Below are 56797 nucleotides of genomic sequence, written 5' to 3'. Positions count from 1 at the left end.
CAGGGTTGCTCGGTCGCAGTTGCGCCGGCCCGCCCGCTCCGCGGTCCGGAAAGTGTCTCGCAAAGGAATGGAGACGGAAAGGAGCGGCAGTCACGCCGGTCCGCAACTGGACAGGAGCTATCTCATGCACATCATCAAGATCGATCCGCGCGCACTGAACGAAAATGCCGACGATGCGCGCCAGTCGAAATCGTCGGCTCAGGCTGACGCGCTGCTTCTCGCCACGGTAAAGGCTGTCGGCATCATCCAGCCACCGGTGGTATCGCCACAGGTCGATGGCGGAAACGGTTATGTGATCCAGGCCGGTCACCGGCGTGTGCAGGCGGCCATCGCTGCGGGTCTCGAAGAAATCGAAGTTCTCGTGCACGAAGCGGCTAACGACAATGGCGCCATGCGCTCGATGGTCGAGAACATCGCCCGCGAACCGCTGAATCCGGTGGATCAGTGGCGCGGCATCGAACGGCTCGTTGCACTGGGTTGGACCGAGGAAGCGATCGCCGTCGCACTCGCTCTTCCCGTCCGCCAAATCCGCAAGCTCCGGCTTCTCGCCAACGTGTTGCCAGCCATGCTCGACCAGATGGCCAGGGGCGACATGCCGAATGAGCAGCAGCTCCGCACGATCGCGGCCGCCTTACTCGACGACCAGAAGGAGGTTTGGAAAGCAAACAAGCCCAAAAAGGGCGACACCGCATCCTGGTGGCAGATCGCCAACGGTCTGTCCAAAACCCGTATGTTCGCCCGCGATGCGAGCTTCGGTGACGATCTTCGCGAGGCCTATGGCATCGAGTGGGCCGACGATCTGTTCGGGCCGGCCGATCAGGACAATCGCTTCACCACCAATGTCGAGGCGTTTCTCGGCGCGCAGCAGGAATGGATGACCTCCAACCTGCCGAAGAAGGGTAGCATTCTTGAGGTGAGCAATTACGGCCAGCCGGAACTGCCGAAGAAGGCTGAGCGCGTTTACGGCAAGCCAGGCAAGGGTGACCACACTGGTCTTTATCTCGACCGCGATGGCAAGGTCCAGACCGTGCATTATCGGATGCCGGAGGCGAAGCCAGCCAAGGGACCGACTTCCACTACGGCCAATGATGAAGCTGCAGAGGATGTCTCTGTCGCGAAGGTTCGCCCCGATGTGACGCAGAAGGGCCAGGACATGATTGGCGATTTCCGCACGGATGCCCTGCATGAGGCCCTGGCCCGAGCCCCGATTGAGGACGACATGCTGATGGCGTTGCTCGTGCTCGCCTTTGCCGGTCAGAACGTCCGCGTCGACTCCGGTGCGGGCGGCGCTCTCTATGGCGGGGCACGCCTGGGCCGTCATGCCGCCCGCCTCTTCACTGAGGATGGCCGGTTCTCCTTCGACGGAGACACCGTCCGCGTCGTTGCGCGCGCGGCCCTGGTCGATGTCCTCTCCTGCCGACGTGGGATGTCGAACAGTGGCGTCGTATCTCGTATTGCAGGCGAAGCGATTGGCGCTGACAGTTTCCTGCCTGATATGGGCACGGAGGACTTCCTGGTATGCCTGTCGCGGCAATCGCTTGAGGCGGTTGCGAAGGACGCTGGCATCCAGCCGCGCGCCCGTGTTCGCGAAACCCGTTCGGCCCTGGTCGAGCATTTCGCAGGTGAAGCCGCCCTTGTTCATCCCGCTGCACTGTTCGCCCCGGATACCGAGGATCTTGCCGCACTCCTTCGCCATGGCGAACTGGATGCATTGGGAGATGACGAGGTGACCGATGACGTTCCAGATGACGACGCTGAAATCAATGCCCCGTCGGACGATGAGGAGCAGGTCGACCTAGATGACGAGGCCGGCACACTCGATGACCATGAAACCGCCTACGGCATAGCTGCCGAATAGCGCCACCCAAAAGCACCGTACCATTCTTTGCCGCCGGTCCCCCCGGCGGCGATTTGCATTTGGGGCATTCTCACGGATTTGAGGTATCAAACATGATCGCTTCCCACCATTTGAGCACATCGCAGCATTTGCCCATCACGCCCGAGTTCGGCGTCAGCGCAGACGGGTTTCCCGTCGCCCGTATCGGCGATACGGTTCTCGCTCTTTTGCCCGCCCGCGATGGCGGCTTCTTCCTCGCCGGCGCCTGGCGAAATCATCGACCGCTCGATGAGCTGCGGCGGGACCATTTCTATGGTCACGATGGTCGCGTCGAAAATGAGATCGTCTTTCGTAGTCGTGTCATCGAAACAGCCGAGCACATGACCGAGTTATCCGGGCTCTCGCGTGTCCAGACACAGATGGCCGTGACCACCCCCTGGGGCAGCTCGCAGCTTGCGACCATCTATGCCGACGGGGTGGTCAGGCATTCGACCGCGGGTCACGGTGGCTTTCATCTGTCCTGTGATCGCAACGCCCTGGTCGATTCCACCGTCAGGGCCGACGGCGGTTGGTATGAGGAAGATGCCGAGTGGGCGATCGTCGCTGTCACGTTCCCTGACCTGTTCACAGCCTATGAACGCCGGTGCGCGGATGAGACAATCCGCAACAGCTGGCCGCATTTCTGGGAGAAGATCCACGGCCGGGCGCTTCTTCCCGGCGAGTCCTGGTCGAAGGATCGAGCCGAATTCGATCGCATCCATGCGGAGCATTGGGTTGTCATCTCCGCTGTACAATCCTCGGATCATGCTGGCATGACGGAAGTGATCGCGACTTTGGACGGTCGTCGTGAAGCCATGGGCACTGAGCGGCATTATCTGATCCCGCGTGGGGAATACGAGGCACGCGGTCCCTTCGGTTTCGTTATCGATCCGGAACGACACTTTGCTTTCGACGGTCCGTCGAGCTTTGTTGGCAGACGGGCGCAGGTGGCGTGATGAAACCTGTCCCGGTCCCCAAAGTCTGGCTGTCCCGCATGCAAGATGCGCGGCGACAGACGCAGCGACAGCTTGAGATCATCAATCGCCGGATCACTCGCAAAATGACCGCTATTTTGCCTCAGTCGGCCCGGCGTCAGACGGGTTATCGACGCGGGGGGGCGCCTGACGGTCGACCCTTGCTCAGACGATACAGGGCACACCTCACCGGTTTGACAACAGAACCTCAGCCTGAGGTCGATGCACTGGCGTGCCGGCTGGCTCGGCAGGACGCTGCGATTGCCGCGTTTCGCGGGCGACATTCATCTGACGGCCACGACCATACCGTCTCATCTCAGGAGTGACACGATGGTCATCATAGGCGAACTTGAGCAGAAGTCGGGGATCGGATCCTCCACGGAGGCGCGCATAGCATTCTGGCTTCAATTCCACCATCTCGACGGAAAGGTCTGTCTCGATGCGGGTGTCGCCGAGCTCAATCGGCTGATCGCGGAGCGCAACGCCATGGCTCTCTCATCTGGCAAGAGAAGGCGCGAAGCTCTTCCCGAACTCGACGGCGAGCAGGTTGCAGCGCTCCAGGCATATGCTGCCCGGCACGGCCGACGCTGGAAAAGCATCCTCAACAACGTCTGGATGGGCGGCGCACCCTATGACGATGGTGGAATCCTCCGCCGCCTGCGGAACACCCATGGTCCAAGCTGGCTTCAGTGTTACAGGCTGCCCAAGGCATTTCCGCCGGTCGATGACAATGATGGCCGGGAGATCGGCTGAGTGCGGTGAGCTGCGGCACGGCAGTAGTGACGGGCGTGGCCATGCTCCCCTCGCCTGCTTGCGTTGAGCCCCGTGACGGTTTGCCGTTCGGTTTTGCTGCGGTCTGAACCGGCGTCCGTTCGTTTCAAGGCCGCTAGCGCGCCGCGTGGCGGCCGGGCCCCGCCGTCCATCGCAGAGCAGATCCGCGTAATCTTCGCAGGGCTGCACCCCGCTCGTCCGCAGAACGGCTCCGCTTGTCCTGGTGGGTCCGGACCTTGAAGCGCCCGTCTTCCGCCGGTTCGGGTCGACCGCACCGAAAGGCAAGCCGGCACGGGGCCGGAACCGCTTCGGTTCGAAAGGAACAGACATGACCAAGCCCGCAAGCAACCCTCGCCAACCCGCCCGTCCATCAGCACGCATCGTTCAACTCCGCAAAGGCGCCACCCTTGAGATGGTCCGGCTGACATGCCCTGATAGCGCCCAGGCGCTGAAGATCGCCGAGAGCTTCGGTACAGCCGTCATCGACAGCGATGGGATCCGCGATCTCCACGAGCGCCTGATTTCCGAGACGGCGGATGCTCTCAGCGAAGGCCTTGGCGAGCGCGCCATGCAAATCCACCTGCAGCGCATTGTCGGTGCCTTTGTCGGATCTGCCCATGGCGCCGGCCAGTTCTACAGTAAAGCCGTCACCGAGGCGCGCGACGCGACGGCCAAGGCTGCGAACGACGCACGCGACGAGGACCTCGATGGTCCCGTGGGCTACGATAGTGCCGCCCATCGCAAGCGCGAATTCGCCGCCGACATGGGGATCCAATCCCATGCGCTGCGAATGGCTGCCGAAGGCGCTGTCGCTGCCTACAGCCAAATCGTCGGCGAAGCCTGGAAGCCGTTCGATCGACCGGTCGAGAACCCCGGACAATCCGTGGATCGCAAGGCCGCCGCAGCCCAGATGTCAGCCTTCGACTGACACCATCACGGCGGGGTTCGCCCCGCCGTAGCCGTTCAGGCCGCTCCTTCGGGGGGCGGCCTGTCCGCGTGCCGGCTTTCGCGGAAGTGAAATGAAGGGAAATTGCTGACCGCGCCATCGCCGCCCGTCTCTTGCGTCGGGCCTGCAGGAGCCGCCAACAGCCCGCAACGGCTTCGCCGCCCTCCACTCCGTTCCGGCCGTTCCGGTGCAGCCTGTCAGCTTATGGCTCCTGCCATTGGCCTCCGCGACGGGGCCGCTGATGGAGCGGCACGCAGATGTGGAGATGAGAAATGAGCAAGACGAATGAAGGCCAGCGGACTGACATCTATGCCCGGATCACCGATCGGATCATCGAAGATCTAGCCAGCGGAGTTCGCCCCTGGATGAAGCCTTGGAGCGCCGGCAATACGCACGGGCGGATCACCCGCCCTCTCCGTCACAATGGACAGCCCTATTCGGGTATGAACGTACTTTTGCTCTGGTCAGAGCAGACCTCGCGCGGTTTCGCCTCATCGATGTGGATGACGTTTAGGCAGGCGCTTGAGCTCGGAGCGGCTGTTCGAAAGGGCGAGACCGGGTCGACAGTCGTGTTCGCGTCCCGGTTCACCAAATCTGAGGACAACGGAAAAGGCGGTGAGGTCGATCGGGAAATCCCCTTCCTCAAGGCCTACTCCGTGTTCAATGTGGAGCAGATCGATGGGCTGCCCGAGCACTACCATATCCAGCCGGAGCCGATAGAGGACCGGATCCCACGCATCGAGAACGCAGATCGGTTCTTCCGAAACACGGGCGCGATCATCCGTCACGGCGGCAACCAAGCCTACTATTCGCCGGTCATGGACTATATCCAGATGCCGCCCTTCGAAGCGTTCGAGGACGCTGCGAGCTACTATGCCACGCTGAGCCACGAGGCAACGCATTGGACCGCCGCTGAGAACCGCGTCGGCCGGGATCTGTCGCGCTATGCGAAAGACAGAACCGAACGTGCGCGCGAGGAGCTGATTGCCGAACTCGGCAATTGTTTCTTATGCGCCGATCTCGGCATTGTGCCGGAGATAGAGCCACGGCCCGACCACGCGTCATACATTCAGTCGTGGTTGAAAGTATTGGCTGGCGACAAGCGAGCCATTTTCCAGGCGGCTGCCCATGCGCAGCGAGCAACGGCATTTCTTCACGGACTACAGCCGACGACGGAGAATGTTCGAGAGGCGGCTTGAGGCTTGAGTGCTCCTGGTAGAATTAAAGTCGGTCTCCGCTCTCGGCGTCGGCCGGCTCTATCCCCGTTGGCGCGGGAGCACGTTGATCTGCGGCAACGCTCAAATCCAACGTCCCCCAGATCGACGGTTGCTGGGTGGCTGGTTTCAGCTTCCGGGATTGCGTGATTTCGACGATAAACGGCTTTGTCTGCTGACGCATTGTTCCTCCAAGCAACGAATCGCAGCGCAACTCTATCGCGGCAGATTGGTCTCTCAAGCGGACTTGGTCGGAGATCACGCGTCGACGGTGCATATCTTCCCCGAGGCTCGTGTGGGTGTAGGGGACCGGTGAGGCCATTCGACTTGGGTTTCCCCGTGCAGATCGCGCCATGTCGTTTCCCTTGCCCAATCACTGTGGCTCCATGTGCGTGCTCGATGGGGCAGGTCTGACCGGAAACCGGCTGCGCCTCGACCTTTATCCCGCAACGGCGCTTCGAAACTTTCATCCCCTGCCGGAACCTACCCCACTCGACCAGTCGAGTGGGGACCCCAGGTCGCCGTCATTCCTCGCGAAACAAGAAAGTCTCTTCACGCCGCCCTCCTCGTTGTTCCGGCCTTGCCAGGTGCGGTCCGGTCGTCACCGGCCTTTGCGACTGCCATCGAGGCCGCAATGGAGCGGCCCGAACAGCAAAAAGGAATGCGACAATGGCGACCATCGGCACCTTCACTTCTACCGAAAACGGCTTCACCGGCTCCATCCGCACCCTCGCACTCAACGTCAAGGCGCGCATCGCCCGCATCGAGAACCCCTCCGACAAGGGCCCGCAGTTCCGGATCTTCGCGGGGGCCGTCGAACTGGGTGCTGCCTGGCAGAAGCGCTCCGAACAGACGGATCGCGACTACCTCTCCGTCAAGCTCGACGATCCGAGCTTCCCCGCCCCGATCTACGCTACGCTCACGGAGGTCGAAGGCGAGGATGGCTACCAGCTGATCTGGTCCCGCCCGAACCGCGACTGAGACGGCCGAGGCCCCGCCCGAGAGGGCGGGGTTCTCCTCTTCTCCCGGAATAAGCCGGAGACAGGCGTTGAGCCCGTCTCCGGCTTTTTTGGTGCCACATGAGAGGGGAGGTCTGCTCAGAATGAGGCAGGGTGGCATGGTAAGCGCGCAGCCTCAAGGACCTGGCGGTTCCCCCAAAATGCTCGCGCATTTCGGCTCCCCCACCTGGCCGCTCACGCGGTCGCTGGCGCGCTCCTTGACCCTACCCACTCGCCACGCCGGCGGTTGTCATCTTTCTCAAACATCAGGAGATGACGACGATGACCATCGAACAGCACCATTGAAGAACTGCGCGCTGAACTGCGGAATGCGTTTGACGTCAGCGAGCGCCGCGAGATGCAGGCCGAGCTGGATTGCGCTCTGGCCGAGCTTGCAGTCATCGTCGCCGAACAGGATGGTCGCCTGGATGCGGAGCCGCCGTTCTGACGGCGATAATCTCTGCCAGCCCATGCACTTTGCGACTAAAGTTTACATCATTTGCAGCAATGCTGTATATGCTGTATAAATAGCATTGCGACCTTTCACCATAACTCCGATTGAGGCTGGCCACATGGCACACAGAAACGGTTCCTACACGACAAGCGACCTTTCACGGAAATCCGGAGATATTATCGCCGAGGCACTCCGGCATCCCGTGACGATCACACAACGCAATAAGCCGCGACTGGTGCTGCTGAACATAGACGACTACGAACGTCTGATGCGCCAGTCGGATCGTCGCTCCGTAGGCACACTGCAGACCATGCCCGACGAGCTCTTTGCTGAATTCGAAGAGGCCGTCGATGCGTACGCCCAGTCTGATGAGACGAGCCGATGAGCGGATATGACAAGGTCCAGACGGCTGCGGTCGTTCGATACCCGTATTTATGGAGCCATGAGGCAGACGGAGGCGAAACTGAAGGGCGCAAGAACCGTCCTGTGGCTGTCGGCGTTCGGATGGCGAGGGCAGGTGGCGATCTTGTCTTGTTCTTTCCAATCACAACGAAGATGCCAGACCGGAATCGCTTCGCCATTGAAATTCCGACGATAGAAAAGCGGCGCGCCGGTCTCGATGCAGATCTTCCGTTGTGGCTCATCCTGGATGAGTTCAACAGCGATGTCATAGGTCGGTCATTCTATCTGGAGCCTGAGCCTCCGCTTGGTCACTTTAGCAAGGCATTCTTTTTGCCGCTTCTGCGCGAATTCATTGCACGGCGAAAATCATTTGCGGAAGTCAGCCGATCGAGATAGCGGAGAGTGGACAGCAGGGTCTCCGTTATCGCGAACGAAGGTCCGACCTCACACTCTCCTTTGCCAGCGGCAGCATCGTCGGGTGGTTACTGCGAGGTGACACAGCCGATTGCACGATATCCCCGGTGGCGTTTATGCCTTAGAAGATCGAGGAAGAGGTCAACTGCGTCCTGTTCCTTTTCGAATTGATGAGTTTTCACCTGACCTCTCGTCCCAATCCGTCCCCATCGCCGCGTCAGGCATGCCTCTCCGAACAGGTTCGGCTCGATCGACATCGCGTAAAAGCGTGCCATGTTCTTACTGGCATCCTTGCGTTCGACATAGAGGTGATAGGGTTGGGCGATCATGCGCCAAGAATCGCGTGACGTGCGCCCTGCGTCCAACGAGACTTATGAATCGATTGCGCGGGATAGATTCAGTTCTGTGAAGAATGGATCGCGATCAGGCTGGGCGGTCCGCCTCCGGCGCACGGCTCTATTCGCTAGCGCAAACGAAGCCCACAGGCGCTCTTCGCCGATTCCGGTGACGATCCTCCCGCAAGTGTCATATCGGTTCGCAGATTGGCTACTCCCACTGATTTTTCCCGAAGAGATGAACCGATTGAGCAGCCGGTTGATGAAACCGGTTTTGCCCGACGCAGTTTTTCATGTCGTTGCGCCGGAACCAGATGGCGCGACCGCATCTAAGCGGCGGATTGCCGGCGGTAAAGACGATCTGTTCGTCGGCTCGCATTCGCAGCACCTCATGCGGCTGGATCAGCGGTCTAGCAGCCAGTTGCTTGGATCGTGTTCGCGACGAGCCGCGTGCCTGATAGTTGCGGCTAACCTGGTCGATCTCGACCGTCGTCATGCCGCAGCGGCGCGATATGTAATCCGCCGTCTCCGGATCATTGATGGCAGCAAACGAAATCCAACTCGCGCTCTCGAACCATTTGCTCGATGCGTCCCGACCACCGTATGTCTCGCGAAGTTGGCCGATGGACTGATAGATCATCGTGAGCGTGATGCCATATTTGCGCCCTGCGTCTCGAGCGGTCTCCAGGATGCGCATGTAGCCGAGCCTCGCAACCTCGTCCAAGAGAAACAGTGCGCGTCCTTCGATCGCGCCATCCCGATTGTAAATCGCGTTGAGGAAGGAGCCGATGATTACACGGGCCAGACCGGCATGTGTCTCAAGCGTCTTCAGGTCGATATTGATGAACACGTCCGTCTTGCCTGACGCGATATCGTCGGTTGAAAATGCAGAGCCGGACACCAGAGCTGCGTAGTTCTGGTAGGACAGCCAATGTGTCTCCTTGATCGCATTGGCATAGACACCGCTGAACGTTTCCGGCGTCATGTTCACGAACGCGGCCACGTTTTCCTTCACGAACTCGGACTCTGAATTGTCGTAGATGTCCTGCAGCCGCTTGCGCAACTGCGGTTCCGGCTCCGACAGGTTGGCCCGCACCTGACGAAGCGTCTGCTGCTCATTTGGTGTGTGGCCGGAAAGGCAGACGTCGGCGATCATCGCCGTCAGGAGCTGAAGACCAGACGCTCGAAAGAAGTCGTCGCGAACGCCGCTCGCGCGTCCACTCTCGCTCATGATCCAGGACGCCACGGCGGCTATGTCCTCTTCTTTTGTGCCACCGAACTTTCCGATCCAGGCCAATGCGTTAAAGCCGATTGTCGGATTGCGGGGATCAAGGATCCGGATCCTTCTCCCCGAACTCTCGCGATGCTGCGACACCATCGGCGCTACCTCGTTCGAAGGATCGAGCACGATCAACGAACCACCCCATTTGAGCGCGGTCGGGATTGTCACCGACGTCGTTTTGAAACCGCCGGAGCCGGCAAAGACAATCCCATGGGATGAACCGAATGAGCCATCGAAACAAAGCAAGGGCGCTTTCCCTCCGTCACCCCAGGTGCCCGTGTCATCGGCGCGGAATCCACGAACGGCTACGCCATCACGATCGACGCGATAGCGTTCGCCAACGACGATGCCGCCAGTACCGGCGAACAAGCGTCCGGCCTCACTTAACCTCATCCAGTCGGCTTCTCCATGAAGAGCTCGTTTGCCGACAATCCGCTTCGGCTCGGGGCGAACGAAAGCCGCGTTTCCGATAACCGCAATACGAAGCGCAAAGCATCCGACCATCAACACACCAGCTGCACCAAGCATGGTGGCTGGATCGAGATAGGCGAAGATCGACTTGCTTGCGGGAACCCTGTCGGCGAATGCCGCCAGGCGCGATGTCTCGCGCACCGTTGCCACAATAATGGTGACGACGCTTCCACCTACCGCGCTCCAACCAACGAACCGGATGCTCGCCGATCCTGCCGACGCGAAGAGCCAGATAAGGCCAATTGCGGCGGCGGCAATGTAAGGTATCGCGATGCCGATCCTGCCGAACATCAAGCGCTGGGCTTCGGTCTTGCCCAATGGCGCTAGCGATTGTTCGAGACCGGTCAAACCGATGGCGACGGCGATGATCAGCACGGCCGGTACGGTGGCGAGAAAAAATCTATTCGCTGTCATTGCCAAAGGCCTCTGCGCCGATAGAGGTCAGTCGCGCGCGTTCGCCCGGATCCACTTTGAGTCGGCCGGCAAGTTCGAGTAACGCACCCAGCAGCATCGCTCGCTTCTCAAACCGAAGGCCTGCTTTCACGATCAGGCCCCCAAGCTCAATCTTCTCGCGCGTGTCCTTCTTGCGGGCATCCGATGTCGTGTTCCTCGCCATGCGCTCAAGCCTCGTCAGCGCCGCCCGGAGCCTCGACAATCGGGTTCGCCGAAATCTGCCCGCTACGCGCGTCTCCCCTCTCCCTTCCGTTCGATCCGGCGCTTTGTGCTCTCGGGCCGCCGCGAAACCGTTTCGCCACTTCCTCGAAGGCCGTCTGGAGCTCGCTCTCATCGATCTCGAATTCGCCAAGACCAGCGCGCAATGCGATGCGACCGATCCGTTCGGCCTCTCTGGTTTCTGCTGCCTTGAGCTGTTCTTGGAGCTTGGCGATTTCTTCGCGGATTTTCGAAGAAGGCTTTTTCATTCCGCTCGTATCCTTTCGCTGAACGTCGATGCCGTCAGGCAGAAGATTTCAGCGCGGAGTGCGCAACGCACTACTGTGAATCCTACAATCGCCAAGGGCGATGCTTTTGTGAATGATCCCATCCGTTCGCAAGGACGGATCCGAAGGGCGCAATTATACGTCGCTGATGCGACGCACTTCTTTGGCCCCCTGGCGGGGCCTTCCGCTCCTCACGAACACGTTGATTTTGTTCGATCAAAGAAGTTTTCTCCGTCGTGGCTGTCCCGCATTTTTCAGTCAGCATCGTTGCCCGCGGCTCCGGCCGCAGCGCCGTGCTGTCGGCTGCCTACCGGCACTGCGCCAAGATGGACTATGAGCGTGAAGCCCGCACCATCGACTACACCCGCAAACAGGGATTGCTGCACGAGGAGTTCAATACTCCAGCCGATGCCCCGGACTGGCTCCGGTCGATGATCGCGGATGGCTCTGTGTCGGGGGCATCAGAAGCCTTCTGGAACAGAGTCGAAGACTTCGAGAAGCGATCGGATGCGCAGCTCGCGAAGGACGTGACCGTTGCACTGCCGATCGAACTGACTGTCGAGCAGAACATCGAGCTGGTCAGGGACTTCGTGGCGCAACACATCACGGCCCAGGGCATGGTGGCGGACTGGGTGTTCCACAACGCACCGGGCAATCCGCATATCCATCTCATGACCACATTGCGGCCGCTGACCGAGGACGGGTTTGGTTCGAAGAAGGTGGCGGTCACGGGACCCGACGGAAATGTGCTGCGCAACGAGAGCGGCAAGATCGTCTATCAGCTTTGGGCCGGCGGGTTGGATGACTTCAATGCCTTTCGCGATGGCTGGTTCGCCTGCCAGAACCGACACTTGGCGCGCGCTGGCCTAGACATCAGGGTCGACGGACGCTCCTTCGAAAAGCAGGGCGTCGAGCTGACCCCGACGATCCATCTGGGTGTCGGCACGAAAGCGATTGAGCGCAAGGCGGAAGGCGCCGCGGAAATGGCTGCGCTCGAACGCCTGGAGCTGCAGGAAGAGCGGCGGGCGGAGAACGCGCGCCGGATCCAGCGTCGTCCGGAAATCGTGCTCGACCTGATCACGCGGGAGAAGAGCGTCTTCGACAGCCAAGATATCGCGAAGATCCTGCATCGCTATATCGATGATGCTGGTCTCTTCCAAAGCTTGATGGCGCGCATCCTGCAGAGCCCCGAAACCCTGCGTCTTGATCGCGAGCGGCTGGATTTCGTGACCGGGGTCCGTGCGCCGGCGAAATACACAACGCGGGAGCTGATCAAGCTCGAAGCCGAGATGGCCAACCGGGCGATCTGGCTGTCGCAGCGGTCCTTGCATGGCGTTCGGCAGTCGGTGCTCGAGACGACGTTTGCGCGTCACGAGCGGCTGTCCGACGAGCAGAAGGCCGCTATCGAACATCTCGCCGATGGTGAGGGGATTGCCGCTGTGATCGGCCGTGCCGGCGCAGGCAAAACCACGATGATGAAGGCGGCGCGCGAGGCCTGGGAGGCAGCAGGTTACCGTGTCGTCGGCGGTGCGCTCGCCGGCAAGGCGGCCGAAGGTCTGGAGAAGGAAGCGGGCATCGTCTCGCGCACATTGTCGTCCTGGGAACTCCGCTGGAGCCAAGGGCGCGGGCAGCTCGACGACAAGACAGTCTTCGTGCTGGACGAGGCCGGCATGGTATCGTCACGGCAGATGGCCTTGTTCGTCGAAGCCGTCACGAAGGCAGGCGCCAAACTCGTGCTTGTCGGGGATCCCGAGCAGCTTCAGCCGATCGAGGCAGGTGCAGCGTTCCGCGCCATTGCCGATCGCCTCGGCTATGCTGAACTCAAGACGATCTATCGCCAGCGCGAGCAATGGATGCGCGACGCGTCACTCGATCTTGCGCGCGGCAAAGTCGGGAAAGCGGTCGCGGCCTACCAGTCCAATGGCAAGATGATCGGTTCCGAGCTGAAGGCCGAGGCTGTCACCAACCTCATCGCCGACTGGAACCGCGACTACGATCCTTCTAAGTCCACTTTGATCCTCGCTCATCTGCGTCGCGACGTCCGAATGCTCAACGAGCTAGCACGCGCCAAGCTCATCGAGCGCGGCATCATCGAGCAGGGTTCGCTGTTCAAGACCGCCGATGGTGCGAGGAGCTTTGCAGCCGGCGACCAGATCGTCTTCCTTAAGAACGAGGGTTCCATTGGCGTCAAGAATGGTATGCTGGGCAAGGTGGTGGAAGCCGCACCTGGTCGCATCGTCGCTGCCATCGGCGAGGGTGCACACCTGCGCCAGGTTATCGTCGAGCAGCGCTTCTATAACAATGTCGATCACGGCTACGCCACCACGGTGCACAAGAGCCAGGGCGCGACCGTTGACCGGGTCAAGGTGCTCGCCTCCCTCTCTCTCGATCGTCACCTGACCTACGTCGCGATGACCCGTCACCGCGAGGATCTTGGCGTTTATTACGGCAGCCGATCCTTTGCCAAGGCAGGCGGCTTGGTTGAGATCCTGTCGCGCAGGAATGCCAAGGAAACGACGCTCGACTATGCCAGCGGTAGCATCTACCGCCAAGCGCTCCGCTTTGCCGAAGCGCGTGGGCTTCACATCGTCAACGTTGCGAGAACCGTGGCGCGTGATCGTCTCGAATGGACGGTGCGGCAGAAACAGAAGCTTGTCGATCTCGCCGACCGGCTCACTGCCCTCGGCGCCAAACTCGGCTTCGCAACGTCGACGGCCAACACAATTGCCACGCAAGCAAGGGAGGCCAAGCCCATGGTGGCCGGCATCACCACATTCCCGAAATCGATCGATCAGGCTGTCGAGGACAAGCTCGCCGCCGACCCCGCACTCAAGAAGCAGTGGGAGGAAGTCTCGATGCGTTTCCACCATGTCTACGCACAGCCTGAAGCGGCATTCAAGGCGGCGAATGTTGACGCGATGTTGAGTGATCAGACGACTGCGGAAAAGACGATTTCAAGGATTGCTGCAGAGCCTGAATCCTTCGGCGCTCTCAAGGGTAAGACGGGTCTACTTGCCAGCCGCGCTGACAAATCGGACCGGGACCGGGCGCTCAAAAATGTCAGGCCGCTTGCCGACAGTATCAACGATTATCTGCGCCAGCGTAGCGAGGAGGAACGGCGTATCCACGCTGATGAAATGGCAGTGCGTAGACAGGTCGCACTGGAGATCCCCGCTCTCTCAGCAAGTGCGAAAAGCGTGCTGGAGCGGGTGCGTGACGCCATCGACCGCAACGACCTGCCCGCCGGTCTCGAATATGCGCTCGCAGACAAAATGGTGAAGGCTGAATTGGAAGGTCTCGCCAAAGCCGTCACCGAACGTTTTGGAGAGAGGACCTTCCTGCCCCTCGCTGCGAAGGATCCCAACGGCGAGGCATTTCAGCGCGTCACCTTAGGAATGAACGCCACGCAGAAGAGCGAGATCCAGCAGGCTTGGAATACGATGCGGACTGTGCAGCAACTGTCTGCCCACGAGCGCACCGCGACGGCGCTCAAGCAGGGTGAGCCCCTGCGTCAGACGAGATCGCAGGGGCTCACCCTCAAATGAAGATGCGCCATAGACACAGAGTGCTACGGCGCATGAAACGGCTCGTCTGGTTCTATCGAATCAGCAGCGTCAGCCTGTTCACGCTTGGACTGATCGGGCTGCTTGGGAGCGCAGGGCTCAGGGTCAATCTTACGCCGAGTGAGCCGCTGGGTCTGTGGCGGATCGTCGAACCCGATCGTCCGATCTTGGTCGGCGATCTGATCTTCATCTGCCCACCTGATACCAACGGGATGCGCGAGGCGCGAGCGCGTGGATATCTGCGCTTCGGCCTTTGCGCCGGTTGGGTCGCGCCGCTGATCAAGACGGTGGTGGCGACATCCGGGCAGGCGATCGAGATAGCGGATGATGTGCGCGTCGACGGCCGGCCGCTGCCTCACTCGCGTGTTGCACGGGTGGACGGCCAGGGGCGTGAGATGGGGCATTACGATGGGGGTGCCATTCCTCCCGGCATGGTTTTCCTCCATTCGGAGTTTCCGGGATCGTTCGATAGCCGGTATTTCGGTCCTCTGCCGATGGACGGCATTCTGGGACTGGCGCGGGAGGTCTGGACCTATGCGCCGTGAGTTGTTCCGAGCGGCCACGCTGGTCGGCATTTCAGCAATTACCGGCTGGGCCGGCTGGAGCGGTCATATGCTCCTGCTTCCTGTCGCCGCCGCCTTGCCCCTGCTCTGGTCTCTGGCGCGAACGCGCCTGCAGGTGTCCGCTGTTTGTGCTACCTACTTCCTCGCTGCGTCGCGTGGACTGCCGCAGGGTGTGGCGAACTTCTATTCATCAGATATCTGGCCCGGTTTGCTCTTGTGGCTGGTCGCTTCAGCCGGTTTCGTCATTGTGCATGCAGCACTCTGGTCCAATTGCGCCGGTTGGCGAAAGCCCCTCCGTTTCCTGATCGCCTGTGTGATCATGGCGGTCCCGCCGTTCGGGATTACCGGATGGGCGCATCCTGTGACGGCGGCCGGCATATTGTTCCCGGCCTGGGGGTGGTGGGGGATGTTGGCGATGGCAGCCGGCCTTGGCGCGATGACGACTCGCCGGTGGCCGGCTGCTGCCATTGCCATGACTGGCTTCTGGCTCTGGTCCGCCGCTTTCTGGACGCAGCAGAGCTTACCTGCGTCGTGGCGAGGCGTCGACTTGGAAATGGGATCTTCGCTTGGTCGCGACGCGAGCCTTGAAAGCCAAGGGGCACTCATCGAACTTGTTCGCCGTCAGGGGCCCGCTGATCTCGTTGTCCTTCCGGAGAGCGCCCTCGGCTTTTGGACGCCGACTCTTGCGCGGCTTTGGCAAAGGGCGCTCGCTAAGACCGGGACTACAGTGATTGCTGGCGCCGCGCTCATCGACGCGAAGGGGTATGACAATGTGCTCGTTTCGGTCAGTGCGGATAGCAGCGCGATCCTTTATCGCGAGCGCATGCCCGTTCCCGGTTCGATGTGGCAACCCTGGAGGAGCGTCGTTGGAGAAGGCGCCGGCGCGAAGGCGCATTTCTTCGCAAATCCGGTCGTAGAACTCGACGGCTTCAGGATTGCGCCGCTGATTTGTTACGAACAGCTGATCGTCTGGCCGGCTATCCAATCAATGCTGCATGATCCCGATGTGATCGTTGCTGTGGGCAACGGCTGGTGGACATCAGGCACTTCGATCGTCGACATCCAGCGCACGAGTGCCCGGGCCTGGGGTCGCCTCTTCGGCAAACCCATCATCCTCTCATTCAACATTTAGCTGGACGGTCCTCATGCTTGACATAGCGCTGATCGAAAAATGTGCTGACCCTTCCCTGACGCCCGCGATCGTCGAGCAATTCGTGGCGGCGGCAGGCTCAGACGATCCTTTGGCGATCACAGTCAAGTCCGGCGGACGCCTGGTTCTTGTTCCGAAACCGGCTTCCTCCGAAGCGGCGCTCGAGATCATGAGACAGTATGTGGGAAAAGCGAACGTGCGGGTGGGTCTTACCCAATATCCCGCAGGCGTTGGCATAGCAGACATTGCTCAGCTGGATGCTGCTCTCGTTGATCCCTGCGAAAACCTCAAGCGTGGCACGGCTCTGTTTGCGAAGGTCGCCCGTATCGTCACGAAATGGTACGGGAGCCCGACGAGCAGGGAGGTTATGCCGCAACTGATCGATGATGCGATCCACGCCTGGAGAACAGGCATGTTCGAAGGCACGCAAGTCTTCCAAGCTGACGATCCAGGTGGCGCGACGTTCCTTCGCGGCAAGACTTTGCCAAAAACGCGAGCCGAAGGAGAGGCGCTGCTGGAAGGGGATACCGGTGAGATCGCAGATCCGGCGTCTGGCGCAGCGACAGACGCCGGGTCGGGTGAAATGCGCATCGACCTTTCAAGGATCGGTGGGAGATAGCGTCCGTCAAGTTGGTGTAATTTCGGGTGTGGGACCGGGCCGTCATGATCAGGCGGCTCTGGGTGTAACTTGCAGTGTCATTTCCTCCTCGATTATTTGTGGGCTTAGCTCGGCCATTGCCTCGACCTGCATGTATCGGCTGAGGAGCTGCCATTCGTCGTTTGCTTCGAGGAGGACCGCTCCGATGAGACGAACGATGCTGTCCTCGTTGGGGAATATGCCGACGACATCGGCGCGGCGCTTCACTTCCTTGTTCAGACGCTCCAGCGGGTTCGTGCTGTAAAGCTTGGTGCGGTGCTGCGCCGGGAAAGCCATGTAGGCGAGCACGTCGGCTTCCGCATCACCGGAAGGCTCGGGTCACAAGTTCTGCTGGTTCGACACCCAAAGCCTGGGAAATTTGGCCAAGTACGGTTACGCTGGCTGAGACATGCCCTTGTTCGATCTTTCCGATGTAACGCACGCTTAATCCCGCCCGATAGGCCAACTCTTCTTGCGTCATTTGCTTGTCATGACGAACCCGACGCAGGTTAATTGCCATGACTTCCTTGAGATCCATGGCAAGAGGGGAGCCGCAATAAGAATGATCGTTCCAGGAACGATAGTTCCGATTCCGCCGTTGAGATGTTAAAGGTGGAGGAATCCGAAGGTTTCGATTGTTGCGGGACGGTTCGCGCTAATCGATTGGTGAGGCGGCGCCACGGCGTCGATTTGTGCAGTCAGGTTTTGATCTGGAAATAATTGGTCTACTAAAACGAATGAAAAAAGACGCGTCACCCGCCAAATCGGAGAAGCTGGCTTTCGGCTGTCCCTATAGTTCCATGCCCAAAGCTGAACTTGAAGCTTTAGCCGTCGAGCAGATACGAGAGCAACGACGGTTGATGGCCGCTGACGAAGCTGTCTACGAGGAATGGCTGCGCGCCAGCAACAATCCGGATACACCCGCTGATATTATGAAAAGCCTGCAGGATGAGTATCTCGCCCGACAGATGAAAGCGGAGGCTCAACAAGAGCAGTTATCGAGGATGCTCGATCTGCTTGGGTATGTCCCAGAGGTTCGCGACGATAGCGGAGACGACTAGAACAGCCCCCGATCCTTCACCATTGCGATCAATTGCGGCAAAGTTTGCGCATCGAATTTGCGCCTGGCGTTGTCGAGGTAGTGCTGCACTGTCCGGGCATTGATGCCAGTTAGCATTGCGGTATCAGGCGTGTTTCGACCTTTCGCTGCCCACATCACACATCGCAGTTCTCGTGGCGAGAGTGCCTGTTTTGGATTGAGAACCGTCGATGCGCCAATCATTCTCAGTCGGTAGTGAATGGCCATGACGATCTGAACGGCGGTTCGGTCATCGAGCAACCCCGATATATCTACCGATCTCGCGTTCGAGGCGAAGGTCAACATGTGCGTTGCCCCAAAGCTGCCGTTCACGGGAATGGTAATGCCCGAGCAAATTCCATGATCTATCGCTTCGTCACGAAACCGTCTCAGATCGGAAGTGCCACGGGCCGGCCAGTCTTCACACGTCCAATTGAAAACGTCGCCACGCCGTTTTGCTTGAGTGATCACCGGATCGATTCGAGAATAGTTGTTGCCGAGATAAGCCTTCTGCCATGGCTCCGGATATGTGTTGAATGTCTTTATGTCCAAACCTTCGGTATGGAGGTAGGCAAACTGAGTATAGCCGCACGCGTTGGCGAAGCTTTTTATTGCTCCTTTTACCATTTGCTCGTCCTGGGCCACTTCCAGCATGTCGATAAGCGTTTGAGCAGTGGCGTCCATGGACGTATCTCCTAATTTCAGGGCTGGTAGTCGGCTGCGCTTCTCCCCAGTAACTGAGGGAACTGCAGGCCATTTTGCGACTTTGCGCACTGCCGGCCGGGACTTCGGATAGTGAACGAGACATGGGCACGTTCATGTTTGCTGTGCGCGATACCCTAAGTCGTGATTGCTATCGACTATTGAGGTTCGCGGCTAAGGTGTAACGGACATTTCGTCTCCTCGAAAGATGACGAAAATATGAAAGTATTCGCCATTGGTGTGGTTGTCAGGAGCCTTTCTACAGCAATGGGTTCCCGCGTTGCTCATTCCACTCAATCGCGGTCGTCATTGACCGCGATAGGCCGACGGGAAAATGATGTCCTGATCGACCAGCACATTGAACTTGTAGCCCGGCCGGATCCGTATCGTTGGCTGCACATTCAGATTCTTCGAAATGGTCTGTTCAGCCACGCGACCGAAGGATTCCGCGAAATTTCTGCGCGCTGCGTCAGAGGCTGTGTCCTGTGTCGCAAGCGTTGAGCTTTGTGGCACTGACATGTCGATGCCCGTGCCGATCAGCGCAACGAGCGCCGCGGAGCCAAACGTTCGCAACAGATGACGATCGACCTTGTCCTGAAAGCCTCCATAGCCTTCCGCGTCGGTGCCAGCCATCCCGCCGATCTGTAAGGTCGAACCGTTTGGGAATATGAGGTCTGTCCAAACAACCAGAACACGCTCTTGACCGAACGAAACCTTGGAATCGTATCGCCCAAACAGCTTGGCACCTTGCGGTACAAGCAGGCGATACCCGGTGGCGCTGTCATAGACATTCTGACTGACCTGCGCCGTGATCCTTCCCGGAAGATCAGAGTTCAGGCCGGTGATCAGCGTCGCTGGAATGACCGAGCCGCGCTTGAGCTCGTAGAGTGACAACTGAGGCACTACCCGGTTCGGCAGATAGCCAAGGTCTTTAATGTCCTGATTGAAGAAGTCTTCCTTGGTAGCTTGGCCGTTTGGATCGACGCTCTGCCCGAGCAGTCCTGATTTCATAGCCGTCGCGTAAAGATCGGATGCGCTACTGCCCGTAACGTTGCCTCGTTGGCTTCGATCATCGGCGACATCAGGCTTTTCAGCGATTTCTGAAACATCCACCTTGAGAGGTGAATCGAACGCGGTCGCCCTCGCCTGCAATCGCGCCATCCGCTGACGCTGCGCCTCACGGATATACTGTTCGTCCTGCTCTCTCTTTAGCCTTGCCTTCCACTCCTCTTCAGGCTCAAGTCGCGACTGCCGGGCCTCACGCACCTCCTTTTGTTCGATAGCCGGTTCTTGCTTTTCCTGCTTCTGAACGACGACCGGGGTAGGTTGGAAGATTTCTCGACCGTCCGGCTCGCCAATTATCCCATCGGTCACGCCTTTCTTTAGCTGGTCGCCGAAATTCGTTGCTGGCGTGCCAGAGGCACTGTCGAGGGAGTTGTTCCGATTAAACGACAGGCCACGCCAGGAAAGCCCAATGATCACCACGCCGAAGAATAAAACGATGATCGTGATGGCAATGATGATTGGCAGGCGATTGAGCCGGCGCATCCCCTGCTGGCCATCAGATCCCACGGGACTGCCAAGTTGGAGCGATTGGACCATGTGGCCGGCCTCCTCAGTTTCTCTGCATAACGGAAAGCGGGCTCGACGGCGTCGCGCCGGCTGCGGTCACGGCGTAGGTGCGGCCGAGCGCGACGGATGGAGTCCCGATGTGGGCCAGGAGTTGCCCGTCAAAGTGATCCAGCGCATAGGAAATCTCCACAGGCTTCTGGTCTTTCGCCACCTTGCCATCGGTGATGACGGTGTAGCCCCAGCCCTTCAATGAGGCCTCGAGCGCCATCGCATATTCGCTCTGGTCATTTTCCATTTTGATGGATGCCGTGCCTGCTGGTCCGATCTGTTCGGCAAGCCGGCTTGCCATATCACCAGCAATAGCGCCTGCGGCGGGAGCCGTGATCGCAACCGGGGCGGAGCTTGTGTTGATTGCCGCATCTGTACTTTGGCAGCCAGATGCAAGTGCGGCCATGAGAGTGAGGATGGTGATCGTTCGCATGATCACCCTCCCCGCCGAATCGTAATCTTTTGTTGGCGCCAGCCAACGCCTGACAGAAGAACGGCCTTGTCGATTGCATAGTCGACGATCATCATATCGTTCTTCATTCGATAGTTGACGATGCGATTTTGTCCCCCACTTACCACGAACAGGACCGGCGCATCCTGCCCCGATATCGACTTTGAGAATTGAATGTAGGTTTTGACGCCGTCGGAATAGACCCGTTTCGGCTTCCACGACGCGCCTCCGCTCACCGTGTAGGAAAAGTTCAACTTGTCGGGAGCGGTCCCAGGAATTCCGCCCGTCTCAAGCCTCGCGTTGATGTCGGCGAGCTTGGTGGATGCGTCCTCCGGATACTCGAAGCCCACGCGGGCCATGTATTGGCTTGGGTGCGATTTCAGCTGGATATGGTAGGTCCGGCGCGAGGTGGTCACGACCATCGACGTGACAAGACCGGGTTCCGAGGGCTTGACGATTAGATGGATGGCTTGGCCGCCTGTCGCGCCCGATGTTGCCGGCTCCACCTTCCAGCGAACGGTGTCGCCGACGAGCACGTCTCTGACGACTTCGCCGCCCTGTAACTCGATATCGCAAACCTGGAGAGGTGAGCATACGACGGAGGGTTGCACTTCGCCGAATAGGAAAATGACCTTCCCATCTGGCCCGGTTGTGACCAGGCCAGGGGTGCCACGCCATTTCCGTGAGATGTTTGTCCCTTTGACCTCGTTAGAGGTCATGCTTTGCGCAATCGCGCCGTCCACGAGGACGAGTCCGGCCATGCAGCCGAAGGCAGCAATCAATCCATTTTTGTGCATACGTATCCCCCTGCCCTTAAAGCTGTGCGGTCCAGTCGAAGTCCTGAACATAGAGACCGATCGGGTTGAGACGGATGATCGCCTCGTCCTGTGGCGCGGTTAGCGCCACTGTCGCAATTCCGCGAAACCGCCGGGTTCCGGTTTCCTTGCCCTTGCGATCACGCTCATATTCAGTCCAGTCGATTTGATAGGTCTGATTGGAAAGGGCCACGATGTTGCTGACTTCGATGGCAACAGTCGATGTCTTTGCCCGCTCGAAAGGCGAGTTGGCGCGAAACCACGCATTGATTTTTTGTGTCGAGGGATCAGACGCCCTCAGAAGCGCATAGGTCCGGTCGATGTACTGCTTCTGCACAACCGCATCCGGCGTGATTGATTTGAGGCTCGTGATGAAATTGCCGAGGGTCGCTCGCACGACGCGGGCATCGGCATACTCGATCTGCTGGGGAAAGCCCGCCGTCACCGACGTGCCGAGTTTGTCGACCTCAACGATATAGGGAACGAGCTTGACCTGCGTACTGAGGTACATCGCATAGGTGAAGCCGATCACGGCCATAGACAATCCGAGAATGCCGACGATCCGCCACGCGCGCGCGGCCTGCACGTAGGATCCATATCTCTCCGTCCATTCCTGCCGCGCGGCAAGATACGGGCTTTCAGGGGCGCGGTTTGCGGCCATGTCTGTTTCCCTCGCTATTGAAAATTATTCTTTGCGTTCCGGGGGAGTGGGTTTGCCGCTTTGACCGCCTCGACTGCCATCCAATTTGGCGTTGGCGAGGCCAAGAAGCGATCCGGCATAGGCGCCCGGCGAGCCGATCGCTTTTTCTTTCGCGGCGGATCCGGCCGCCTTGGTACCGGATCCGATTGCGGCCCCAATACCGCGCAGCGCGGCCCCCGTCGCAGATGATCCCGCCGCTCTGGCGGATTGAGCCGCCGCGGCGCCCGCTCCGGCTGCTCCGGCGGCAAGCATGGCAGCGCCGGCGGCAAACGATGCGGCCTGACCACCGTGTCGGATGGTTTCCATCCCACCGGTGACAGAAGCGCCCTGCACGACCCCCTGAATGATATTTGGGACATACATCGCTATGATGAAGACAACGACCGAGATGCCAGCGATCGCCAAGGTCGTGATGAATTGATCGGTTTCTGCTGTCGGCGCTTGAGCGAGACCCAGGAGGACCTCCGAGCCAATCTTCGCGATCATGACCAAAGCCATGAGCTTCATGCCGACGCCAAACGCGTACACGAGATACCGGACAGCGAAATCCTTGGTGTAGGACGATCCGCCGAGGCCCAACATGATCATGCCAGCAAGCAGCCCGACATACATTTCGACCATCACGGAAACGAAGATCGCCGCCACGAGCGAGAAGCAGATCACGACAATGCCCATTGCAAGGACGGCAGCGATAGCAAGCGCATTATCCTCGAACACGCCGAACTTTGCCTGTTCGGACATCTGTGAAGCAACCCGAATCCCCGCGTCAAAAACTTCTGCTGGAGACGCCGATCCGCCGCCGGCGCCGATCTGGAACAGGCTGTCGACCACGGCGCGCGACACTGTCGGCCCCTGATCTAGCACGAAGGCGAAGAAGCCGATGAACATGATCCGCCGCACCAGTTCTGCAAACCAGCTATCGAGAGACGCTGCCTGGATCGCGAGCCATACGGCTGCGATGCCGACCTCGATCGCCGCGAGGATCCAGAACAAGGATCTCGCGGCATCCATGATGGTGTTCTCCCATCCCTTCGCGGCTGCAGAGACCTGGTTCTCGAGCTCGGTCAGGACTTGACCCTGTTGGGCAAACGCAGGCCCTGCGAATGCGATGCAAAGAATTCCAACTGTAAAAAGTGTGCCATTAAACCTGAGTTCTACCATCGTGGACGCATCTCCTGACCATCCTTGATGGGCGGCAGCTCCTTCGACGTTCCAAAGAATTTCCCGCGAGTTGCCTTCTGCTCCTCCGTCATCGCCGGCTTCGTGCGTTCGATCGTGACGAAGAATACGGTTGTTGCGGCACTAACCGCCGAAACCCCCAAGGCAATGATTACGACAACACGGCGGCTCACCAGCGCGGCTCCATCTTCTGTCCCGCCGGCACGGTCCGGACGTCGGCATTGAAGAACTTTTGGCGGCGAGCCTGCGCAAGATCCTTGTCCGTCTGCTCGGTCTGCAGCCAGGTCCCCATCATCGTCATCTGCTGCGAAACGAGGCCGCGGAGCTTTTGCATCTGGGCCACTTGCTGCGCGGCAATCTGATGGCCAACCTGCAACGCCTTCATCTGCCCGTCTGCCGATTCCGACATTCCTCGCAGCGAACTCATCGTGTCTTCCTCGCTGTCGAACTGGTCGGCTGTCAGACTGGCGGCTTTGAGGGTGCCGGAAATCGTATCCCGGTTCGTATCCGACCAGCTTTGATAGCTAGACGAAAAACTCTCGGCATTCGGCAGGTTCGTCTTGAGGTCGGCGTAGCTCTTGAACCTCTGTTTCAAGACATCGTCGGCATTCGCCATCGAGAAGGAAATGCCTTGGCCTTGCTCAACAATGCTCCTCAGGCGGTTGAGATCTCCCTCGACCCGTCCCCAGATGTGGTCGGGAAGCTGCGCGGTATTCTGCAGCATGTTTTCATAGATTTTCAGCTGGTTCTGGATTTGCTCCGCCAGCTGTCCGATCTGAGTAATCTGATTGTCGACCTGAATTCCAGAGCTTTTCAGGAGGTCTATGAGCTGTGCATTATTGGCAAGCTGCGTCCATTCGGTCGCCGCACCCGTGGCGGACCCAGCTTGCGCGGCAGGAATCGTGGCAAACACGACAACACCAGTCATCAGCCCAGCCAACAGTCTATTCGAAATCGGATTGCGATAAGGCATCATGCACTCCTCTCATTTCAATCCACTTGATTGGCCAGGTCCGGCCATGCTCAGCCTTCAGTGCACGGATGCGCTTCAGGTCTTCCTTCCCGGACGCGCCGACAAAACTCAGCGCGACTGGACCAAGCGACATTTCGAACAGCCTCCGGCCGTCTGGTGTCGCCACGTAGTATTCGCGCTTCGGGATTGCGGCCGACACGATCTCGATCTGGCGTTCGTTGAAGCCGATCCGCTCATAGAATTCCCGTGTGCCCGGTTCACGCGCGGCACCGTTCGGCAGGCAGATTTTTGTTGGGCAGGATTCTTTCAGCACATCGATAATGCCGGATCGCTCCGCATCCGAGATCGATTGTGTTGCCAGGACGACTGCGCAATTCGCTTTACGTAGAACCTTCAGCCATTCCCGGATCTTGGCTCTGAAAACCGGATGGCCCAGCATCAGCCAGGCCTCATCAAGGAGGATCAGGCTCGGTGAGCCGTCTAATCGCTTTTCAATGCGGCGGAATAGATAGGTGAGGACCGGCACAAGGCTTCGTTCGCCAAGGTTCATCAGATGCTCGATCTCGAAGCACTGAAAGGCCCGTAATGTGAGCCCGTCTTCCTCGGCATCCAGCAACTGGCCCATCGGCCCATCAACGGTATAGTGATGCAACGCATCCTTGATCTCGCGCATCTGAACGCCGCTTACGAAATCCGAAAGCGATCGCCCGGACGCAGTCGCCATCAAACTCACCTGCCGAGAGATCGCATTGCGATGGTCTGGCGTGATCGTCACCCCCTGCAGAGCAGCAAGCATTTCGATCCACTCGCTCGCCCAAGCGCGATCGCCGTCCGTTGAAAGATCAAAGAGAGGGCAGAACGAGAGAGCCCTCCCCTCCTGTTCATGATCCCCGCCTATCTCATAATGATCCCCGCCAGCCGCCAGGGTGAGCGGAAGAAGAGAATTGCCCTTATCGAACGCAAAGATCTGGGCGAATTGGTAGCGTCTGAACTGCGCGGCGATCAGGGCCAGGAGCGTTGATTTGCCGGAGCCGGTTGGCCCGAATATCAGCGTGTGACCGACGTCATCGACATGGAGGTTCAACCGGAAAGGTGTGGAGCCGCTCGCGACCTGCATGAGCGGTGGGGAGTTGGCAGGATAAAACGGGCACGGTGCGACAGGACTGCCCGACCAGACCGAGTTGAGTGGGATCAAATCAGCAAGATTGTTCGTATTGATCAACGGTTCGCGGACATTGGCGTACCAGTTGCCAGGAAGACTGCCGAGGAAAGCATCAGTCGCGTTGAGCGTTTCGATGCGCGCGCCAAAACCTTCCGCCTGTATCAGGCGACGGATCGCCTCTGCCTTTTCCTGTAACGCCTCTCTGTCCTCGTCGAAGAGGATGACGACTGGGGTATAAAAACCATAGGCGACAAGCTGTGACGATGCCTGCGCAATTGCGTCCTCGGTTTCCGCCACCATGGTCATGGCGTCCTGGTCGACGGAGCGGCTCTGTGTCTGGAACAGCTGGTCGAAGAAGGGCCGCACCTTTTGCTGCCACTTCTTGCGGGTCCGCTCGAGCTTTTGCCGGGCCTCTTCGGCGTCCATGAAAATGAACCGCGACGACCATCGATATGTCAGCGGCATCAGGTCAAGGCTGTTCAGGATACCTGGCCAACTCTCGGCCGGCAGGCCATCGATTGCGACAACACCTAGAAACCTACTCTCGACTTTTGGCGTCAGACCGTGCTCGAATTCGGCTGTGACCAGCCAGTCCAGATACATTGGCACGTCTGGAAGGCGAACCGGATGGTTTTCACCGGTGATGCAGAAGCGAACGAATTGGAAAAGTTCGTCATAGCACGCCTTACGCTCCCCTCCCCGCTCAGAAACTACGCGCGTTTCCATTCGTCGAATCGAAAGTGCATTCGCCAGATATTGCTCGATCTCGCGGATCGCGTTCTTGAAGACGAAGAGCACGGTGTCCGCATATGATTTCTTGCGGCTTTCTTCGTCGGAATAGATGTACTTGCTGAGTGCAGTCTTCCTAGATTCAAGAGGTCGGTATGTCAGGACAAGCGCATGCTTGCTTTCAAAGTGTCCTTGTTCCCGACCGAAGTGTAACCGACGTTCGGCATCGATTGCCCGTGTTACAGGATCTGGAAAGTGGCAATGTTCTTCCGTTGGGTAGTCGATGGTTGGTACCCGGATTGCCTCAACCTGGATCATCCAGCCGCTGCCAAGACGTGACAGGATGGCATTGATCTGCCGCGAGAGCTCGTTGCGCTCGACATCGGTCGCGCTCTCGGAATCCGGGCCGGCAAAGTACCAGCCAGCCATCAGACTGCCGTCCTTCAGAAGAAGAATGCCGTTGTCGACAAGGCCCGCATAGGGGACGAGATCGGCAAAGGATGGACCGGTTGCGCGGAAACGTTTGAGAGCTACCATGACGGCACCTTCAGTATTTCCGCCACGGTGACGTGGTCGGCTTGTAGTAGGGCTGATAAGAAATATGCCGGGCATAAACCTGCCGCATCAGCGGGTCGGACTTCGCCATCATCCGGAGCGCGCCGACGATGACGATCCAGACAGCCACGCCGAACAACGCTGAATAGACCGTCAGGACAACGAATATCAGGATGACAGCCGCAAGGCCGGTGATGAGGACCAGCTCCCGGTCGGCGCCCATCAGGAGGTTCGGACGCGACAGCGCGCGATGAATTCGATTTCGTTGTAGTCTCGAGGCAGCTTCAGCCATTTCTCCCCTCCCCTGCATCGATAGCTGGGAAGGTGGAGATGACGTTCTCTGAAATGCCGATCGAGGCGCCGGTTGCACCGAAGAGACCCACGATCGTTGTGGCGCCGAGCAGAATACCGGCGACCAGGACGACGTATATGAGCCGTCGCGCGAAATCATTGAGTTCACCGCCAAAGATCAACATGCCGCCAGCGATGGCAACGGCTGCGAGCGCGATGTATCCAGCGACTGGACCTGTTATCGATTGCTGGATCTGCTCCAGTGGTCCTTCCCAGGGAAGGCTGCCACCGCCCGAACTCGCCATTGCCGGCGCTACAAAAGCAAAATGTGCTGCGCAGAGGGCGAGAGAGAAAATCGTGGTCTTACGCAACATGACGGGCCTCCTGTTCTTCCGTAAGATGCTCGGACTGGACTTCGTATTCGCCATTGGCAAAGCGCTCGACGGTTATGATGTCCCGGACTCTCCGGCCGCGGGGCGTGCGCTCGATCGAAACGATGAGGTCAACGGCCTCACCGATGACTTCATGCATTGGCTGTTGGCTTGCCTCTGCCGTCAGTTGTTCGAGCCGGCGGAGTGCCGACATGGCGGTATTGGAATGGATGGTTGCCACCCCGCCCGGATGTCCTGTGTTCCATGCTTTAAGAAGCGTGAGGGCGGCGCCATCGCGCACCTCGCCGACGACGATGCGGTCAGGTCGAAGGCGCATCGTGCTCTTGAGCAAGCGGGCCATATCAACGGTGTCGCTTGTGTGCAGAAGAACGGCGTTCTCGGCGTCGCACCGGATCTCCGCCGTATCTTCGAGGACCACAAGGCGATCCTCTGGCGCACTTCTTACGATTTCGTCGATCACTGCGTTGGCGAGCGTCGTTTTCCCGGAGCCCGTCCCGCCTGAAATGATGATGTTCAACCGAGAAGCGATTGCGCTTCTGATCGTTCCAGCCTGCAGGTCTGTCATGACGCCGCTGCGAACATAGTCATCGAGCGGAATGAGACGTGAGGCACGCCGGCGTATAGTGAACGCCGGTCTCGCAACGATGGGAGGCAGCAGACCTTCGAACCGGTGCCCCCCGATTGGCAGCTCACCGGAGATGATAGGTTGATTGGTGTCGACCTCGGACTGAAGAGCGTGCGCAACAGTCCCGATGACCATCTCCGCCGCAGCGGATGACATTTCCCCGGCCGGCGCTACGCCGTGACCGAGCCGCTCGATGAACAGCTTGCCGTCGGGATTGAGCATGATCTCAACGACATTGCTGTCGTCGAGCGCGACGCATAGCTGATCGCCCAGCGCCTCCTGGAGTTTGCGTACAAGTCTTGGATGGGAAAGAAGCTGGGTCACGTGGCTCTCCTCAAGCGGCCTTGCGGAAGGAAGTGGCGATGAGCGACCGATAGTGCGGCGGCTGTAACCGCTGGAACGAGGCTCGATCTGCAGGGAGAACGCCGGCAATCGCCGTGGTGACACCGATCTTTTGAGGTGCTCCCAGTCGTTGCAAAGGCCATCCGACGCGGGAGAGGATCCGCTCAAACCGCAGATCCGTCACGGTGACGATGTCGCTAAAGCCGTTGACGATTGACCACTCGATGATGCCAGCAAACATCGCTCGCGTGACGTCGTTGATGGAGCTATGCGTGCTCGATTCTTGCGATTGCGTATCGACGCAGAAGCGCGAGCTTTCGATCATTGCGGCGTGCGGGAACAGCCTGCCATCTGGAAGAAGTGATGGGAAAATCTCTTGGATCATTGTTGGCCCTGTGGCGGGCAGAAGTCGTGCGCAGCCATGGACACGATCGTCATCCCCGACAGCGAGAATGTATGTTGGACGTAGATCATCGAAACGATCCACTTCCATCCCGTCGTGAACGTCGACTTCCCATCCCAACCGGTCGGCGAAGACTTTTGCTCGGAGCCCGTGCTGGGCCGCGAGCAGTCTCGCTTCCTCTTCGGTTCGAGGTGTCGAAATCGCTAATAGCTGCATGGATATCTCCGTCGCTGTTCAGTCGATTGAGATATGTGCACGGATCGGAATCGAGCGGCAGTTGTAGGATTCTACAAATGAGAATCGCGCTGAGTCGCGGTAGACATGGCTACTGCATCGGGTTGGTTGTGAAATTGACTGCTTTGCGGCTTCGGAAAATTGCAGGATTCACAGTAAAACATATGAGGAACAGAAAGCTGCAAGGGCGACGCTAAGATCCTGTATAAAATACGTAATCTGTTCGGGGTGCTGTTGATGGCAATACGTCGAGTAGGTTCGCGTTAACCATTAAGTCCTTGCCAAGAAATTGGTTGCGGGTATCGTCACGGCAAATAGGCCGTTTCGGCTTAAAATCCGTGATAAGAGAGATCATCGTGAGTGTGGCTAAAAACGTGAATAGGCACAGCCTCCCAAGTGCTGATGAAACCATCGGGGCGCAGGCTGAACTCCTGAGCTCTCAGCTTAAGTCTATGAGCGAAGCACTGTTTCCGCCGACTTCACAAAAGGTCCTCCGTAAGTTTACGTCGGGTGAAGCTGCTCGTCTGATCGGCATATCTGATTCCACGTTGCGCAAGATGACGCTGGCTGGTGAAGGACCGCAGCCGGAAACTACGAGCAACGGTAGGCGTCTATACAATCTCAGTGAGATCAATCAGATTCGTCGACTACTCGCCCAATCGACACGCGGTAGAGAGACGATAGAGTTTGTCCCTCACCGTCGCCCAGGTGAGCATCTGCAAGTTCTTGCAGTCACCAATTTCAAAGGCGGGTCCGGCAAAACGACAACGACAGCTCATTTGGCACAATTTCTGGCTCTCCAGGGCTATCGCGTTCTAGCCGTCGATCTCGATCCACAAGCCAGTCTTTCGGCACTGCTAGGTGTGCTTCCGGAATTGGATGTCGCGTCAAACCAGACTCTTTATGCTGCCATTCGCTACGACGAAGAGCGTCGCCCACTTTCGCAGGTGATCCGTCCAACTTACTTCGACGGTCTGGATCTCGTCCCGGGTAATTTGGAACTAATGGAGTTCGAGCATACAACGCCCAGAGCGCTCAGTGCGGGAGCTTCAGGCGAAACGCTGTTCTTTGCACGCGTGGCGGCGGCGCTCGACGAGGTTGCGGACAATTACGACGTCGTCGTGATTGATTGCCCTCCGCAGCTCGGCTTCCTAACGCTCAGTGGATTGTGCGCCGCGACCGCGATGATCATTACCATTCATCCGCAGATGCTCGATATATCATCGATGAGTCAGTTCCTCTTGATGACTCGCGATCTGCTCGGCGTAGTGCGGGATGCTGGTGGCGAACTTAAGTATGATTTCATCCGCTACCTACTGACCAGATATGAGCCCCAAGACGCTCCTCAAACGAAGGTCGCGGCTCTGCTGCGGAATCTGTTTGACGACCATGTGTTGACGAACCCGATGCTGAAGTCTGCGGCGGTATCGGACGCTGGCCTTACCAAGCAGACCCTCTATGAAATTGGTCGTGAGAACATGACGCGCTCGACCTATGATCGGGCGATGGAGTCTTTGGAAGCGGTCAACTCGGAAGTTGAGACATTAATTAAGCAGGCCTGGGGAAGAGCATGATCACCCGATCCGGCTGTCTACATGGTGATTTCGCGGGTTGTTGGGAGCTCCCAACCATCACGACTGGCACATCTTCCCAGAGTGTTGATCTGAGCGTGTTGGGAGCTCCCAACAGCGGGCCAATTGATCGGCGCTCTTATCTTGGAGCAAGCTCATGAGCCGCAAGGATTCCATAGACAATCTCTTCATGAAAAAACCGATCGTCACCGCAGCTTCACCGGCCAGGTCTCCTGATCGGGTGCGCACTGGTGCAATATCGGCTATGGGGTCCTCACTCCAGGAGATGGCGGAAAATGCGAAGCAGGTAACTAGACTGCAGCAACAATTGGCCGAAGGCGAACCGGTCGTTTCCCTCGACCCATCTGCGATCGACAGCTCAAAGATCACTGATCGTATACAGATCGAGATCGACCCTGATTTTGAGGCGTTGGTAGCAAGCATTGCTGAACATGGGCAGCAGGTGCCGATCCTCGTTCGTCCAAATCCTGAAACGGCTGGGCGGTTTCAGATTGCCTACGGGCGACGTCGTCTGAGAGCGGCTGAACAGCTTGGGCGACCTGTCCGCGCAATTGTCAAAAGCCTTTCTGACAGCCAACTCTATATCGCCCAAGGCCGGGAAAATCTGGATCGGAAGGATCTATCCTTTATCGAGAAAGCCTTCTTTGCACGAAATCTGGAAGACGGTGGGTGCGACCGCGCCACTATCATTTCTGCTCTCGTAACGGATAAAGCCGATGTGAGCAGATACATCGCAGTGGCTCGACGATTGCCGGACAGTGTGGTGAACCTGATTGGCCCTGCGCCAAAGGCAGGACGCGCCAGATGGATGGCGCTGGCCGAACATCTTGCAAATCCGTCAGTGGTCGAAACCGCCCATCAGCTTCTAAGAGGTTACGTAGAACAGCGGTTAGACAGCGACGCGCGTCTCAGCGGTCTGCTGGGTGAATTGTCGGGGCGCCTCAAGGCGAGCACGAAGAGATCTAAGTCGACGGACGTTTGGAGAACTCCAACGGGTAAACGGGCAGTAAGGATCGAATCGAAGGAGGGCAAAACCTTCATTGTGTTCGAAGAGAAAGCTGTTCCAGCGTTCGCCCAGTTTGTCTCGGCGAGACTCGATGAGCTTTATGAACAATTTCAGAACCAGAATGACGAGGGAGATTGATGATGAGCTAAGCCGCTGGATTGTTTCAAGAGTGAAGCAAATCGGCAAAGAAAAAGCCCTCCGAAACGAATTCCGAAGAGCCTTCTCCACTTTGGTCGGTTGAGAGAATCGCACTTCTCAGAATCTCCGTCAAGAGTCTTTGACGTCGTTCCGGCGAGTGTTTTCTGTTGCCTTTCGAAAGGTAGGAAAATGCATCCCGAAAATGTAACGACGCCCTTTGGGCGGCGGCCCGTTGTGCTTGCTCTTGTAAAGAGGCAGCTCCAGACGTCCGAGACGAAACCAAACCGCCCGGTCGAAAAATGGAAGGTGTTTCGCGACGCCTGTGAAGCCCGTGAACGCCTCGGCCTCCAGGACAGGGCGCTGACTGTGTTGGACGCATTGCTGACGTTTTATCCGGAAAGCGAGCTCAACTGCGATAGCGGATTGGTGGTCTTCCCTTCGAACGCCCAGCTTTCTGTCAGAGCGCACGGCATCACTGGAACGACCTTGCGGCGCCATTTGGCTGCCTTGGTCGAAGCCGGACTCATCCAGCGCAAGGATAGTCCGAACGGCAAGCGCTACGCTCACCGGGACAGGGGTGGCGATATCGAGCAGGCCTTTGGTTTCGATCTTTCTCCACTTTTGGCTCGTGCTCCGGAACTTGCCAGCCTAGCACAGGAAGTCGCAGCCGAACGTCTGCAGTTCAGACGAGTCAAAGAGGCACTGACGATCTGCCGGCGTGATGTCCGGAAGTTGATTTCCGCCGCTATAGATGAGGGGGTTGACGGCGACTGGGAAGCCATCGAAGACATGTATGTAGGCATTGTCGGCCGACTCCCCCGCAATCCAGACCGTCACCAGGTGGAAGCAATCCTCGACGAGATGCAGCGTCTGCGTACGGAGATCATCAACATTCTGGAAAATCAACTGAATTCTCAAAATATGGATGGCAATGCTATCCAAAACGGATGCCACATACAGAATTCAAAATCCGAATCCATCAATGAACTTGAACCTAGCTCTAGAAGAGAGCAGGGCGGAGCCGCCGAGCCAGGAGCTGAACGGGCAGCGGTAGTCCAGTCATTGGCAAAGCCTGAACAGATGAAGGCGTTCCCGCTGTCGATGGTCCTGAAAGCCTGCCCGCAGATTTCCGACTACGGACCTGGGGGCGCGATCTCCCATTGGCGCGATCTGATGGGAGCCGCAGTGGTGGTTCGATCCATGCTTGGCGTCAGTCCATCGGCTTACCAGGAGGCATGTGAGGTTATGGGGCCGGAGAACGCGGCGGTTGCTATGGCTGCAATCCTTGAGAGGGCAGGGCACATCAACTCGGCAGGTGGATATCTTCGTGATCTCACGCGGCGAGCGAGGGCAGGGGAGTTCGGGTTGGGACCGATGCTGATGTCACTGATGCGCGCCAATGCTGGCATAAACCGACGAATGGCTTGAACGATTGGCTGGCCTATTGAACTTGAAGCTTAATCGAGAAGTCGGGAGGCTTTGCCGCTTCGGCGTTGAGCGTGATTGTAATATTCCGACGCCTGCTGGACCGAGCGATGGCGAGACTGCTCCATGGCTTCGGGAAGGGGAATGCCGCGGTTGGCGGCTTCGGTGAGATAGCCGGAGCGCAGGCCGTGGGCAGAGAAGTCAGCCGGGTCGAGCCCCGCCATGGCGGCGCGTTGCTTGACGATATCGCTGATGGCCTTGGGATCGAGTGCGCGGCTTGAGACATTGCCCCAGCGATCGATAGCCCGAAACACGCTGCCCTTGTCTATTCTGCCCGCCTGGAGCCAGGCATTCAGTGCATCGACGGGACGACCGGTGAGGTAGACTACCTCGTCGTTGTCGGCACCACTGGTTTTGGTGCGACCGAGATGGATGGAAAGAGAGGGCAGGGGAGATGACCCCTCAACAGGGATCGGCACTTCTATGACCAATTGCTCCTTGCGCAGCCCTGCCATTTCGCTGCGACGCCGCCCGCCCGAGGCGAAAGCGACCATCAGGATTGCCTTGTCCCTCACATCGCGCAGGCTGTCGGTGCGGCAGGTCCCGATGAGCTTGGATAGAACATCACCTGTCACGGCCTTGGCACTCTTGCGTCGCTTGGGGCGTGGCGTTGCCCGCACCGCCAATCGGATGGCGGACTTCAGGGCAGGGGAGGCAAAGGCACCAACATGCCCACGCCATTTCGTCAGCGTGGACCAGGTGGCGAGCCGCCGGCTAACGGTATCGGGTGCATGCGGTCCGACCGTCCGCAGAAATCCCTGGATCCGGAGCTTTTCCTCGACATCCGACGGCATCCCGTGTTCCGGATCCGTCAGACGCTTCTCTGCGTCCCACAGGTGGTGCGCGACGAATTTGAGAAGCAGTGCTTCTGGTGCTGGCCAGGGAAGTGATCGACCTGTGGCGGCCAGCGACCAGGCCTGCAGGTAGCCAAGATCCGAAGTCAGTGCGCGCAGCGTGTTGGCACCCATGCCCTCATTGACCAGATGACGCAGGGTGTCGATATCCTGATCGGTCAGCAGTTCCGCCAGTTCGTCGCGGCGTTCCATGGGAAGAACGGAAGCGATCGTGTCGAGTTCTTCGATGCGGCGTGACACAGGCGCGTTGCTTGACGCGGATATTGTCGGCTTTCGCATTATCGCAATCCACGGAGTCGATCAGAATGATTGTCAAAGTTCCGGAAACCCCGTATATTCCGGAATAAAGGAGATCTGCCATGACGTCGATTGTGACAGCAGCTGCGGTTTCGAAGAATTTTGGCGCCTACCAGGATGCGGCCGTGCGAGAGCCGGTGATCATCACTAAGAACGGCCGTCCGCGTACTGTGCTGATGGCCTACGAAGATTATCTCCGGTTGGCCAAGCGAGATCGGCGGGTCGATCTGACAGCTGCGATCAGTGACGACGAGCTTGCCGCGATCGAGGCTTCGAAGATGGAGCCGGGCCTGGATCATCTCAATGACGAACTGCTGATGGACAAGAATGCTGCCGACTGAACCGAAGGTCGGCTGGGTTTTCCGTTATTCCTATCTCTGGCATTGGCAGCATCTGGAGGGACGAGAGGAGGGGGACAAGGACCGACCCGCTCTGGTCCTGGCCATTGTTGCGACGCTCGAGGATGGGACGCCTGCAGTTCGTGTCCTGCCGATCACACATTCCCCGCCGTCCGAGCCCAGCGAAGCAATCGAAATTCCGCCGGCTACCAAGCGCCGCCTCGGTCTCGATGACGAACGGTCGTGGATTGTACTGACTGAAAGCAACCGCTTCGTCTGGCCGGGGCCTGACGTTCGCCCTGTTGACAGCGAGAGCGGATATCACGGGCCATTGCCACCGGCCTTGTTTGAAGAGGTAAAGCGTCGTTTTGTCGAGCTCGCGAGAAGCCAACGTCACAAGGCCACCGTTCGCAGTGATTGAGTAGCTATTCATCCTGTCGCTCGCCTTCAAGCTCCGCCGTCCAGCAGTCGTTCCCAGCGTGATTTGCCACGACTTTAGTCCTTCAGAACCGTCAGATCAATCACATCCGATAAGAGTTACTTATCGATGGTTAGACGCCCAACACACGATCATACCATGTGAGGAACTACAATATTGCAGTAGAGTTCCTTTAAGAAATCATTTACCAAACTTTCAATGGCTTACGATCTCACGAAAATCAGCATGACGCCCCTGATGCGGCCGGCTTTCGAAGCAGGTGTCGTTCTGACACGTCTGGACGAGCGTACCGCTCGCTCGCCGGTCGGCCAGGGCTGGATCGAACGCATCCACTTCGTTGACGCCTGTGCCTCGCTGTGGATAGATAGCGAACTCGTCCATCTCGAAGACCTCATCCTCCACGACGCCACAAAAGATGTTCGCACACCCACCCATGAGCTGACAATCGCCCGCGACGTGCTGCGAACCCGTCGGCGCATCGCCGCCCAATTGCCGGGCTGGGCGCTGTCGGCCGAGGGTATCCGCTCGCTGCGGAAGACCTCGGAGATCGGGGCGAGCGGCGCGGACGAGGCTACGACGACCGGGGTTGCTCGGCCGGCGATCGCGATAGAAGCGGAAGGGGAGGGGGATGACGCCGACGAGGCCCAAGATCTCCCCGGCGTCGACTATGTTGCTATCGATGCGCTGCTTGCGCGCTCTGACGCTGCGATCGAACGAGCCAAAAAGCCCGGCCGGGCTCCGGCCGATCCGCTGGTCTATGATCTCGACTGGGACGAGGATGCCCGGCTCGATGAATGGCGTGGCGTGTTGCGTCAGGCCGAAAACTTGCCGGCGGTGCTGCAGGCCATCGTCGCCCTCGACGCCTGGAACGAGCTTGCCGTCCTGCAGCACGCGCCCTGGCTCGGCCGGTTGTTCGCCGCCTCGATCTTGCGACAGGCCGGCATCACCACCGGCGCCCATCTCGCTGCCATCAATCTCGGCCTCAAAACCATTCCCGTCGATCGGCGCCGAAGTCGTGATCGGGAGACGCGGCTGCTGGCGATCGCCCACGGCCTGATTGCGGTCGCCGAAACCGGTATGAAAGAGCATGACCGGCTGACGCTGGCGAAGACGATGATGGACCGAAAACTGGAGGGGCGGCGAACGTCGTCAAAGCTGCCGGAGCTGGTCGAGCTGGTCATGGCAAAGCCGCTGGTGTCGGCCGGGATGGTGGCCAAAACGCTCGATGTGACGCCGCAGGCGGCGCGGCGGATTGTTTCGGAGCTGGGCTTGCGCGAGATGACCGGGAGGGGGCGGTTTCGGGCGTGGGGGATTATCTAGTCGGATAAATTCTTTTGCCGCCGTCTGTGACGCTGTTTTCCCGTGACCCTGGCTTCGTAGGCTCACGTATTCTTCTGCGCACCTCTCTGATGAGCGCTAACACGAAGTCCGGATGGGAAACAGGTCCTCGCCGTAATGGTGAAGCCTCGTGTGATGGCGACGGCATAGCCACCGGACTTTCAAAGGCTCATCATATTGATCGTGATGGGCATCGACGGCTGCGTTGCCGCAGACCTCACACGTGTTCTTCCTCAGTTCGGCGACCTTTAAGGCACGCTGCACGATGAGGTGAGCCTCATACTTTGTCGGATTGGCTCGTCGCCAGTTTGCCTGACGGGTATCGGTTTTGAGCATCTATGTAGTTCTTCCCGATCAGTTCAGGGTGTAGCGCTTCCAGGGTATCGCCTGCATAGGCACCCGCGACAGAAAATTAACGAGATCACGTCGACCACGATATGTCGGGACACCCCGGCTGTTTTGCGCCATGAGAACAATCGGCACGCCGGGGAATGCTGGCTGGAAGCTATAAGCAACCTCATCGGCTTGAGGGCCGCTGTTGAGAACGTGCGGCTTAACAATGACGATGGCGAATGTGACGCCCTGCTCGCGAACTAATGCGCCTTCAAACTGCATTTCTTCTCTCCTTTGATGAAGAGGCCGCCTCACTCCAGGCGGCCTCAGGTTTTAACCACGTGGCGGGAACGGGTCGCGACCGTAGGAATCCTTGTCCCGGATTTGACCGTTGGGACGGTGGATGACCACTTCGCTCTGCTGGTTGATCGCAATCTTGCGAGCAGCAGCAGCCGCGTCGGCCTGCGTTCCATGAGTAGAGGTCACTCGCTGATTTCCAGCGCCCCGCACGGCCCATTCGCCGTTGTGGGGAACCACATGCTGATTTTTCTTTGTCATTGCATCAGATTCCTTTTTCTTGAGTGCCAATCCACATTACATTAATGAAAATTTAATTGTCAATATGGCTATTGTGGTTTACGGGTTGGGGTAGAAATTTTACGCATGGAGTGATCATGACCATAGAGATGAAAAATGTGCTGGAGTTAGCCGATGCGGCGCTATCCGCTGACTACACGCGCGTACGCAGAGCCGCGAATGCGCTCGCGCGAGACCTCGACAAGAATGGTGAGACTTCCATTGCCAAGGAACTCAAGGCGCTGGTTCGGAAGAGGGGGGTACCTTTGAAGGCGTCTGGTTACATGGAATCCCTGCCTGTTGACTCTAAATCCCGCTTGCCGCTTGTCGAAGAGCAGACTTGGCCCGATACACCTGTTTTCCTGAATGAAAGCGGTTGGCGCGTGTTCAGCGATTTCATCGCGGATGCCCGTCGCATTGATGACTTGAGTGCCAAAGGATTGGCGTCGCGACTAGGGCTTCTGCTCTCCGGCCCACCGGGAACAGGTAAGTCTCTTCTTGCCGGGCACATCGCTGCACAGTTGTCACGACCGCTCTACGTCGTCCGGCTCGACTCCGTGATATCCTCGCTGCTCGGCGATACGGCAAAAAATATTCGCTCCGTTTTTGATTTCGTACCGGCGCGGAACGCTGTTCTATTTCTTGATGAAATGGATGCTGTTGCAAAACTGCGGGACGATCGACACGAGCTGGGCGAGCTCAAGCGTGTGGTCAATACCGTCATTCAAGCGCTTGATGGGCTGGACCCGAGTTCGATCGTGGTTGCTGCAACCAATCATGCCCACCTTCTCGACCCTGCGATCTGGAGAAGATTCCCCTACAAAATAGATCTTGGGCTTCCGGAGGAAAGCGTCCGTGCCGATCTGTGGCGGCATTTTCTCTTTGAGGATAAAGATGAAGATGGTCGCGCCGAACTGTTTGCTACAGTGTCAGCAGGACTATCGGGGGCCGATATCGAAACGATGAGCTTGTCAGCACGGCGTCATGCGGTTCATGATTCGCGTGACATCGATTTTGGAGCCGTCATTGCGGCTCTGTTAGAGCCCCGCTCAGGGCGGACCGCCCCTGTCCAACGGCAGCCATTGGACGCCGAGCAAAAGCGGCAGGTGGCGATGGCATTGAAGGAGAAACACGGTATTGCGGGCGCGGATACCGCCCGCATCCTTGGTGTGTCACGGCAAGCCATTTATGCATATTTGAAGCAACAGGATGGGGAGGCATAGCATGGCGGAAGTTCAAGACCAGCCCCTTCTCTATCCTGTTTTGAGCCTTCAAATGGACCCTGCGCTCCGGAGTCCTACAGGGCGCGGCAAGGGCATTGAAAGTATCGTCACGGAGCGCCTCGGCCGACAGCAGGAAGTTCTTGCGAGCGAAACACGCGATATCTATGAGCACCGCGCGGAGTTGCCGACATATTCGGGGCTAACTCACCTCGTAGTTCGGATGTTTACCGAAGATTCGCTCGCTCCGACACACACACCAGACGACCTCTTCTCCCAGCGTCAGGGCTGCAGGCTGGTTGCACCCCTTCCAAGCGGTTATTTGATCGAGGCCGACATCAAGCAGTTGCCTCGCCTTCTCGACGCGATCCAACGTCCGGTCGGCTATGCGGTGCAAGCAGACATATCGCGAGTTTCGTCCCTAGAGCGATTTGATGCGAAAAGTCGATTGCGCGGCCGGTCAGTCAATGAGCTCTGGAATTCCGCGCCGGAGGACGACGATGGACGTTTGTTCGTGGTCTGGCTTGCTCCTTTTCGTGATCGTGATGCCAAGGTAGAGATCCTGGAGCGTATTCAGGGCTTTGCCAATGAGAGGTTGGTATTGCCGACTTTCACGAGTGTACGGTTGACGCTAGGCACATCCGAGGAAGCGGAAGAACCGCGCGCTTTAACGACGCCGCGACAATCCAGCATAGCAAGGGCCATGCGGGATTACCGAAACACCGGCGTCGGCCGAGCCACGGTTCGTATTCCGAACAAAGAAGGATTGCGGCAGCTAATCGCCTCCGGTGCTTCCTATCGAATCGATCCTGTGCGGCCCATCAGAGTGGCGGCCCCTGGCGAAGGAGCTGAGCCTCCTGCGCCGGTAGTCGATCAAAACGCACCCGTCGTCGTTGTCGTGGACGGGGGACTGCATGCGAAAAGTTACAGCGCAGCTGAAGCCTTCAAGGCAACGCCTTTCGTGACGAATGCCCAAGCTGATAAGCTTCATGGCAACTGTGTCAGCTCGCTCGTTGTCCATGGCCACGCCTGGAATAATAATCGATTGTTGCCGCAGCTGAACTGCCGCATTGGATCGGTTCAGGCGGTCCCCCATAAGAACGCAAACCGTCGTTTTGATGAGCGTGAGTTGGTTGACTACCTGACGGAGGTTGCACGTCTTTATCCAGAGGCACGCGTCTGGAATATTTCCGCCAATCAAGATGGCATCGGCTTAGACCCCTCAGAAGTGAGCGTTCTTGGGCATGAAATCAGCCTCTTGGCGAGATCGGCGGGCTTCCTCCCGGTGATCTCTGTTGGAAATGTCAGCCCGGGCAACAATTCCCGGCCCAATCCGCCAGCTGATTGCGAAGCGGCGATTGTCGTGGGTGGCCGTCAGGCGCTCCCGGATGGAACGCCTGGAGACCGTTGCCCTGCCTGCCTGCCCGGTCCTGGCCCCGATGGGATGATGAAACCGGACTTATCGTGGTTTTCAAATCTCAGGATGCTGGGTGGAGTTGTCGATACGGGAAGCAGTTACGCAACGCCGTTGGTATCGTCTTTGGCAGCCCACACTTTCGATAGCTTACGTGAACCAACGCCGGATCTGGTTAAGGCTCTCCTCATCAATTCAGCGGAACGCAGCGAGCACGATCCCAACCTCGGTTGGGGAACGCCGTATCAAGGCCACCTTCCTTGGACCTGCGCGCCCGGCAGCGTCACGCTTGCGTGGCGGGCACAACTCGAGCCGGGAACCGCATACTACTGGAACGATATTCCCATCCCTCCCGAGCTGGTGCGAGATGGAAAGTTGTTCGGGCGCGCCAGCCTGACCGCCGTGCTGCGACCCCTCGTTTCGCCGTTCGGCGGCGCGAATTATTTCGCCTCTCGGTTGGAGACATCTTTGATGTACCCTACTGGGCCAAAGAAATGGCCCTCCCTTCTTGGTTCAATGAAGGAGTCGACACTGCCGGAGAACGACGCTCGTGAAGAGCTGCGAAAATGGCAACCGATCAGAAGGCATTGCCGGGATTTTACCAAAAGCAGTGGGCTCGGCTTTTCCGGGTCGCATATGCGGCTATATGCGCGCGTTTACATGCGCGACCTCTACCAATTTGGGTGGACGCATCACAGTCAGGCTGGGCCGCAAGAAGTGGCTTTCGTACTCACGCTTTCGAGCGCTGATGGAGAGAAGTCGATCTATGACTCGACAGCTCGTGCGCTTGGAAACTTCGTTGAAAGCGCGGTCTTGAACCAAGACATCGAGGTCTCGAATGAGATTTAGTAGGTCGACGTCTTCCGAATCTGCAATTACCCCTGCAATCGAGGCAGTTTCGTGAGGAGTGGCCGGCTTTCCTTCGGTTTTTCCGAAAGGGAATTTGCCGAAGCGCTGGCTCTCAAGGTCGCTACCGTGGGCGTGAGGCCGGTAGATGCCGTCGAACAACTGCTGACACAAATTCTCGTCGAAAATCTTCAGCAGAAAGCAGCTTTTGCGCTCCGCAAGATTCCCTCGGTAAAGCTTCACGCGATGTATTTCAAGGAGCGCTGTGCATCCTTGGCGCGGCTTGCGGACATCGGATACGAAACCTGGTATGTCGAGCTGGCCTTTTCCACAACCAAAGAGACCATGGTTGACGCCGTTGAGATTGACACGCAGGGTTTGCAACTCAGTCCCATAAATTATGGCCCTGCGGGGCTGATGTCACATCGACTTTGGTCGAAGCAGCTAAAAACGCAAACAAACCACATCCTGCGTCTGAACCACGTGACGATTCCGCCCAGCATGTTTCTTGAAACCAAGAAAATGATGGAGGCGATTCCCCTTGAGCAGCCGCTGGTCGCGAACCCTCGACCTGGGCCGCGTACGCAAGGCTATGAGTTCGGGATCGAGGGCTTTGAGTTTGTTGCATTTGACCATTTGATTACCGGGGAGCGTTGTTTCTGTTCATGCGCACGCCCGGCCCATGGCAAAATGATATCAGAGGCTATGCGTATTGCGTCTCATTCAGGCGCATGGACCCATCAGGTTGTTCGATTGTTGTCGGATGCGACCTACATCGACGAAATATGCCACCTGTGTATCGCCCGTCGCTCGGGACCGGAGGCTGCTGCTAAACTCTACGGTGATGATATTGGGGAGTTTATCGCGCCGTATATCGATCAGCTGATGTTGATGCCTGGAATGGACAAGCCCACTGCGCGTTCCGAAGTCCAGCACACTCTTGGTCTTAGCCGATGGGTGAGGGAGGCGGAAATGTACAGTCTGCTGAAAAAGCTATTTCCCGACCAAGTTATCCTAAGGGAGGCGTCGCCCCCGTGGCTGGGGCGCCAACGATTAGACGTGTATCTGCCCGCCATCGGCCTTGCTCTGGAACACCATGGTGAGCAGCACTACAGAGCCATTGCTGCATTCGGAGGAGAAATGGCGCTGAAACGGAACATGGAACGCGATGCATTGAAGAGAAGTCTCTGCGAGCAAAATTCGGTCCAACTTGTCGAGATTCGATTTGATGAGCCAATGACTTTGCCAATGCTTCGCCAGAAACTCCGGCGTTTCACTGTGGCCTAAATCTGTGAGCGACGGCCGCCTTCACGCATCTGGCGCGGCACCCGCTCGTCGTCGGATACGCTAAGTCTCCGGCCTGGCGCCAGCTCTGCGCTTGGACGTACCTGCCCGAACGCAATATTTGAATTCAAGAGACGAACTCGTGTAGCAGCTCGATAAACGGGAACTCACACATCCTGGAGTAATCCTCCATGCGGCCAGCATCGTGCTCGTTGCGGCAGAGTTCGGCGACCACTTGGTCGGCCCTGGCCAGGATATTGTTGCGTACTTCACTGGTTATGCCGATGATCTGCAGACATCCGGGAAGCTTGAACCCGATCGCAGCATCTTCAGTCCTATGGGCGGCTTGCCTGGCCGGACGCAACGAGGACGGAGCCGCGTATAAGCCCAAGCGTGCCGTGCTCTTCCACGAGCGCGGTGAAATCCGTAATCGCTTCTCCAGTTTGAGATTGGCCACTCTGGCACAAGCGTATTAAAAGTTCTCACTGTGTGGTTCCCGCCAGGTCAGCAAAAGGCCGTAGTCGCCGTTTTTGAACATTGTCATGATATCTTTACGCTGCTGGGGGTCGTCGATCCGGTGGTCCCATTCTAGGATGCGGTCGAGCCTCAAGAAGGTGTCCTGGCGAAGGTAGGGGTTCATCCTAAGATACTCAGGATCGGCGGCGTGTTCCATCTGCGTCCGGAAAGTGTTTCGGAGAGCGGCGAACGCTGACACGGCCTCCCTAGCGTGACGGTACCGCCAGTTCGAGCCTGACATTTCGGCAGCCAGATCGAAGTCAATCACGTGCGCCATGTTGTCGGCGACTTCGCGAAGGCTCGCCCTCATCTGCTCGATCGTGAGATAGATGTCGGCCAAATCGCGTCGCGACTGACTGAGCTGGGTTCCGATGTCGGCGCAGTCGGAGCAGACGTCGAGCCAGTGCATCGGCTGAAGGTGAAGGTCGTTCGGAAAGCGGGGAAATAATCTTTCCCGCAGCGCTATCTCGTCCTTGTCGAGAAGGATTTCGTACTGGGCGACGGCGCGGATATTCCCCGTCCACTTCTTCTTCGAACTTAACCTGATCAGAGACCTTTTCCCGCGCGCACAACAGGGACACGCCCAGTCGTCGCCGGTCTCCTTCCATTTCCCTGCGACTTTCTCGGGGACATAGTTTTGGTATTCCTCGTCGGTCGGATGCCGTACGGCCGTCTTCTGGCGTTCCCTCCTGACAAAGTCTTTCTGCACCGAGCGAGCAAGGAAGTCGCTGCGCATCGACTGTAAGAGTCCAGCGTTGATAGTGCCCTTTGCAGACCTGCTGAAAGCATCGTAGAGTATCTCGGTCTGTCCGACGCGCTGAAACATTCGTCGGTCGATACGCAGCCTCCCCTCGATTCGACGCTGTAGATGCCCGGCGGCGAGGTCGCCGAGCAACATGTTGAGGATGGCAAGACGTCGTTCGAAATTCGGCCGCTCCGCCTCCCAGGCCGCCTTCGCGGCTCCGATATCGATCTCGTGGTCCTGGTGAGGCGTCGCCTTGACGAAGGTTGCGATCTCCGCAGCCGCGAAGCTGAAATTCGGATTGGTGCCCACCGCCGTCTTCGCCTTGCCGTCAGCTGCGTTGCATTCCGAGCAGACGAGGGCCTCGTCAAAGCGGACGACAAGGGTACGGATCGTGTCGAGAACGATCGTCGCACCGTCCATCAGATTCTCTCTCCAGTCCGGTCCGAGTAGCTTCTCGGCCCTGCGGAGGCCTTCATCCCACAAATGGTCGTGGTGCAGTTCGAGCTTGGCGAGAAGAATTCCGTTCGATGACTTCCGGAAAATTTCTCGCTTGTGACGCCCGCATCCTCTGCAGGACCAAATCTGACTTTCTAACGCCCAGTTGGAGTTTAACTCGAGGCCTTTGGCACCGAGTTCCTTCATCGCCCGCTTCGTTTGCTCGCTCCATTTGCCGTCGTAGCTGCGGAAATAGTAATCCATGGCGATGTCGTCGAGCCTGGCGGGATGCGGAAAGACCAGCACCTCCGACCAATGACGGTGATCGTCGTCCGGATCGAAATCTGTCATGTCGTCCACGCGAATCCCCTCGGTTCACCTGAGAGCAACTTATAACAGAGCCTCGGGAGGACATGAGCCTGGTGATTTACGGACGACGACCACCCGCCCTAGCTGAGTGTGAATCGCTGCGGGCGCCCAAATGGCAGTGTTGTGAACGTTGAAGGCGCCGTTCGAGGACGCGTGAGGCGTGATTTATCAAGGGCCTTGCTTGATGTGCGCCAGAATGTGCACATATTGTGCATAATATTGAGCGGAGATTAGATATGGCACAGGCTCAGACAGCACATTCCTACGCAGTTGTTTCTGGCTTTGTTGATAGCCTTCAGGAACCGCGGACACCTTACATTTCTCCGTCTCGCCTGTCGAAGGCGCTCGGTGTTAATGTCGCGAACCTTGCAGAATTGACCGGTGTTCATCGCAACACCCTGCGCAATCCCTCCTCCGAACGCCTGCAGGGCAGGATGCGGGAAATGATCAAGGCGATCTCTGCGGCCATCGAGCTGACTGGCGATCTTGCGAAGGCAATCTACTGGTATCGTAATGAACCGATTGCCGATTATGGCCACCGCACGGCTGCCGAGCTTGTAGCCGATGGTGAGATAGAGGCTGTTCTTGCGTATATTCGGGACCTGGAGAATGGAGCGCGCGGGTGAAGATCATCCGCGTTGGCCCGGATGCAGTCTTTCACCGCTACCTGACCCCGAAATGGGCGTTTCTTCCCACCAGCGGCGCCGGAGCCGCTGTTGATGGCGGTCACTTTAATCGACCCGGCGTCGAGGCTCTCTATCTATCCGTGGCCCCCCAAAGCGCGCTGGACGAATATCGACAGGCTGCGAGCATCGCGCCGCCGGCTACGCTTGCAGCGTACAGGATCACGCTGAGCGAAGTGGCCGATCTGTCGGAAGGTTTCGATCCGCTTCATTGGGATGTTGCCTGGGCTCAATGGGACTGCGCATGGCGGAAAATTGCTCGCATTGACAAAAAGGTTCCACCGTCTTGGAAGCTCGCGGACAAGGTCATTTCGGCTGGCCTTCGGGGGCTGTTCTTTCCGTCACTACGGCACGCTGGCGGAACTAATCTTGTGATTTTTCCTGCCAATCTCATCGCAGATGATGAAGTGCATGTTCACGATCCAGACAATCGATTGCCGCGAGATCAATTGTCCTGGCCGCACTAGCAGCAATAGATACAGGCCGGCTTTGGAGGAGGGGAATGAAACGCATCAGCATCAACAGTGTTCAGCCTGGAGATATTCTCTTCACGGCTCGACCGGGAAAGATAAGCAAATCGATCCGCTTCAGCACGGGGGGCATCGTTTCTCACGCGATGATCTGCGTGCAGCATGGTTCGTTTATCGATTCCACTGCGGACGGGGTCCAGGCGCGCAACCTGCAGCGGGAGTTGTTCGAGGATGACGAGCAGGTTTTCCATTTCCGCCTGAAGGAAGCTCTCCCCCGCGAGGTTCTTTCAAATGTAATCGATTTTGCGCGGGCCGAGATCGGTGCTCGGTATTCTGTGCCGGAGGCCATGCGGTCGGTCGCTGCTGTCCGAAAGCCGAGATCGAAGCGCCAATATTGCTCTCGTCTAGTGGCCCGCGTCTACAGAAACGCGGGCATCGATCTCGTCCCCGACGCAGACTATTGCTCGCCGGAGGATTTACGACGTAGTCACCTGCTGGTGGAAATCCCTATAGAGACCGAAGCCGTGCCCGAGGAAGAATGGCTTTGGCTCGAAACTAATCGTAACCCGATCCGAGATACACATCTGGCCCATAAAGCCATTCTTGATGTCGCTCGTACGTTCGTTCCGGACTTGGAGAGCCTAAACGAACTCCATGCTTTACTCGTGACGCACCCTGAGTCCGATCCGGAAATTGCAAAGGTTCTGCGCGAGAGCGGTTACCTTGATCTGTGGCGCGGTGAAATAGCGGCTCACCCTTGGCGCTACGACCAGAGCCTAATCGCAGCAATGTCCGCGCCCGAGCAGATGGCCGACATACGTGAATACTGCATAGGTACAGTGAGCGAGGCTTACAGCGGAGGCGTGCGGTTTTCCATCAACCTCATCCAGTTGCAGATGCTGGAGAACCAGCACGGCGGTCAATCCTTCCGCATGTTGGTGGACCTGTACGAAACTCTTGTGCTTAACGATCAGATCCGCAGGGAGGTCGCGTGTGCGTGGCTGTTGAAGCACTATCCTGACGATCTGAAGAAGCACTTGGAGCAGATCGAGCCGCACAGCGCCTATTGGTATTCGATCGTCGATCGCGTCGAGCCCAAGCTCGCTGTATTGTCGCGCATGGTTGTCACTGCGGAAGACAGTCCAGAAGTCTGCTCGTCGTGCGGCGACCGGCCAGCCATGTCCTACCGCCTTGCGAACGGCGCTCAGACGATGCCCGGCGTACCTTCCCTGCGTCTGTGTTGTGACTGCATAGAGATACGGCGCGGCATGGGCAATGTCCTGATGCCGTTTCTGCCGTGACCTGGAAAGAGAATGGGACCGCGGATGAACGCTGCGATACAAAAGGATTTGCTGAATTGGAAAAGCTAAGCCCTTCAGGAACTAATGTTTTAGACCCGGCGCAACTGCTTCGAATCGAAGCCGTGCATCGCGGCTACCTGTTCCAGCACCTCTATGCGGTTCAATGCCTGTTGTCGGCCGAGACCATCGCGGCGCGGGAGATTGCTGTCGAAAGCGACGAAGATGTCGAAATCCAACTCAATGGCATCCGTATCTATGTCCAGGTTAAACATCGGAAAGATGCTCTCGCATGGGATGATATTGAGGGCACGATGTCACGTTTTGCGGACCTTCGGGGATCGCATGAGCGATCGGAGCGACAGGGCGCTGCGCGGTTCGTCATTGTCAGCAACGCTGGGCCGAACGGACCCCTATCGCAACGAATGACAAAACCTGATTGGCCAGCCGACGTAACTATTGATTGGCCGCAGGCGGACCTTATCGACAGGATCCTGCCAGCCCCAAAATCGTCCCTCATGGAGGCAATTGAGGGAAACTGCCGTCTAGCGGAGGTGCTGCCTTTTGCAACCTTGGCACCGGAAACACTCGTGTGGAAGCTGGCGGGTGTCGTCACGCTGGCAGCTACTGGCGAAAAGGCTTCGCTCGACCATGTGTTCACGACGAAGGATCTTCCTGCACTTTTTGAGCAACTCGTGCTTCAATTGCAAGACCTGCCTGTGCCTCCGGTTCCTTATCGGGTCCAACAGGATGAGCCGGATCTCTTCACAGGCGATCGGGTCCGTTTGATCGTTGGCTATTCAGGGGCGGGCAAGACGTCATGGCTGGCGCAAGCAGCGCAGCATGCGGCAGGTCCTTTGGTCTATTTCGATGTTGGCGACACGCCCGGCGGCGCCTTGTCGAACGCTGTCGCGCGCGAGGTGGCAGGCCGATTAGCGGGCAACCGATATCGGCTTGGGGAGATATTCCTGCCGGGCGCCTCTGGACGGGAGATTTTGCAGCTCCTCTCGCGTCGGATCACCGAAGCCGGAGACGTCGTTACAGTTGCCTTGGACAATATTCACAAACTGGCCGCTGATGACCTTGTCGGCGTGATCCAGGCGGGTGGGAATATCAACTTTCTGTTGCTCGGCCGTCCGGAAGGAGAGGTCGCCGCAATCGAGGCTATTGTAGGCGTCAAGCGGGAAGATCTTCGCGGATGGGCATCCGATACCGTAGCAGCCGCCGGACACGACGCTGGCTGCAAGGGCGATGCTGCTGATTACCACAGACTGATAGATCTGACGGGTGGCCTTCCACTGTTCGTTCAAAATGCTCTCGCGGTGGCAGAAACTGACTATCAGGGGTCGGTGAAACGCTTGTGCGGTGACTTGGTCCGCGCAACGCACACGACCGAAATGGCTCAAGACTTCGTATTGGGTCGCGTCTTCGAAGGGTTGCCGGTGACGATTGCCAAGGTCGCTGATCTGCTAAGCCTCTGCGATGCACCCCTGACACGTGAGGAAGCTGGTTCCTACATCGTTGCTGCAGGTGGGCCGGAAAGGCCGGTGCTTCTGCAGTCGTTTCGCAAGCTGTTGAGCTTGGGCCTTCTCCAAAGTTTCGCCGGCGACAAGATCAAACTGCACGACGCAGCCCGCGTTGTCGGCAAGGGACGACTCGCTCTTCTCGGTGCAGAGACGGTGAAAGCCCACCAGGAAGCGTTGAGAAGCGTTGTTCAGCAAAGCCTCATCGAAAGCTGGAGCCCGACGAAGCTTTCGTTATTCCTCCGGCTTACGGGTGAAGTCGGCCGTCTCGATATCCTCGTCGAAATGGCAACGGAAGAACTGTTTCATGAGATGGGCGTCTGGCCGGAGGTCGAAGCCTATCTCGAGCACGGTGCGCAAGACGAGCACGTGCCACCTGACCAGAGAGTAAAGGCCTTAGACGCCCTGGCCTTCGCCGACATGAAAGCCGGATCCGATCGTGCCACTTCCTGGCTCGATCAAATGGACGCACTGATCACTGCATATGATCTTGGTGCTGAGGAGCGGCTTCGCGTTGGCATGAAGCGCATGAACCTTCTGGCGGGCCAGGGTAATAGGCGAGCCGCGCAACAGGCTATCGCGGATCTGGCGCCTCTTGTGAAAACATTGCCACCTGGTCATCAGCGCGTCTTTTCCTACAATGTTGCCTGTGCCGAGCTGGCGCTTGGAGACTCAGATGCCGCGATCAGACGTATCCAGCCGCTGATCAAGGATTATTATGAGGTTATCGGGCTATCACCCGAAATGGTTATGGGAAACAACGCCCCGGACCTGAAGCCTATGCTGAAAGAAGAAGCTGAGGTCGATGACGTCAAGCATCTCGCGGATTCTTTAGATGTCCTTGCCAAGGCACTCGACGCAGAAGGCAAGTTTTCGCCACTGGCCCGCGTTCACGCGCTGAAATTCTATGACCTTGCCCGCGCCCCGGATTCTCTGTTCCGAGTTGGACAAGATCTTGTCGATCAATTCATCCGAAAGCGCGACTTCGATGGCGCTCGTGACATGATGGAGTCGATAGTCCTGCCGCAACTTCAGCAATGGAAGCTGGCCGACTACCTCATCTCCGTGCGCTCTCAATATGCCGTCGTGCTGGCCTATTGCGGGCTATATTCCGACGCGGAGGCAGAAATGCGCCGTCTTGAGCCGTACAAATCGGGGCTGGCCCCGCTCGCACAGCAGGAGCTCGAGAACCAGCGCGAACTGATAGCGAACCTGCGCAGATTTGGTGCGCCTCCCAAGTGGACTGCACCACCCGGTCTGCTCGACAACATCGCAAGGCAGTTGGACAAGGGAAGGCGTAAAGCATCGATTGTGCCATCGCGTGCCGCCTCGCCAAAGATCGGTCGGAATGAGCGATGCCCGTGTGGATCCGGTAAGAAGTACAAGCATTGCCACGGGGGCACGTGATGGTTGGCATCAAGCTGAAAGCCAGATGGCAACGCCTCTCATTCGGACCGGTTTTTTGTTCTCGAAGGGACTCGCGGCTTGCAAAACACTGAATTCTGTCTTTCTGTGTTCACAGATTGCTGGCCATCCCGAATTCTGTTATTTCGTGATTCACGGCAACCGGGAGGAGCTGATTCGTGGCGCAGCGCAAGGTCGATAGCTTCCCAAAGTCGGGTTCCATCAAATCCCCCGAAAAGCTCGAGACGTTGAACTTCAAAGTTCCCGTCGACTTCAAGAAGGCTTTCAAAGGCTATGCGGTGGCCCAGGGCATGACAATGGTTGATCTCCTGCGTGAGGGGTTTGAGCTCAGCAAAGCGCGTCGTGAGCAATGACATCTTCGGTTGAGGTCAGGCCATGGTGATGTCGGTAACCGATGACGCAACGGCATGGATCGGCTCGCTAGGCGAGCCGAATGCGGAGATCGTTGATGGTCTTGTCCGCGTCGAAGATTATTCTTCCGACGGCCGGCCGCCGGAGGAAGTCGCAATTATGGAAAAGGCGGCATCCTACGGTGCCTATGCCGTATTTTTCGAAGCAGACCCCAAGCGCGGGGCTGGCGCGCCTCAGGCTTTCGTATTCGTTTCCGATGGTCCGGCCAATGACCCGTCTTTTGCGGAGCTGCACAAGAGGCTCTGGAGCTGGGGTGGCGTCCCGCTCCTTTACCGCCGCTTGCCCGGCACAGTGCAGCTGTTCAGATGCGCCCATAAGCCGGACTTCATCACTTCCTCCGGAGAACTGATCTGCAACCCGGTCAAAACGTTGACCCTCGCCTCTCGGATCAGTGCACACGAAGCGTGGTGGGATGCGGAGCGGCTGCGAAACAGCACGCTTTGGGATGATCCAGCCGCATGTAAGTTGCTTCTATCGTCATCCAAGTCGGCGCACCGTCGACTCGTCGACGCTGTGGGCGAGTTACATGGGCGGCTGAAAACGAGCCGGTTGCTCAACGCGCCGCTTCGCCGCCGGCTGCTCATCCTGTCGCTGCTGATTGCTTATTTAGAAGAGCGCGGTGCATTGCCGTTGGATTTTTTTGGCCAGTTCTTGGAGGGCGCGACGCGCTTTTTCCATGTCTTGGCGAATGGTCCGGCTCTGGTCGAGCTCCTCAAGGCTCTCGAAAAGCGGTTCAATGGGCATGTGTTCGCAATCGACGATGCCGACCAGAAAATGCTTGAAACCAGTACGGAATTGGACGGTTTCAGTACGTTGATCGAAGCGCGTGAGGAAGCCGGGGGGCAGCTCAATCTTTGGGCATTGTATTCGTTCCGCGATTTGCCCGTCGAAGTCATTAGCCACATCTACCAGTTGTTCGTGACCGATACGGATAGTTCGGTCTACACGCCGCCGTCGCTGGTGCGGCTTATGTTGGACGAGGCGCTGAGCTGGCAGCGCTTGGATTCGCTGATGGAGAAAGGGGAATTCATCCTCGATCCCGCATGCGGATCGGGTGTTTTCCTTGTCGAGGCTTATAAAAGGCTTGTTTTGCATTGGCGCAGTACGCACGGGTGGGCCAAGCCGGGCGTCGACGTGCTGCGCTCTTTGATCGAGCGTGTCCGTGGTGTTGATGTCGAACGCGGCGCAATCGAACTGGCGGCCTTCAGTTTATGTCTCGCGCTTTGTGATGCGCTGGAGCCGGAGGACATCAGGGCAAGCGTTCAGCTATTTCCAAAGCTCACGGATCGGACGCTAATCGAGTCATGCTTCTTTGAAGCCAAGGAAAAGAAGCTGATCGAAGAGCCGATTGGGGTAATTGTCGGCAACCCTCCGTTTGAATCAGCGCTCAAGACCGAAGGCGCCCGGCGAAGCTATCGCAGATACATCGAAGCAAACGGCCCTCTGCCGGACAAACAGGTCGCCTACCTGTTCCTGCACGAAGCAATGGAATTACTTGTCGCCGGTGGCGTGCTCTCGATGCTTCAGCAATATAATCTCATTTACAATGCCAGCTCAGCGCCATTTCGAACCAAGTTCTTCGCTCGCTGGGATGTCCGTGAAATTCTCGATTTTGTCTCGATCCGGGGCCTGTTCAGTAAGGGTGGTGCTGACACCAAAATCATTGCCGTCGTGGCGCAAGCTGGCGAAGCTCCGGCAAACAGACGAATCCTTCATGCCGTTTTCCGGCGTGTTGGACGGGCTGATGCAGAACAGGGGTTTGATATAGACTACTACGATCTGCACTGGCTGCCCCGCAGCACGGTGCTGGCAGAGTCTGGGCCTGAGATCTGGAGGGTGAACCTTCTCGGAGGCGCGCGCGCATTCAGCCTCGTGAAGCGCCTCAAGCAATATCGTACGCTTTACGACTACGCATCAGAGCGGCAGTGGCATGTGCGCGAGGGTTTTGTCGAGGGGAAGAAGGGCGTTTCGCGTAAAGCGGAGCACTTGATCGGTAAGCCCCTGCTTCCATCCGAAGCGCTCACCATTGATGGAATCGATAGGAAAATGATCACCGTGGTTCCCGAAAAAACCATTGAGGGGCCACGTTCGGCGGACCTGTTCAGCCCACCGATGCTTCTCGTTCGGGAGCATATGGATCTGCCTCACGCCGTGTGGTCTGATGGATATCTGACGTTCAAGAACCAGATCGTCGGCTTTGCGCAAGCGCCTAAGCATGATCTCGATTCCGTGCATGATTGGATGAAGGCTCAGTCTATTCCCCTGCGCGCCTTCGTTGCCGCCGTAAGTACGAAACTGTTCACGCAGAAGGCCACGAATATTGCGGGCGCCGATGTGCTCGCATTGCCATTTCCAGAGGATGGGAATCTTGATCTCAGCGAAAATGAGCAGATCGTTGCCGAGGACGTGGTGACTTACTACCGTGACTTCGTTCGCAAGGGCAGTGAATCAAAGCTCCTTATGGAGGAAGTCGGCGAAGATCTTGCTGATTTCGCGGCTGTTTTTTGCAAACAGATCAATGCGATATATAAGGACAATCCCGTTATTGCCCTTGAACCGCGCCGTTGGCCTGGAATTGTGTGCTTGCCATTCGTGTTCGGCCGCGGGGCAGTTGAATGGGATGGCGATAGCGATCTGCGCGGCAAACTTGACGCATTGTTGAGCCAGCAGAAGGGCAGTTCCCTTGCCGTCACGCGGATCGCCCGAATCTATGAGGGCAGATTCATCTTTCTATTGAAGCCCAACCGTCTTCGCTACTGGTTGCGCTCGATTGCCTTGCGAGACAGCGACGATGTCCTCGCCGATCTCCGAGCGCAGGGGTTCTGAATGCTGGCGGATGACGATGCCGACATCCAGACCGGAGGTCTTTCTCTTGGTCTTCACCGACCAAAAACCTGGCTCAACGAACTTGTCGGATTTATCTTGCAGCAGCTTCCGATTTGGCGGGACCGAGAAGGAAGGCGGCCTGTGGACGCCGAGACACATCTGACGTCTCAGCTCTGCGCGCATCTGAATGGGGTCGCCAGAAAGACAAATGGTTGGGACATTCTTCAGTTTCGCGTTGAGGAACCCGATGAGATACAGGCAGCCCGCCGTATTGATCTCGCGGTGGCACCGGCCGGGGAGGTGATCTGGATTGATGGACGTCGTCACGACGATTTTGATGCACTCCTGCCGGTCGAATGCAAGCGTCTCCCGACACCGGTCGGAAGAGATCGCGATAAACGCGAGTACCTCCGCGTTGCACGCGGTAGCACCGGCGGCGTGCAGCGTTTTAAGGCCGGCCTACACGGTGCTTCGCACGAACAGGCCGTGATGATCGCCTATGTTCAGGCTGGTGATATCCTTAGTTGGGTCCGTAGGGTGGATCTCTGGGTTCGTGGATTTGCCCGAAGGCGTATTATTGGATGGAGTGTCGGAGATAGATTGAGCGTTGTCGAGCACGACATCCCCAATAGGGTCGCTGTTCTTCGATCTGAGCATGATCGCGAATTGGGCCTACCCAAAATTCTCCTAGAACATTTGTGGGTAGAAATGTGATCAATCCATTCTCGCTAGCGACTGAGCTTCGTCAACACGGTATCGCGAACTATGGTTGCAAAAGCCGTCGGCTGGTGAATGCCATTTGGTCTGCCCCCTGAAAAGTGATCCTTCATCAACACCGACGATGGGGCGATCTGTGCGCAGACGACTAAGAGTAAATCCCGCGCGGGGCTTCCGCGTTTCGCCCATTGGCACCTAAAAGATGTCGGGAAGTCATGAGGCTACAATTCGATGGCGTGGTATCTACCTGGGTTTACACTGGAATTACAGCCTGGGCGAGGGTTCGATTCCGTTCAAGGCGGAGACCGGCAGGGCCATGCAGATGCGGGGCTTGGTTTGCATCTGCATAGGCGATGTGGATCAGCCAGTCATCAGAGTGGCTATGCAGCCTCCCAAACCTGATTGAGGATTTTCGCCGCAAGTGCCGCTTTGTCCTTCGGCAGGAAGCGACCGTAGTGCTGCTGGACGACATCCGGTGTGTCCTGGATTGCATAGCTCGCCTGCTCGTATGACCCGGTCTGCTTGAGGATATGGGTTGCCAGAATATCCCGAAGATTATGCGGTCCATGCGGCAGCAGGCCCTTGATGGCTCCGCGACCGGTATAGGGATTGTAGATGCCGTAGCGTTGGATCACGGTCCGCCAGGCTTCATAGAATTTGGTGGAATCGTATGCCGCGTCCAGACTTGTGGTCTTCACCGTCTTGACGAAAAAGGTGCCGGGATCTCTCGCTGGACCGAGCAGCACACCGCGATGGCGATCGATATAGGCCTCAAGGTATTTGTAGAGGTCGAGCAAATCCGGCAGGATCAAACGGAACGGCTTTTGTCCGAAGAATGACGAGCCTGAGTTCTTGAAGGCGACCGACGGGATGAGGACCTCCCAACCGTTTTCCCGATCGCTCCAGCGTAGTTCTCCGCATTTAATGTCCTCCAGCCGCCGCTCCGATGTCGGAAAATGCCCGCGCGGGCACAAGCGAAGCTGTCGAAGGTTCTTTTGCCGGAGCCCCAGATGCAAGCCGAGCCGTAGCAAAAGGAAAGAACGGACCGCTTCGGCTGCCGCCCGAGGATAACGATTTTCATCCGGCATGCGTTTCAGGATCTCATCTGTGATCTTGCGGTATTCCGAGAGAGGGCTGTCTGCTTCGAGGACCACCATGATCGGCTCGAATGGGTCGCGATGCACGCGCATGACACGCTGGATTTCCTTCGAACGATTGGCAGCGTGCCGGTGGAAAGCATCGCAGGCACCGTGCCAGTCGCGTGCTGCGAATTCTATCTCCTCAGAAGCTACCAGCCCTTCGATTGGCTGAACCCTCTTCAGAAGCCCCGGATTCTGGCGAATCCAGCCCACCTGTGCCCGCGTGAGAGCTTGGGCCACCATCAGCATGTCTTCTTCCCATTTGGTGTAGAAGCCGCGGCGCTGCTCCCGCCATTGCAGGTACCAGTCCCAGACGCCCGGGAAGATCAACAGGCCAAAGGTCAGTTGGCTGAGCGGCACACCACGCCCTTTGACGACGCTGGCTGGTGAGGCAGCGAGTGCACCAAACATGAGGCCTAGATGCTCGACCTTCTGGGATGCGGTTTCCTCTCCCCAAACTCCATTTCGTTGAAAGCCGATTGCGGTCAGCGTCGATGTCTTGAACCGGATCAGGTCGGCCATCTCCATAGCCAGTTGCTGAGGCGCATCGACGACGCCCGACAGGAGATCAGGATCTTCAAAGGCCTCTGGATTGGGGCTCGTGCTGTCCGGGTTTATTTGTGGCCGTGGAGACAGGGCGCCTCCGCCATAAGTGATCCCCGGAAATCGTATTGCATAACGTTGTTTGGTGGCCGCCGCCTGGTAGCGACGATAGTCGGTTGAGCCCGAGATAATGACCCGGCGCACCCATTCGATGATTTCCTCCCGCTTAGAGAACGGCAAGCTGCTGAAATTGTCCGGAAGATGCCATGCAAGTCGTCGCCGCTCCGCGGCGCTGATGTCGCCCATATCATGACCGTATGGGGAGCGGGATTGGTGCGGCAGCTTCGCTTTGAAATAGCCCTGTCCCAGTCGGTAGCGCCGCTCGATACGGGACAGGATCTCGAAACTCATCAGAGATCGCGGCACGCGCTCGCCCTGAACCCACGACAGCAGAGTCTTTTCATCGAACGTCTCACCCAGGCCAACGACGGCGCGGTAGAGTTGCCAGTAGCTCTCGCCGAACCGGCGCATCTGATAAACGAGGGCATCTTGAAAGCTGGCCGGATCATCAGTTGCTTCGAACAATGGTTCAGGAAAAGGACTAATCGGTTTCGGTTGTGGCCCTCTTGGCATTGACGAAGATTGAGCCGGGATCTTGTCTGAGCGGATCTGTTGCGGCCTGGAACGCGTCACAGTTTCCGACTTCCGGGGGATGGGTTTCTTCGTCTTCGCACGTGGTTTCGCCGACAGGATGTCCTCGGCGACGGGTGGCGTTCCGAGCCAGCGGATAATCGCGTCCAAACCTGGACGCAGCTGCTTTTTCAACTCCGCGGTCATTTCGCCTTCAATCCCGCATGCCTGGCCAATGGCCGCCCAATCCATACGGCCACTCACGATCGGTGGTGGCCGGCGGTGAACGACAAGACCTATGAGATAGGGCCGAATGCTTTCCAGAACTCGCTGTGAGGCGACTGGCGCGATGCGCACCTCGCAGAAATCTGAGATTTTCCGTTGAAAGTGATGAGTTGAAAGATCGTGTTTGGTCATGCTCTTTTTCCGTTCTCTCGGCACCAGTGCCGAGCGTGGGCGGGTAGGAGCGGACATTTAAAGAAGCGTTTATTGCGGGTGTGCTTCCAGTTTTGGTGCCTAGATTGTCTAGCGCCTTATCAGTGGAGGAGAAAAATTTGATCTGTAAGAAGATCTTTTATTCTCATATGATCCTTATTGGCGTCATTTAGTTTGACATGAACAGATGTAGTAGGATATGTAGACGTATCATATTGGGGAAAATGAATCGT

General features: G+C 57.9%; 55 protein-coding genes and 1 pseudogene. 29 read left to right on the top strand and 27 right to left on the bottom strand.

Features of this window, described 5'->3' with window-relative positions; genetic code table 11:
- The first annotated feature begins 124 nt into the window (after window positions 1-124).
- From ACODR6_RS30020 to ACODR6_RS29995, 6 genes are all read left to right on the top strand, one after another.
- Window positions 125-1858 carry a ParB/RepB/Spo0J family partition protein gene (locus ACODR6_RS30020; protein ID WP_489026111.1) on the top strand — a complete coding sequence of 578 codons (1734 nt, stop codon included), beginning with the start codon at window positions 125-127 and terminating at the stop codon, window positions 1856-1858.
- Window positions 1859-1950: 92 nt separating this feature from the next.
- Window positions 1951-2832: a DUF7007 domain-containing protein gene (locus tag ACODR6_RS30015; RefSeq protein ID WP_489026110.1), complete on the top strand. Its 882-nt coding sequence runs from the start codon at window positions 1951-1953 to the stop codon at window positions 2830-2832.
- A 348-nt stretch (window positions 2833-3180) separates the two neighbouring features.
- The gene (locus ACODR6_RS30010) at window positions 3181-3603 is read left to right on the top strand and encodes a hypothetical protein (protein ID WP_489026108.1); all 423 of its coding nucleotides are present in this window, start codon (window positions 3181-3183) and stop codon (window positions 3601-3603) included.
- Window positions 3604-3949: 346 nt separating this feature from the next.
- Entirely contained in the window at window positions 3950-4549 is a 600-nt protein-coding gene (locus ACODR6_RS30005) for a hypothetical protein (RefSeq protein ID WP_489026106.1), read from the top strand.
- A 290-nt stretch (window positions 4550-4839) separates the two neighbouring features.
- Window positions 4840-5766 carry an ArdC family protein gene (locus ACODR6_RS30000; protein WP_489026104.1) on the top strand — a complete coding sequence of 309 codons (927 nt, stop codon included), beginning with the start codon at window positions 4840-4842 and terminating at the stop codon, window positions 5764-5766.
- Between the two features lie 684 nt (window positions 5767-6450).
- Complete coding sequence (locus tag ACODR6_RS29995) at window positions 6451-6762, top strand: DUF736 domain-containing protein (RefSeq protein ID WP_075856587.1); 312 nt, start codon at window positions 6451-6453, stop codon at window positions 6760-6762.
- Between the two features lie 276 nt (window positions 6763-7038).
- Here ACODR6_RS29995 and ACODR6_RS29990 read toward each other — a convergent pair whose 3' ends face one another.
- Entirely contained in the window at window positions 7039-7251 is a 213-nt protein-coding gene (locus ACODR6_RS29990) for a hypothetical protein (RefSeq protein ID WP_489026143.1), read from the bottom strand.
- A 100-nt stretch (window positions 7252-7351) separates the two neighbouring features.
- Between ACODR6_RS29990 and ACODR6_RS29985 the strand changes: the two genes are divergently transcribed.
- The gene (locus ACODR6_RS29985; protein WP_489026101.1) at window positions 7352-7618 is read left to right on the top strand and encodes a type II toxin-antitoxin system prevent-host-death family antitoxin; all 267 of its coding nucleotides are present in this window, start codon (window positions 7352-7354) and stop codon (window positions 7616-7618) included.
- Window positions 7615-8031 (top strand): hypothetical protein, encoded by a 417-nt coding sequence (locus tag ACODR6_RS29980; protein WP_489026099.1) that lies wholly within the window; start codon window positions 7615-7617, stop codon window positions 8029-8031. Before ACODR6_RS29985 ends, ACODR6_RS29980 begins: the two co-directional genes overlap by 4 nt.
- 86 nt (window positions 8032-8117) lie before the next feature.
- On the opposite strand, the gene ACODR6_RS29975 is transcribed toward ACODR6_RS29980, so the two are convergent.
- The 4 genes from ACODR6_RS29975 to traC all read right to left on the bottom strand — a co-directional run bounded on the left by ACODR6_RS29975 (window position 8118) and on the right by traC (window position 11057).
- On the bottom strand, window positions 8118-8378 hold the full coding sequence (locus ACODR6_RS29975) for a WGR domain-containing protein (RefSeq protein WP_489026097.1): 261 nt from the start codon (window positions 8376-8378) through the stop codon (window positions 8118-8120).
- Window positions 8379-8595: 217 nt separating this feature from the next.
- Window positions 8596-10551 (bottom strand): Ti-type conjugative transfer system protein TraG, encoded by a 1956-nt coding sequence (gene traG, locus ACODR6_RS29970; protein WP_489026095.1) that lies wholly within the window; start codon window positions 10549-10551, stop codon window positions 8596-8598.
- Window positions 10538-10753, bottom strand: coding sequence for a type IV conjugative transfer system coupling protein TraD (traD, locus tag ACODR6_RS29965; protein ID WP_489026093.1), 216 nt, complete (start codon window positions 10751-10753; stop codon window positions 10538-10540). The genes traG and traD overlap by 14 nt, the downstream gene beginning before the upstream one ends.
- Window positions 10754-10757: 4 nt before the next feature.
- Complete coding sequence (gene traC / locus ACODR6_RS29960; protein ID WP_489026091.1) at window positions 10758-11057, bottom strand: conjugal transfer protein TraC; 300 nt, start codon at window positions 11055-11057, stop codon at window positions 10758-10760.
- Window positions 11058-11311: 254 nt separating this feature from the next.
- Between traC and traA the strand changes: the two genes are divergently transcribed.
- From traA to ACODR6_RS29940, 4 genes are read left to right on the top strand one after another with little or no spacing between them, the layout of a single operon-like run.
- The gene (traA, locus tag ACODR6_RS29955; RefSeq protein WP_489026089.1) at window positions 11312-14620 is read left to right on the top strand and encodes a Ti-type conjugative transfer relaxase TraA; all 3309 of its coding nucleotides are present in this window, start codon (window positions 11312-11314) and stop codon (window positions 14618-14620) included.
- Between the two features lie 32 nt (window positions 14621-14652).
- Window positions 14653-15183, top strand: a complete 531-nt coding sequence (gene traF, locus ACODR6_RS29950; protein WP_489026087.1) for a conjugative transfer signal peptidase TraF — start codon at window positions 14653-14655, stop codon at window positions 15181-15183.
- Complete coding sequence (locus ACODR6_RS29945) at window positions 15173-16333, top strand: conjugal transfer protein TraB (RefSeq protein ID WP_489026085.1); 1161 nt, start codon at window positions 15173-15175, stop codon at window positions 16331-16333. The genes traF and ACODR6_RS29945 overlap by 11 nt, the downstream gene beginning before the upstream one ends.
- Window positions 16334-16346: 13 nt before the next feature.
- The gene (locus ACODR6_RS29940; RefSeq protein ID WP_489026083.1) at window positions 16347-16970 is read left to right on the top strand and encodes a TraH family protein; all 624 of its coding nucleotides are present in this window, start codon (window positions 16347-16349) and stop codon (window positions 16968-16970) included.
- Window positions 16971-17018: 48 nt separating this feature from the next.
- Here the strand turns inward: ACODR6_RS29940 and ACODR6_RS29935 are convergent.
- A pseudogene (locus ACODR6_RS29935) lies at window positions 17019-17312 on the bottom strand (transposase); the annotation flags it as partial.
- A complete protein-coding gene (locus tag ACODR6_RS29930; protein WP_489026081.1) occupies window positions 17311-17526 on the bottom strand; it encodes a helix-turn-helix domain-containing protein in 216 nt (71 codons plus the stop codon). The pseudogene ACODR6_RS29935 and the gene ACODR6_RS29930, both read right to left, overlap by 2 nt.
- A gap of 199 nt (window positions 17527-17725) precedes the next feature.
- Here ACODR6_RS29930 and ACODR6_RS29925 point away from each other — a divergent pair, with 199 nt between their 5' ends.
- Window positions 17726-18049 (top strand): transcriptional repressor TraM, encoded by a 324-nt coding sequence (locus tag ACODR6_RS29925; protein WP_489026141.1) that lies wholly within the window; start codon window positions 17726-17728, stop codon window positions 18047-18049.
- Here ACODR6_RS29925 and ACODR6_RS29920 read toward each other — a convergent pair.
- The 13 genes from ACODR6_RS29920 to traI form a co-directional block, all read right to left on the bottom strand.
- Window positions 18046-18750 carry an autoinducer binding domain-containing protein gene (locus tag ACODR6_RS29920; RefSeq protein WP_489026079.1) on the bottom strand — a complete coding sequence of 235 codons (705 nt, stop codon included), beginning with the start codon at window positions 18748-18750 and terminating at the stop codon, window positions 18046-18048. The genes ACODR6_RS29925 and ACODR6_RS29920 overlap by 4 nt on opposite strands.
- A gap of 324 nt (window positions 18751-19074) precedes the next feature.
- Window positions 19075-20370, bottom strand: a complete 1296-nt coding sequence (gene trbI, locus ACODR6_RS29915) for an IncP-type conjugal transfer protein TrbI (protein WP_489026077.1) — start codon at window positions 20368-20370, stop codon at window positions 19075-19077.
- Between the two features lie 13 nt (window positions 20371-20383).
- Window positions 20384-20821, bottom strand: coding sequence for a conjugal transfer protein TrbH (gene trbH / locus ACODR6_RS29910; RefSeq protein WP_489026075.1), 438 nt, complete (start codon window positions 20819-20821; stop codon window positions 20384-20386).
- A 2-nt stretch (window positions 20822-20823) separates the two neighbouring features.
- Entirely contained in the window at window positions 20824-21636 is an 813-nt protein-coding gene (gene trbG / locus ACODR6_RS29905; RefSeq protein ID WP_489026073.1) for a P-type conjugative transfer protein TrbG, read from the bottom strand.
- A 16-nt stretch (window positions 21637-21652) separates the two neighbouring features.
- Window positions 21653-22315 carry a conjugal transfer protein TrbF gene (locus tag ACODR6_RS29900; protein WP_489026071.1) on the bottom strand — a complete coding sequence of 221 codons (663 nt, stop codon included), beginning with the start codon at window positions 22313-22315 and terminating at the stop codon, window positions 21653-21655.
- 24 nt (window positions 22316-22339) lie between these two features.
- Window positions 22340-23515, bottom strand: coding sequence for a P-type conjugative transfer protein TrbL (gene trbL / locus ACODR6_RS29895; RefSeq protein ID WP_489026069.1), 1176 nt, complete (start codon window positions 23513-23515; stop codon window positions 22340-22342).
- Entirely contained in the window at window positions 23509-23706 is a 198-nt protein-coding gene (gene trbK / locus ACODR6_RS29890; protein WP_489026067.1) for an entry exclusion protein TrbK, read from the bottom strand. Before trbK ends, trbL begins: the two co-directional genes overlap by 7 nt.
- Window positions 23703-24506, bottom strand: a complete 804-nt coding sequence (trbJ, locus tag ACODR6_RS29885; RefSeq protein ID WP_489026065.1) for a P-type conjugative transfer protein TrbJ — start codon at window positions 24504-24506, stop codon at window positions 23703-23705. The genes trbK and trbJ overlap by 4 nt, the downstream gene beginning before the upstream one ends.
- Window positions 24478-26934: a conjugal transfer protein TrbE gene (locus ACODR6_RS29880; protein WP_489026063.1), complete on the bottom strand. Its 2457-nt coding sequence runs from the start codon at window positions 26932-26934 to the stop codon at window positions 24478-24480. The genes trbJ and ACODR6_RS29880 overlap by 29 nt, the downstream gene beginning before the upstream one ends.
- Window positions 26935-26944: 10 nt before the next feature.
- Window positions 26945-27244 carry a conjugal transfer protein TrbD gene (locus ACODR6_RS29875; RefSeq protein ID WP_489026061.1) on the bottom strand — a complete coding sequence of 100 codons (300 nt, stop codon included), beginning with the start codon at window positions 27242-27244 and terminating at the stop codon, window positions 26945-26947.
- Window positions 27237-27617, bottom strand: a complete 381-nt coding sequence (locus tag ACODR6_RS29870; protein ID WP_489026059.1) for a TrbC/VirB2 family protein — start codon at window positions 27615-27617, stop codon at window positions 27237-27239. Before ACODR6_RS29870 ends, ACODR6_RS29875 begins: the two co-directional genes overlap by 8 nt.
- Window positions 27607-28584, bottom strand: a complete 978-nt coding sequence (gene trbB / locus ACODR6_RS29865) for a P-type conjugative transfer ATPase TrbB (protein WP_489026057.1) — start codon at window positions 28582-28584, stop codon at window positions 27607-27609. The genes ACODR6_RS29870 and trbB overlap by 11 nt, the downstream gene beginning before the upstream one ends.
- Before the next feature lie 10 nt (window positions 28585-28594).
- Window positions 28595-29221, bottom strand: a complete 627-nt coding sequence (gene traI, locus ACODR6_RS29860; protein ID WP_489026055.1) for an acyl-homoserine-lactone synthase — start codon at window positions 29219-29221, stop codon at window positions 28595-28597.
- A gap of 374 nt (window positions 29222-29595) precedes the next feature.
- Between traI and repA the strand changes: the two genes are divergently transcribed.
- From repA to repC, 3 genes are all read left to right on the top strand, one after another.
- Window positions 29596-30813, top strand: coding sequence for a plasmid partitioning protein RepA (repA, locus tag ACODR6_RS29855; RefSeq protein ID WP_489026053.1), 1218 nt, complete (start codon window positions 29596-29598; stop codon window positions 30811-30813).
- Window positions 30814-30967: 154 nt separating this feature from the next.
- Window positions 30968-31975, top strand: coding sequence for a plasmid partitioning protein RepB (repB, locus tag ACODR6_RS29850; protein ID WP_489026051.1), 1008 nt, complete (start codon window positions 30968-30970; stop codon window positions 31973-31975).
- 189 nt (window positions 31976-32164) lie between these two features.
- Window positions 32165-33403: a plasmid replication protein RepC gene (gene repC, locus ACODR6_RS29845; protein WP_489026049.1), complete on the top strand. Its 1239-nt coding sequence runs from the start codon at window positions 32165-32167 to the stop codon at window positions 33401-33403.
- 29 nt (window positions 33404-33432) lie between these two features.
- Here repC and ACODR6_RS29840 read toward each other — a convergent pair whose 3' ends face one another.
- A complete protein-coding gene (locus ACODR6_RS29840; protein WP_489026047.1) occupies window positions 33433-34593 on the bottom strand; it encodes a site-specific integrase in 1161 nt (386 codons plus the stop codon).
- Between the two features lie 80 nt (window positions 34594-34673).
- Here ACODR6_RS29840 and ACODR6_RS29835 point away from each other — a divergent pair, with 80 nt between their 5' ends.
- From ACODR6_RS29835 to ACODR6_RS29825, 3 genes are all read left to right on the top strand, one after another.
- Window positions 34674-34952 carry a type II toxin-antitoxin system Phd/YefM family antitoxin gene (locus ACODR6_RS29835; protein ID WP_489026045.1) on the top strand — a complete coding sequence of 93 codons (279 nt, stop codon included), beginning with the start codon at window positions 34674-34676 and terminating at the stop codon, window positions 34950-34952.
- The gene (locus ACODR6_RS29830; RefSeq protein WP_489026043.1) at window positions 34939-35370 is read left to right on the top strand and encodes a plasmid maintenance toxin (PemK-like); all 432 of its coding nucleotides are present in this window, start codon (window positions 34939-34941) and stop codon (window positions 35368-35370) included. Before ACODR6_RS29835 ends, ACODR6_RS29830 begins: the two co-directional genes overlap by 14 nt.
- Window positions 35371-35586: 216 nt before the next feature.
- Window positions 35587-36708 carry an RHE_PE00001 family protein gene (locus ACODR6_RS29825; protein ID WP_109854018.1) on the top strand — a complete coding sequence of 374 codons (1122 nt, stop codon included), beginning with the start codon at window positions 35587-35589 and terminating at the stop codon, window positions 36706-36708.
- A 96-nt stretch (window positions 36709-36804) separates the two neighbouring features.
- Here ACODR6_RS29825 and ACODR6_RS29820 read toward each other — a convergent pair whose 3' ends face one another.
- Genes ACODR6_RS29820 through ACODR6_RS29810 form a run of 3 tightly spaced genes read right to left on the bottom strand, consistent with a single transcriptional unit; the run spans window position 36805 to window position 37617 of the window.
- The gene (locus ACODR6_RS29820; protein ID WP_109854017.1) at window positions 36805-37062 is read right to left on the bottom strand and encodes a hypothetical protein; all 258 of its coding nucleotides are present in this window, start codon (window positions 37060-37062) and stop codon (window positions 36805-36807) included.
- 18 nt (window positions 37063-37080) lie between these two features.
- Complete coding sequence (locus ACODR6_RS29815) at window positions 37081-37341, bottom strand: hypothetical protein (protein WP_181366535.1); 261 nt, start codon at window positions 37339-37341, stop codon at window positions 37081-37083.
- A gap of 51 nt (window positions 37342-37392) precedes the next feature.
- The gene (locus ACODR6_RS29810) at window positions 37393-37617 is read right to left on the bottom strand and encodes a DUF2188 domain-containing protein (RefSeq protein ID WP_020918827.1); all 225 of its coding nucleotides are present in this window, start codon (window positions 37615-37617) and stop codon (window positions 37393-37395) included.
- A 116-nt stretch (window positions 37618-37733) separates the two neighbouring features.
- Here ACODR6_RS29810 and ACODR6_RS29805 point away from each other — a divergent pair, with 116 nt between their 5' ends.
- The 3 genes from ACODR6_RS29805 to ACODR6_RS29795 are packed head-to-tail and all read left to right on the top strand — an operon-like array spanning window position 37734 to window position 42402.
- The gene (locus ACODR6_RS29805; RefSeq protein WP_109854015.1) at window positions 37734-38858 is read left to right on the top strand and encodes an ATP-binding protein; all 1125 of its coding nucleotides are present in this window, start codon (window positions 37734-37736) and stop codon (window positions 38856-38858) included.
- 1 nt (window position 38859) lies between these two features.
- Window positions 38860-41118: a S8 family peptidase gene (locus tag ACODR6_RS29800; protein ID WP_109854014.1), complete on the top strand. Its 2259-nt coding sequence runs from the start codon at window positions 38860-38862 to the stop codon at window positions 41116-41118.
- A gap of 51 nt (window positions 41119-41169) precedes the next feature.
- Window positions 41170-42402 (top strand): hypothetical protein, encoded by a 1233-nt coding sequence (locus tag ACODR6_RS29795; RefSeq protein WP_109854013.1) that lies wholly within the window; start codon window positions 41170-41172, stop codon window positions 42400-42402.
- A 124-nt stretch (window positions 42403-42526) separates the two neighbouring features.
- Here ACODR6_RS29795 and ACODR6_RS29790 read toward each other — a convergent pair whose 3' ends face one another.
- Together ACODR6_RS29790 and ACODR6_RS29785 are read right to left on the bottom strand one after the other, a co-directional pair.
- Window positions 42527-42856, bottom strand: coding sequence for a hypothetical protein (locus ACODR6_RS29790; protein ID WP_489026039.1), 330 nt, complete (start codon window positions 42854-42856; stop codon window positions 42527-42529).
- Window positions 42857-42871: 15 nt separating this feature from the next.
- Window positions 42872-44455: a hypothetical protein gene (locus ACODR6_RS29785; protein ID WP_146200697.1), complete on the bottom strand. Its 1584-nt coding sequence runs from the start codon at window positions 44453-44455 to the stop codon at window positions 42872-42874.
- Window positions 44456-44700: 245 nt separating this feature from the next.
- On the opposite strand from ACODR6_RS29785, the gene ACODR6_RS29780 reads away from it, so the two are divergent.
- The 7 genes from ACODR6_RS29780 (at window position 44701) to ACODR6_RS29750 (ending at window position 53814) form a co-directional block, all read left to right on the top strand.
- Entirely contained in the window at window positions 44701-45090 is a 390-nt protein-coding gene (locus tag ACODR6_RS29780) for a hypothetical protein (RefSeq protein WP_109854010.1), read from the top strand.
- The gene (locus ACODR6_RS29775) at window positions 45087-45614 is read left to right on the top strand and encodes an RES family NAD+ phosphorylase (protein ID WP_109854009.1); all 528 of its coding nucleotides are present in this window, start codon (window positions 45087-45089) and stop codon (window positions 45612-45614) included. The genes ACODR6_RS29780 and ACODR6_RS29775 overlap by 4 nt, the downstream gene beginning before the upstream one ends.
- Before the next feature lie 35 nt (window positions 45615-45649).
- Entirely contained in the window at window positions 45650-46918 is a 1269-nt protein-coding gene (locus tag ACODR6_RS29770; RefSeq protein WP_109854008.1) for a YiiX/YebB-like N1pC/P60 family cysteine hydrolase, read from the top strand.
- 56 nt (window positions 46919-46974) lie between these two features.
- On the top strand, window positions 46975-49845 hold the full coding sequence (locus ACODR6_RS29765) for an SEC-C metal-binding domain-containing protein (protein ID WP_489026035.1): 2871 nt from the start codon (window positions 46975-46977) through the stop codon (window positions 49843-49845).
- Window positions 49846-50021: 176 nt separating this feature from the next.
- Window positions 50022-50216: a hypothetical protein gene (locus ACODR6_RS29760; RefSeq protein ID WP_020918833.1), complete on the top strand. Its 195-nt coding sequence runs from the start codon at window positions 50022-50024 to the stop codon at window positions 50214-50216.
- A gap of 22 nt (window positions 50217-50238) precedes the next feature.
- The gene (locus tag ACODR6_RS29755; protein ID WP_210204227.1) at window positions 50239-53100 is read left to right on the top strand and encodes an HsdM family class I SAM-dependent methyltransferase; all 2862 of its coding nucleotides are present in this window, start codon (window positions 50239-50241) and stop codon (window positions 53098-53100) included.
- Window positions 53101-53814 carry a hypothetical protein gene (locus ACODR6_RS29750; RefSeq protein ID WP_109854005.1) on the top strand — a complete coding sequence of 238 codons (714 nt, stop codon included), beginning with the start codon at window positions 53101-53103 and terminating at the stop codon, window positions 53812-53814.
- A gap of 383 nt (window positions 53815-54197) precedes the next feature.
- Here the strand turns inward: ACODR6_RS29750 and ACODR6_RS29745 are convergent, their stop codons facing one another.
- On the bottom strand, window positions 54198-56546 hold the full coding sequence (locus ACODR6_RS29745; RefSeq protein ID WP_109854004.1) for a hypothetical protein: 2349 nt from the start codon (window positions 56544-56546) through the stop codon (window positions 54198-54200).
- Window positions 56547-56797: the final 251 nt, after the last annotated feature.

Source organism: Rhizobium sp. FG96 (assembly GCF_057808655.1).
This window is presented reverse-complemented; position numbering and strand designations above follow the sequence as displayed.

What these genes read in the sequence shown, in the direction of transcription:
- ACODR6_RS30000 (WP_489026104.1), top strand. Translation starts at nt 4,840, where the DNA reads ATGAGCAAGACGAATGAAGGCCAGCGGACTGACATCTATGCCCGGATC.
- repC (WP_489026049.1), top strand. Translation starts at nt 32,165, where the DNA reads ATGCATCCCGAAAATGTAACGACGCCCTTTGGGCGGCGGCCCGTTGTG.
- ACODR6_RS29985 (WP_489026101.1), top strand. Translation starts at nt 7,352, where the DNA reads ATGGCACACAGAAACGGTTCCTACACGACAAGCGACCTTTCACGGAAA.
- traD (WP_489026093.1), bottom strand. Translation starts at nt 10,753, where the DNA reads ATGGCGAGGAACACGACATCGGATGCCCGCAAGAAGGACACGCGCGAG.
- trbL (WP_489026069.1), bottom strand. Translation starts at nt 23,515, where the DNA reads ATGGTAGAACTCAGGTTTAATGGCACACTTTTTACAGTTGGAATTCTT.
- ACODR6_RS29800 (WP_109854014.1), top strand. Translation starts at nt 38,860, where the DNA reads ATGGCGGAAGTTCAAGACCAGCCCCTTCTCTATCCTGTTTTGAGCCTT.
- traI (WP_489026055.1), bottom strand. Translation starts at nt 29,221, where the DNA reads ATGCAGCTATTAGCGATTTCGACACCTCGAACCGAAGAGGAAGCGAGA.
- ACODR6_RS29975 (WP_489026097.1), bottom strand. Translation starts at nt 8,378, where the DNA reads ATGATCGCCCAACCCTATCACCTCTATGTCGAACGCAAGGATGCCAGT.
- ACODR6_RS29840 (WP_489026047.1), bottom strand. Translation starts at nt 34,593, where the DNA reads ATGCGAAAGCCGACAATATCCGCGTCAAGCAACGCGCCTGTGTCACGC.
- ACODR6_RS30005 (WP_489026106.1), top strand. Translation starts at nt 3,950, where the DNA reads ATGACCAAGCCCGCAAGCAACCCTCGCCAACCCGCCCGTCCATCAGCA.
- ACODR6_RS29875 (WP_489026061.1), bottom strand. Translation starts at nt 27,244, where the DNA reads ATGGCTGAAGCTGCCTCGAGACTACAACGAAATCGAATTCATCGCGCG.
- ACODR6_RS29770 (WP_109854008.1), top strand. Translation starts at nt 45,650, where the DNA reads ATGAAACGCATCAGCATCAACAGTGTTCAGCCTGGAGATATTCTCTTC.
- ACODR6_RS29780 (WP_109854010.1), top strand. Translation starts at nt 44,701, where the DNA reads ATGGCACAGGCTCAGACAGCACATTCCTACGCAGTTGTTTCTGGCTTT.
- traC (WP_489026091.1), bottom strand. Translation starts at nt 11,057, where the DNA reads ATGAAAAAGCCTTCTTCGAAAATCCGCGAAGAAATCGCCAAGCTCCAA.
- trbH (WP_489026075.1), bottom strand. Translation starts at nt 20,821, where the DNA reads ATGCGAACGATCACCATCCTCACTCTCATGGCCGCACTTGCATCTGGC.
- ACODR6_RS30010 (WP_489026108.1), top strand. Translation starts at nt 3,181, where the DNA reads ATGGTCATCATAGGCGAACTTGAGCAGAAGTCGGGGATCGGATCCTCC.
- trbG (WP_489026073.1), bottom strand. Translation starts at nt 21,636, where the DNA reads ATGCACAAAAATGGATTGATTGCTGCCTTCGGCTGCATGGCCGGACTC.
- ACODR6_RS29980 (WP_489026099.1), top strand. Translation starts at nt 7,615, where the DNA reads ATGAGCGGATATGACAAGGTCCAGACGGCTGCGGTCGTTCGATACCCG.
- ACODR6_RS29925 (WP_489026141.1), top strand. Translation starts at nt 17,726, where the DNA reads ATGAAAAAAGACGCGTCACCCGCCAAATCGGAGAAGCTGGCTTTCGGC.
- ACODR6_RS29835 (WP_489026045.1), top strand. Translation starts at nt 34,674, where the DNA reads ATGACGTCGATTGTGACAGCAGCTGCGGTTTCGAAGAATTTTGGCGCC.
- ACODR6_RS29995 (WP_075856587.1), top strand. Translation starts at nt 6,451, where the DNA reads ATGGCGACCATCGGCACCTTCACTTCTACCGAAAACGGCTTCACCGGC.
- ACODR6_RS29945 (WP_489026085.1), top strand. Translation starts at nt 15,173, where the DNA reads ATGCGCCGTGAGTTGTTCCGAGCGGCCACGCTGGTCGGCATTTCAGCA.
- traG (WP_489026095.1), bottom strand. Translation starts at nt 10,551, where the DNA reads ATGACAGCGAATAGATTTTTTCTCGCCACCGTACCGGCCGTGCTGATC.
- ACODR6_RS29755 (WP_210204227.1), top strand. Translation starts at nt 50,239, where the DNA reads ATGGTGATGTCGGTAACCGATGACGCAACGGCATGGATCGGCTCGCTA.
- ACODR6_RS29930 (WP_489026081.1), bottom strand. Translation starts at nt 17,526, where the DNA reads ATGGATCTCAAGGAAGTCATGGCAATTAACCTGCGTCGGGTTCGTCAT.
- ACODR6_RS29940 (WP_489026083.1), top strand. Translation starts at nt 16,347, where the DNA reads ATGCTTGACATAGCGCTGATCGAAAAATGTGCTGACCCTTCCCTGACG.
- trbJ (WP_489026065.1), bottom strand. Translation starts at nt 24,506, where the DNA reads ATGCCTTATCGCAATCCGATTTCGAATAGACTGTTGGCTGGGCTGATG.
- ACODR6_RS29920 (WP_489026079.1), bottom strand. Translation starts at nt 18,750, where the DNA reads ATGGACGCCACTGCTCAAACGCTTATCGACATGCTGGAAGTGGCCCAG.
- ACODR6_RS29750 (WP_109854005.1), top strand. Translation starts at nt 53,101, where the DNA reads ATGCTGGCGGATGACGATGCCGACATCCAGACCGGAGGTCTTTCTCTT.
- ACODR6_RS29805 (WP_109854015.1), top strand. Translation starts at nt 37,734, where the DNA reads ATGACCATAGAGATGAAAAATGTGCTGGAGTTAGCCGATGCGGCGCTA.
- ACODR6_RS29990 (WP_489026143.1), bottom strand. Translation starts at nt 7,251, where the DNA reads ATGGGCTGGCAGAGATTATCGCCGTCAGAACGGCGGCTCCGCATCCAG.
- trbI (WP_489026077.1), bottom strand. Translation starts at nt 20,370, where the DNA reads ATGGTCCAATCGCTCCAACTTGGCAGTCCCGTGGGATCTGATGGCCAG.
- ACODR6_RS29820 (WP_109854017.1), bottom strand. Translation starts at nt 37,062, where the DNA reads ATGCTCAAAACCGATACCCGTCAGGCAAACTGGCGACGAGCCAATCCG.
- traF (WP_489026087.1), top strand. Translation starts at nt 14,653, where the DNA reads ATGAAACGGCTCGTCTGGTTCTATCGAATCAGCAGCGTCAGCCTGTTC.
- ACODR6_RS29815 (WP_181366535.1), bottom strand. Translation starts at nt 37,341, where the DNA reads ATGCAGTTTGAAGGCGCATTAGTTCGCGAGCAGGGCGTCACATTCGCC.
- ACODR6_RS30020 (WP_489026111.1), top strand. Translation starts at nt 125, where the DNA reads ATGCACATCATCAAGATCGATCCGCGCGCACTGAACGAAAATGCCGAC.
- ACODR6_RS29900 (WP_489026071.1), bottom strand. Translation starts at nt 22,315, where the DNA reads ATGGCCGCAAACCGCGCCCCTGAAAGCCCGTATCTTGCCGCGCGGCAG.
- ACODR6_RS30015 (WP_489026110.1), top strand. Translation starts at nt 1,951, where the DNA reads ATGATCGCTTCCCACCATTTGAGCACATCGCAGCATTTGCCCATCACG.
- repB (WP_489026051.1), top strand. Translation starts at nt 30,968, where the DNA reads ATGAGCCGCAAGGATTCCATAGACAATCTCTTCATGAAAAAACCGATC.
- ACODR6_RS29810 (WP_020918827.1), bottom strand. Translation starts at nt 37,617, where the DNA reads ATGACAAAGAAAAATCAGCATGTGGTTCCCCACAACGGCGAATGGGCC.
- ACODR6_RS29745 (WP_109854004.1), bottom strand. Translation starts at nt 56,546, where the DNA reads ATGACCAAACACGATCTTTCAACTCATCACTTTCAACGGAAAATCTCA.
- ACODR6_RS29830 (WP_489026043.1), top strand. Translation starts at nt 34,939, where the DNA reads ATGCTGCCGACTGAACCGAAGGTCGGCTGGGTTTTCCGTTATTCCTAT.
- ACODR6_RS29825 (WP_109854018.1), top strand. Translation starts at nt 35,587, where the DNA reads ATGGCTTACGATCTCACGAAAATCAGCATGACGCCCCTGATGCGGCCG.
- ACODR6_RS29870 (WP_489026059.1), bottom strand. Translation starts at nt 27,617, where the DNA reads ATGTTGCGTAAGACCACGATTTTCTCTCTCGCCCTCTGCGCAGCACAT.
- ACODR6_RS29880 (WP_489026063.1), bottom strand. Translation starts at nt 26,934, where the DNA reads ATGGTAGCTCTCAAACGTTTCCGCGCAACCGGTCCATCCTTTGCCGAT.